Raw genomic sequence first — 56629 nt, 5'->3', positions numbered from 1 at the left:
GATGATGTTCATCATCGTTGCCGGCGTCACCGCAATCGCGCTTCGCTACCTGCGCCGTCGCGAGATCGAACTGTGAGCGCAGCAGCCGGCAGCCGGGACCGCGGCGAATTGTTGAAGAACGGCGCCATCCAGCTGATGCTGGCGCTCAATGCCGTCATCATGATCTATCCGCTGTTCGTCATGGTGATCTCGTCCTTCAAGACCAATGCGGAGATATTCAGTTCGCCCTTCGCCATGCCCTCGAGCTTTTCGCTGACCAATGCCGAACGTGTGTGGACCGAGACCAACTTCGTCCGCTACCTCGCCAATTCGGTCGGCATCACCACGGCGGCGGTGGCTCTGATCCTCTTGTTCAGCACCATGGCCGCCTATGCGATCGCCCGCTACCAGTTCAGGCTGAGCGCGCTGGTGCTGATGTTTTTCCTGAGCGGCATGACCGTGCCGTTGAAACTGGCGATCATCCCCCTGTTCATCCAGCTGGACACGCTGGGACTGGTCGACAGCTATGCTGGCTTGGTGCTGGTCTATGTCGCCATGGGCATTCCTTCTGCGGTGTTCATCATGACCGGCTTCCTCAGAACCTTGCCGCGCGAACTGGAAGAATCGGCGCGCATGGACGGCGCCAGCGAATTTCGCATCATGCGCTCGATCATGCTGCCGCTGGCGCGCCCGGCTCTGGTCATCGTCGCGATCCAGAACGCGGTTCCGATCTGGAACGATTTCTTCTTCCCGCTGGTGCTAATCACGTCGGACGATCTCAAGACCCTCCCGCAGGGCCTCACCGTCTTCGTCGGCGAGTTCACCACCGACTGGGGCGTGCTGTTCACCGGACTGACGCTGGCGGCACTGCCCATCACCTTGCTCTACATCGTGCTCTCGAAGCAGTTCATCTCGGGCATCACCCAAGGTGCAGTCAAATAGACGAGGATCCTTTCAAGTGGCCAACCAGAACAAGATCATCATCACCTGCGCCATTACCGGCTCGATCCATACGCCGTCGATGTCGCCGCACCTGCCGGTAAGCGCCGAGCAGATCGCACAGGCCGCGATCGAAGCCGCCGAGGCAGGTGCTGCCATCGTCCATCTGCATGCGCGCAATCCCTCCGACGGCCGTCCCGACCAGTCGACCGAGGCCTTTGCGCCGTTTTTGCAAGTGATCAAGCAACGCTCGGACTGCGTGATCAACATCACCACCGGCGGTGCCGCGACGATGAGCGTCGAGGAACGGGTCAAGCCGGCGGCGACCTTTGCGCCGGAAGTCGCCTCGCTCAACATGGGCTCGATGAATTTCGGCCTCTATCCCATGCTGGAGCGTTTCACGACCTTCGAGCACGAATGGGAGCGGCCATATCTCGAAGGGTCGCGCGATCGCATCTTCCGCAACACCTTTGGCGACATCGAGTACATCCTGCGCACCTGCGCGGAAAACGGCACGCGTTTTGAAATCGAGTGCTACGACATCGGCCATCTCTACACGCTCGCCCATTTCGTCGAGCGCGGCCTGGTCAAGGCGCCGTTCTTCGTCCAGAGCGTGTTCGGCATCCTCGGCGGCATCGGCACCCATCCGGAGGATGTTGCACATATGAAACGCACCGCCGACCGCCTGTTCGGCAATGACTACCACTGGTCGGTGCTGGGCGCCGGGCGCAGTCAGCTGCCCATCGCCACCCAGGCGATTGCGCTGGGTGGCAATGTGCGGGTCGGGCTGGAGGATTCACTGTGGATCGGCAAGGGCCAGCTGGCGAAATCCAGCGCCGAGCAGGTGCGCAAGGTGCGCCAGATCATCGAGGGGCTCGGCGCCCCTGTGGCCACCTCCGACGAGGCGCGGCAGATCCTGCAACTCAAGGGCAGCGACAAGGTCTCTTTCTGAGGCGATTTTCTTTTCCCGAGGCAGATCTTTTCCAAGGATGACACGATGAGCGCGCTTTCCATCACCGATGTCGAGAAGGCCTATGGCAAGGCGAAGGTTATCCACGGCGTGTCGGTGGACATCGCTTCGGGCGAATTCGTCACCCTCGTCGGCCCATCCGGTTGCGGCAAGTCGACCTTGCTGAGGATGATCGCCGGGCTGGAAGACATCAGCACCGGCGAGATCGCGCTCGAAGGCAAGGTCATCAACGACATCGCGCCGAAATCGCGCGACATCGCCATGGTGTTCCAGAACTATGCGCTCTACCCGCATATGACCGTGCGCGAGAACATGGCTTTCGCGTTGACGCTGAAGAAGGAAAACAAGCGCGAGATCGACGACAAGATTGCGCGCGCCGCGACAATCTTGGGACTGCAGGACCTTCTTGAGCGTTATCCGCGCCAGCTTTCCGGTGGCCAGCGCCAGCGTGTCGCCATGGGCCGCGCCATCGTGCGCGAGCCGAAGGTCTTCCTGTTCGACGAGCCGCTCTCCAACCTCGATGCCAAGCTGCGCGTGCAGATGCGCACTGAAATCAAGGCGCTGCACCAGCGCCTGGGAACCACCATCGTCTATGTCACTCACGACCAGGTCGAAGCCATGACCATGGCCGACAAGATCGTCGTCATGAATGGCGGTATCGTCGAACAGGTCGGCGCTCCGCTCGATCTCTACGACCGGCCGGCCAACCTGTTTGTAGCCCAGTTCATCGGCTCGCCGGCGATGAACATCCTGCACGGGCGCACCACCGCCGACGGCTTCACCACCGGCGACGGCATCGTCTTCCCGCTACCTGTGCTGGACCAGACCGAAAGCGCCGTCGCCTGGGGCATCCGGCCCGAACATCTCAGGCTTTCCGACAGCGGCGTGCCGGCAGTGGTCGAAGTGGTCGAGCCGACCGGCTCGGAGACCCTTGTCATTGCAAAAGCCGGCAACAACACGCTGAGCGCGCTGCTGCGCGAGCGGATCCGCGTGATGCCGGGTCAGCACGTTTTCCTGGCCCCGGACCTGACACAGCTCCATCTGTTCAACGCCGAGGGTCCGCGCATCACGTCCGCGATCCAATAGATCGCGGCGGCTACATAGACACCTATGAGAAAAAGCAGGCGCCGGTGCCTGCCTTTTTTGTCCTAGCCGATTAGATGCCTCAGAATGCCCGCCGAGGCGACCCCGATCAGCACGGTCGGCAGCATGGAGAACCGTGTTGCGGCAACAAAAGTGATGGCCAGCGCCAGAAGGTCAGCCGGGTTCCTCGACACGAAGGCCGGTGCGATCACCGAGATCAGAACGCAGCCGGGCGCCGCCTCCATCACCGCCGTGGCACGGACGCTGAGCGTGCGGTTGCGCAGCACGAGATAGCCGCCGATCCGGGTCAGATAGGTGACGCCGGCCATCAGCACGATGGTGAAAAGGGTCGTCGCGTCGATCATGCTTCTCTCCAGAAGAGCCAGGCCGAGAACAGCCCCGACACCGCGCCCGCCGCGACATACCAGGCGCCGGGAACCATGAGATAGGTCAGCGCCGCGACGACCAGGCTGACCAGCCAGGGCCGCGCGGCGGCCACGCCCTTCCACATGCCGCGCATCAACACCAGGAAGACGGCCGGGAACGCCATGTCGAAACCATAGGTCTCGACATGGCCCAACATCGGGCCGAGCAAGGCACCTAGCGTGGTGAAGGCCACCCAGGTGAGGTACATCGCCAGCGCCGCACCCATATAGTAGCGCGGACTGAAGGCTGGCGTGATACCAGCCGCGGCACGCTGCCTGGCGTCGGCAAGCCCGAGCGCCCAGCTCTCGTCGCATAGGAAGAACAGCGCCGGAAACATCTTGCGCCGCGGCAGGTGACGCAGGAACGGCGCCAATGCCGCCCCCATCAGCAGGTGCCGGCTATTGACCAGGAAGGTGATGGCGACGATGAGCACGATGTGCGGCGGCGACGTCCACAGCTGGATCGCCGCGAATTCCGAGCCGCCGGCGAAATTCAGTCCTGTCATTGCCGAGAGTTCGACAACGCTCAAGCCTTTCTGGGTGGCCTGGGCGCCGAGCACCAGCGCATAGGGGATGGTGCCGAACAGCACCGGCGCGCATGACGCCACGCCGCGGCGGAACTCGGACGTCGAACCATCGCCTGCCACCTCGACTGCCTGTGAAATGCTCATGCTTTGCCATCGGTCGGCCTCGCGGCCGCCGCTTCCGGTTGTGTTTGAAATCAGTGGTGTCGGCGGAAAACATACCCAAACCTTCTCGCAATTTGGTTGCGAAGATTGTTGTATTTCATCCAATTTTGGCATTGAGTGTCACAAATCGCCAAGGAAATGGAATCCGTAGCCATGAAACTGGATGAGATCGACAAGCGTATCCTGCGGGCACTGCAACGCGACGGCCGCATGGCCAACAACGATCTGGCCAACGAGGTCGGGCTGTCGCCATCGCCTTGCCTGCGGCGCGTGAAGCTGCTGGAGGAGGCCGGCGTCATCGACCGCTATGTCGCCGTGCTCAACCCGGCCAGCATCGGCAAGGGCCTGACCTTCTTCACCCGCATCTGGCTGAGGGCGCAGGACGAGGACACGATCGAGCATTTCGCTACCGAAGTGGCCAAGCTGCCGCAGGTGATGGAATGCTATCTGATGCTCGGCGATTGCGATGCCATGGTGCGCGTGGTGGCGGCAGGTATCGACGACTACCGCCGCTTCCAGTCGGAGCATCTGAGCCGCATCAAGGGCGTGCAGAACGTCAAGACCGATGTCCCCAGCCAGACGATCAAGTACACGTCCGAACTGCCGATTTGACATGTCGCCGAAGCGGTCTGGGACAGTGACTAACCGCCGGCAGAAAGCGGCCCGGAGCGACGGGAAAACGGCGTCACTTCAGACTGGATAAAAAATGCAACCGGATTGTAGGATCGGTCTCAGTGCCAGCGTCCTTCGGACGCAAGCAGCGCGCTGCGCTGCCCTCTGGCATGGGAGAAAAATATGAGCCTTTCCTATCGTTGGGTCATCGTCGCGGCTGGCGCGCTGATGTCCTGTGTCGCCATCGGCACGATGTTTTCGCTGGCGATCTTCCTCGAGCCGATGGCGATCGACACCGGCTGGTCGCGCGCCGGCATTTCGAGCGCCATGACCCTCAACTTCCTGGTGATGGGCCTTGGCGGCTTCGCCTGGGGCGCCCTGTCCGACCGCTTTGGCGCCCGCGTCGTCGTGACGATCGGCGCGGTGCTGCTCGGGCTGGCGCTGGTGCTGGCCAGCCGCGCCGGCTCGCTCATGACCTTCCAGATCACCTATGGCGTGCTGGTCGGCCTCGCCGCCAGCGCCTTCTTCGCGCCGATGATCGCACTGACATCAGGCTGGTTCGACACCAACCGCAGCCTTGCCGTCTCGCTGGTCTCGGCCGGCATGGGCGTAGCACCGATGACGATCTCGCCCTTCGCCCGCTGGCTGATCTCGGCCTATGAATGGCGCACGGCCATGTTCGACATCGGCATTACCGCATGGGTGCTGCTGTTGCCGGCCGTGCTTCTGGTCCGTCAGCCGCCGAAGCCAGCCATGGCCGATATTGGTTCCGCACCGGTTGCCGAAGGCGCCGGCTTTACGGTTGGCCAGGCGCTGCGCTCGCCGCAATTCATCGTGCTCGGGCTGACCTTCTTTGCCTGCTGTGCTGCGCATTCCGGGCCGATCTTCCACATGGTCAGCTATGCCATGCTGTGCGGCGTCGCCCCCATGGCGGCGGTCTCGATCTACAGCGTCGAAGGCCTTGCTGGGCTTGGCGGGCGGCTTTTCTACGGTGTGCTTGCCGATCGGCTCGGCGTCAAGCCGGTGCTGATCGCGGGCCTCGCGATCCAGGCGATCGTCATTGCCGCTTATCTCTCCATCAGCCGGCTCGAGCAATTCTATATGCTGGCCGTCATCTTCGGCGCCACCTATGGCGGCATCATGCCGCTCTATGCGGTGCTGGCACGCGAGTATTTCGGCCAGCGCATCCTCGGCACCGTGTTCGGCGCCGCAACCATGCTGTCCAGCCTCGGCATGGCGCTCGGTCCGCTGGCCGGCGGCATGGTGTTCGATGCCTACGCCAACTATTCCTGGCTGTTCATCGGCTCGGCCATCATCGGCCTTGGCGCAGTCGGCATCGCCATCGCCTTCCCGCCGCTGCCGCGCCGGGAGTTGCAGATCGCGTGATCTTGGGAATCTAGCCGAAATGGGCTTTCAGCACGGCCCGAAATTTTTGCATCGTCTTTTCGGTTGTCTGCGCATCGGCAGCCGCAAAGCCCATGACAAGCCCTTTTTGTTCCGAGCCGTGACGGTACTGGATCGATAAGGCCGAGACGTTGATCCCCTGTTGGAGCAACGCCTCGGCAATCGCCGCGTCGTTACATCTGTCGCGGAAAATGCCGACAACCTGGATGCCGGATTCGGTGGCATGGAAATCCAGCCATTCTCCGAGATGCCTTTGAGCGCTTTCCAGGAAGTACTGCCGCCTGTCCGCATAGAGGCGTCGCATGCGCCTGAGATGGCGGGTAAAGTGCCCCTCGTTCATGAAGTCCGCCAGCGCTGCCTGGGCAAGCAATGGGGCGAACTGGCCGGTCACGCTCAGCGCCGAGGCGATTGTGTGGTCTATCGCCTTGGGCGCCACCAGAAAGCCGAGGCGCATGGCCGGAAACAGGATTTTCGCGAAGGTTCCGACATAGACCACGCGGTTCGACGCGCCGATGCCCTGCAGCGCCGGTATAGGTTGCCCCTGAAAACGGTATTCGCCATCGTAGTCGTCCTCGATGATCCATGACCGCCAGGTCTCGGCCATGTGCAGGAGATTGAGCCGCTGTTCCATCGGCATGGTTATGCCGAGCGGATGGTGGCAGGAAGGCGTCACGAAAATCATGCGCGGAATGACAGGAGGTGGATCGAGGTTCCAGCCTGCATTGCCCACGCGCAGCGGTGCCAGTTTCGCGCCAGCCGAGACGAAAGCCGAACCGGCCCCGTAGTATCCCGGCTCCTCCATCCACACCGTGTCGCCTTCATCGATCAGCAGCCGGGCCAGGAGGTCGAACGCCGACTGGGCGCCATTGGTCACGACGATCTGCTCGGCGGTGCACTGAACGCCCCGCGACGCGGTGAGATAGCGGGCTATAGCCTCGCAAAGAGGTGGATAGCCTTTGACGTGATAGGTCCCGAAAAGGTCGATATGGGCAAATTTTGCGCGGCGGCTGAGCAGTTTCGACCAGGTGTTGAACGGGAAATTATCCGGGTCCGGCATGCCGGGATGAAATGCGAGCATGCCGGGCCGGCCATGATGATAGGGTTGGGCGAGCATGGCCTGCCCGCGCAATGAAATCGGATTCTCGTCCTCTGCCGATACATGTTCCGCCGCGGTCGATCGGGTCGGCAGATCCATGACCACCGAGGGCCGGCGTGGCCGTATGGCCAGATAACCCTCCAGCGCCAGCTGGTCGCAAGCGGCAATCACCGTGTTGCGGCCCACTTGCAGATCCCTCGCCATGACCCGTGTCGAGGGCAGCGCATGGCCGCTCGGCAGCACACGCCGTTCGATCAGACCGCGCAACTGGACATAGAGCTGCCGGTGCAGGTTGGCGGAACTGCCGCGATCCAGCGCGATGCCGTCGATTGGAAAGCTCGTCTTCATCGTGGTTCCGAAAAATCAATGCAATCTGGTTCTAACAATGGAACCAAAGCAGTCCTACGCTCAAGAAAAATGCGTTCAGGTTCAGGTGGGACTGGCCGATGCAGTGCATAGGGGTGGGAGTGATCGGAGCCGGTGGCGTCGCCCAGGTCGAGCACATCCCGAATCTGCTCAAATTGCACCAGCAGTTCAAGATCCTCGGCGTCTATGATCCTTCGCGCAAAATCCGCGCCTTTGTCGGCGAGGAATTCGGCCTCGCTACATTCGCCGATCTCGACGGACTTCTTGCGATGCCGCTTGACGCCGTGGTCATAGCTTCGCCGGACGCCTTGCACTGGGAACAGGCTCTCGCAGCCTTCGCCAGGGGGCTGCACGTCTTCTGCGAAAAGCCGCTTTGCTACAGCGCCGAGGACATCGACGACCTGATCGCCGCCAGGGATCGCGCCGGCAAGGTGCTTCAGGTCGGCTACATGAAGCGTTTCGATCCGAGCTACGAGGCGGCGCTGAAGATGCTGCCGGGCACGGCGCGGACGCTTCGCTACATTTCGGTCGAGGTCAACGATCCCGATGCGTGGCCGTTCGTGCGGCACCATTCCACATGCCGGGGTGACGACGTCGCGGTGGATCTGGTTGCCTCGACCGAAGCCAGGCAGCGCGAGCAGGTGGATCGAGCGGTGCCTGGACTGGATGATCCCGACGCCTTTCGTGGTTTTGTCGGCGCCTATTGTTCAGCGATCGTGCACGACGTGAACGCCGTCCACGGGCTGCTCGATGCGCTCGGCGTCACAGATGGCGACATTGTCGGCGCCTCGATTTTTGCCAGGGGCGAAGGCGGCCAGGGTGCCGTGCGGCTGCTCGGTGGCCAGGCGCTGTGGAACATGGTGCACCTGGCCGTACCGGGGCTCGCCGACTACCGAGAGCGCATAACGCTCTACTTCGACCAAGCCTCGCTCGAACTGGAATTCCCCTCGCCCTATCTCAACCACCAACCGACACGGCTGACGCTCCGCACCAGCGACGGCCACACGCTATCCAGCCGCGACATCCGCAGCGGATACGAAGAGGCGTTTGTCGAGGAGTTGAAGGGTTTCTGGTCGGCGATCGTCGAAGGCACGCCGGTGCGTAACACCGCCGAGCAGGCGCGTCGCGACATGACGCTGCTGGCCGGGCTCACCCGGCGCCACATTGCCCAGCTCAAGCAATCAGGAGCTCGCCCGTGACGGTTCGCATCGGCATAAACCCGATCACCTGGAGCAATGATGACGTGCCGGAACTCGGCGGCGATACGCCACTTGAGGTCTGTCTCGGCGAGACCAAACAGGCCGGCTATTCCGGCACTGAACTTGGCGGCAAGTTCCCGCGCCGGTCGGCCGAGCTGAAGCCGATCATGGAGCGCTATGGCCTTGCCGTGATTTCCGGCTGGTATGATGGCCGCTGCGACGAGAAGGAAGTCAGCGCGGAAATGGATGCGATCATGCCGCATCTCCAGCTGTTGAAGGATATGGGCGCGGCGCATGTCGTCTATGCCGACACCTCGCGCGGACGCCATGACGCCATCTGGGGACCGATCTCGCAACGGCCGGCACTGAGCCCGCAGGAATGGCCGGCCTACGGCCGCAAACTGACCACGCTGGCCGAACGGATGGCGGATTTCGGCGTGCGCATGGCCTTTCACCATCATATGGGGACCATCGTCGAGACCGATGCCGAGGTGGCCCTGCTGATGCGCCACACCGGCGAGGCCGTTGGCCTGCTCTACGACACCGGCCATTCGACATTTTCGGGCGGCGACCCGCTGGCTTTGATCAGGGCGCACGTCAAGCGCGTCGTGCACGTGCATTGCAAGGACGCGCGCAAGGCCGTGCTTGATCGGGCCCGTGCGCAAGACATGAGTTTCATGGGAGCGGTCATGGACGGGATATTCACCGTTCCCGGCGACGGGTTCATCGATTACCCGGCCATTTTGCGCGTGCTTGCCGACAACGGCTACAGCGGGTGGCTGGTCGTCGAGGCCGAGCAGGATCCCAGCAAGGCCAACCCGCTGACCTATGCGACAATGGGATTCCGGAATTTGTCGCGCATGGCTGGGGAAGCCGGATTTACTGTCAGGGAATGACGGAGGCCACTATTCGGCCTCCAGGGAACCAGTGCTGATGAATGAAACTGGACAGAGGTGTGCGAAGATTCAGGTCATGGAATAACAACACACCTTGAAGGGGCAACTGGACTGCCGACCGTAACTGCGGCGGCGGAAAACAAACAGGAGGTTGTTATGTTTTCGCTTGCGAAATTAATAAAGCCTGCGCTCGGCCTGCTGGCCGGCGTTACGATGATGGCGGCGGCCACCAGTCTTGCGGCCGCCGATGATACGCATGTGGTGTTTGTAACCCATGGCCAGAGCGGTGACCCCTACTGGTCGGTCGTCAAGAACGGCATGGACGATGCGGCCAAGACCCTGGGCGTCAAGGCGGAATATCTGGCGCCCGAAACATTCGACATGGCCAAGATGGCGCAGATGATCGACGCCATTACAGCGTCGAAGCCCGATGGGATGGTTGTTTCGATCCCTGACGCCGCGGCCCTTTCAGGTCCGGTCAAGAATGCCGTTGCCGCCGGCATCCCGGTCATCGTCATCGATTCCGGCGGCTCGAAGCTGACCCATGATCTTGGCGGCCTGCTGTTCATGGGACAGGACGAATTTCAGGCGGGCGTCATGGCCGGCGAGCGCATCAAGGCGCTCGGCCTCACCAAGGCGGTCTGCGCCAATCACGAGGTCGGCAATTCCAGCCTTGACGATCGCTGCGCGGGCTTTGCCAAGGGTCTGGGCGTCGATGTTCCGGTGATGAACGGCGTCATTGACCCGACTGAAATGAAGAACCGGATGATCGCCTACATGACCGCCCATGCCGATACGCAGTTCATTCTCGCTGTCGGCGCCAGCGGCGCCGAACCAACGCTAGCCGCGCTCGATGAAATGGGCCTTGCGGGCAAGGTGAAAACCGGCACGTTCGATCTGTCTCCCACCATCCTGCAGGCCGTTGTTGCCGGCAAGATGGAGTGGGGCATTGACGCCCAGCAATATGCCATGGGCTATATCCCGGTCGCGATGTTCGACCTTTGGAAGAAGTACAAGATCATGCCGATCGCCGACTATCCGACAGGCCCCGGTTTCGTCACCAAGGATACTGCCGCCTCGGTCATCGATCTGGCAAAACAGGGCAAGCGTTAACCGCTGGCGGCCGGGCCCCGGCCCGGCCGCTTTCACTGATGAAGGTAACGCATCCATGGCTGCAGAGGTTCGCGACGAGCGGATCCGGTCCGTCTCCCGCCTGAGCCGCCTGTTGAGCAGGCCGGAACTTGGCGCGGCGGCCGGGACCGTTCTGGTCTTTGTGTTCTTCGCCATCACGGCGGGAAATACGGGGCTTTTCAGTGCCAAGGGGATCATCAATTTCCTCGAGGTCTCGGCCCAGCTTGGCATTCTCGCCGCACCCGTGGCCCTGTTGATGATCGCGGGCGAGTTCGACCTGTCGGTTGGTTCGATGATTGGCTTTGCCGGGATCCTGATCGCGATCCCTTCCGTATTCTGGGGCTGGCCCATCTGGCTTTCGCTGCTGTTTTCCTTCGCTGTTTGCGGCGGTATCGGTGCGCTCAACGGGCTCGCCGTCGTCAAGACCGGGCTGCCCTCCTTCATCGTGACGCTCGGAAGCCTGTTCATGCTGCGTGGCCTGACACTCGGTCTCACGCGCGGCATATCCGGGCGGACCCAGGTTTCCGGCGTGCATGAACTGGCGTTGAACGATCCTCTCAACAGCCTGTTTTCGGGGCAGGTGTTTTCCGGCCTGATCGCCTGGCTTTCGGACATCGGCCTGGTCGGCAAGCGGGCGGACGGACTGCCGTCGATTTCCGGCATTCCGGTGTCGATTGTCTGGTGGATCGCATTGACCTTGATCTGCACCTGGTTGCTGACGCGCAGCCGCTTCGGCAACTGGATCTTCGCCGCGGGCGGTGAAGCCAACGCCGCGCGCAATCTCGGTGTGCCGGTGGCGCGCACCAAGATCACGCTGTTCGTCATGACGGCCATGGCGGCCGCGCTCTTTGCTGCGATCCAGGTCCTGGTCACCGGGTCGGCCGACACTTTGCGCGGCACCCAGAAGGAATTCGAGGCCATCATAGCCGTCGTCATCGGCGGCACGCTGCTCACCGGCGGCTACGGATCGGCCGTCGGCGCCATGTTCGGCGCATTGATCTTCGGCGTGGTGCAGATGGGCATCTTCTACACCGGCATAGACACGGACTGGTTCAAGCTGTTCATGGGCGCCATGATGGTCATCGCCGTGCTGTTCAACAGCTATGTGCGCAACCGCGCCATGAGGAGCCGGTGATGGCCGAGCCCTATGTCGAACTGAAGTCGGTCAGCAAGTATTTCGGGTCGGTCGTTGCGCTGAAGGATGTGTCGTTCGACGTATGTCCCGGCGAGGTCCATTGCCTGCTTGGCGACAACGGCGCGGGCAAGTCGACGCTGATTAAGACGCTGTCCGGCGTCTACGCGCCCGACGAGGGTGAAATCCGCGTCCAAGGCAAGCCGACAAGGTTTGCGTCGCCGGCCGATACCCGCAACAGCGGCATCGCAACTGTCTACCAGGACCTGGCTTTGGTACCGCTCATGAGCGTGGCGCGAAACTTTTTTCTCGGCCGCGAGCCGATGCGCAAGTTCGGCCCGATCAGCCAGTTTGACGCCGAGTTCGCCAACCGCACCGCGTATGACGAAATGTCGGCGATGGGCATCCAGCTGCGCGATCCCGAACAGCCCGTCGGCACGCTTTCGGGCGGGGAACGGCAGTGCCTTGCCATCGCCCGCGCCGTTTATTTCGGCGCCAAGGTGCTGATCCTGGACGAGCCGACATCGGCGCTGGGGGTCCATCAGGCATCCGTGGTTCTAAAGCTCGTCGTCCAGTCCAAGGCGCGCGGCATCGGCGTCATCTTCATTTCCCATAACGTTCATCACGCCTATGTGGTCGGCGACCGCTTTACTTTGTTGAAGCGCGGCAGAAGCACCGGCACCTACGCGAAAAGCGAAATCGATCGCGATCAGTTGCTCAATCTGATGGCGGGCGGCAAGGAGCTGGTGGATCTGGAACAGGAACTGAACAGAGCGGTCAAAGGCAGCCACGTGTAAGGGGAGCAAATGTCAAACAGGTGGCGCAAGGTCGACGGTCGCCCTCGACCAGTCCAGCCCTACCCGAAGATCCGCTCGCCCTGCTCGTCGACCAGCTGGATGCCTTTCTTGATCGAGATGTCGACGGCGTCGTCGAGCCCGGCGAAGCGGTCGGCGCGGATGAATTTGTGTTCCTTGATGACGCCATCGATCTCCTTGGAGACGACGCCGCAGGTCTGGTACTGGCCATCCGCCTTGTAGGGCGTGGCGCTGATCAGAAAACCCTTGTGCTCGACCTGCTTGGCCGGTGCTACAGTCGCTGGCTCACCCGCATCGGCACCGCCACCGCCGCCAAAAAGACGCTTCAGAAAAGACATGGGGCTTCCTCCAACAGCAATCATCCCGCACCACATAGTGTGACGCGGGATGATTTTCACTATCGGTCCTTGGCTGAGCGGGCAAGGGCTGTGTCCGGCTGGGCCGGAAGCGGTCAGCCGCGCGACAGTGCTTCCAGCGCCTCGGCGGCACCTTCGAGAATGGCGATCGCCTCGGCCTGCTTGTCGGCCGGGGCATCGACGAAGTCGCCGAGAGCCGCACGCAGCCGGTGACGCACGGCGCGGAATTCGTCGCGCGCTTCCGAGCGGCCACCACGACCGCCGCGACGCCCGCCCTCTTCGCTCTCGTCGTTCCAGCCGAACCAGTCGCGCGCCTTGGCCATCTTGCGGCCGAAGCGTTCGAGGTGGTCGAGCACGCCGTCGATCATCTCGCGGTTGTCGTTGAGATGCGCCTGCCCGGCTTCGGTGATCGAAAACACCTTCTTGTTGCCGTCGGCGGCGGAAGCGGCATAACCGGCCTCTTCCAGGAAGGTCAGCGTCGGGTAGACCACGCCCGGGCTCGGGCTGTAGATGCCGCTGGTGCGCTCTTCCAGCGCCTTGATGATATCGTAGCCGTGGCGCGGTGCCTCGGCCAGCAGCGACAGCGTGATCAGCTTGAGATCGCCGTCGGCCAGCATGCGCCCGGCGCGGAACATGTCGCCCGGCCCGCCGCGTCCGCCGCCACGACCGCCATGGCCGAACGGGCCAAAGCCGCCGCCACGGCCGCCGAACTTGCCGGCCATGTGCATGAAAATGCGCTCGCCGAAATGATTGTGCCCGAATTGCTTGTGCATTGATTGCTCCTTGAGTTCTATCTTACGATATATCTTAATTAGGCGCACCAATCGCTGGAGTCAAGATATATCTTACGATGTATCTGAATGCTGCGCCAGAGGCTTGCTTTTGCCGGAACGCGCCGCTAGAAGGCCCGCGAGCGCCACGGCTGCTCCGTAAGCGTCTAACGTCAAGCAACGCATCCAACCCCGGTCTTTCCGGGCAATTGCGCCGATAACCGGCGAATGGATGCCAAATGCGACGGACCGGACACTTCAGGGAAACTCCCGAAATGACTGCAAGAAATCGGCGCAGGAAGCTGCCTGCGCGCTATGCTACCATCCTCAGCCCGCTGGTGCTGTCGCTGTTGATGACCTTCATTGTCTCATTCATCTCGACGCTGAAAAGCCTCGGTTTCCACCCCGGCCTGCCGACGATCTGGATGACCGCCTGGGGTCTGTCCTGGCTGGTGGCGTTTCCAACGCTGCTGCTGGTGCTGCCGATGGTGCGCCGCATCGTCGGCGCGCTCTGCGAACCGGCCGGCCGATAGGGTCAGGCAGAGGGAGGTCCGCCAATGGTTCGGGACCTCCATTCGCCCCGGTCACCGACGAGGAACCGCTACCAGCGGCCCTTGCGCCGGTTCCAAGCGTAGAGCAGGTCGGCGAACCGATCATAGGCAAACCGCGTCAGCGGCAAAGCGACCGGATTGCCGAATGCCATCGCCAGCCAGCCCTCGCCCGGCGTTATCAGCCACACGGCAACCGCCACATCGGCGCCGACCAGCAGTCGGCCGTCGGCGTCGGTGGCGTGCAGCCGGCGGCGGACATCCTCAAGGGACGCGCCGAATCCGGCAAGTGCTGCCGGTTCAAGATTGATGTCGCGAAACGCGATCCGCCCAGCCTTGACCGCTTCGATCAACCGCCGCTTTTGCCGGCTGATGCCGGCATCGCAAACCGGGCAGCGTGTGTTGTACCAGACGATCAGCAAAGGCTTGGTCCGTTGCTCGGGCATGATTCTTCCAAAAACCGGCACCTGTTTTCAGGGATCATGCTCAGCCGTGGCCATGCCTGTGGTGCAAGTCGGGATAATGCGGATGCCGGTGGCGCATGGGCGCATGCCGGTGCCAGTGCGAATGCGGCTCGCTAACCGGTCCGTCATGATGGTGCTGGTGGTGCTCGTCATGCACATGGCTGTGCCCGTGTTCCAGTTCCTCGTGGTCGTGCTCGTGCTCATGGCGTTCCGACAGATGCAGCCAGAGGCCGAAGCCCATCAGAAGCCCGGCGACCGCCAGCTTGAGCGTGACGGCGTCACCCAGGATGGCGATTGCCAGCAGCGCGCCGATAAAGGGGGCGAGCGAGTAATACGCCCCTGTCCGTGCCGTGCCGAGATGACGCAGCGCTACGATGAACATCACCAGGCTGACCCCGATGGCAAAGAAGCCGACGGCCGCGGTGACCGCGACGATCGACGCTGGCGGAAACGAAGCCCCGCCGGCGAGCGCCAGCCCGATATTGACGACACCCGCCACCAGTCCTTTGAGCATGGCGATCACCACAGGGTCGGTGGCCGAGATCTTGCGGGTGAAATTGTTGTCCAGCCCCCACGCCAGGCACGCCACGGCGACGAGCACGGCACCAAGGTTGAAGGCAACGCCCTCACCTTGCCACGACAGCAGAACGGCGCCTGTAAGGATAGCGAAGGCGCCCAGGAGCAGGCGGCGGTCGACATTCTCGCGGTAGACGAGCCAGGCGATCGCCATCGTCGCCAACCCTTCGAGATTAAGCAGCAGCGCGGAACTGGATGCGGTGTTGAGGCCGAGGCCGAACATCAGCAGCACCGGTGCGACGATGCCGCCGGCGCCAATCGCCAGCACCAGCCATGGCATGTCCCTGGCGGTCAGCTGCGCCTCGCCAGCGCCGGTGCCGCGCAGCAGACGATAGAGGGCCAGCCCGGCGCCGGCGCCAAGATAGAGCAGACCGGCCAGCATGAAGGGATTGACGCTATCGAGCAGCAGCTTGCACAGCGGCGGCGCAGCGCCGAACAGGATGGCGGAGCCAAGAGCAAGCGGCACGCCGGGCCACAGATGCGCATGTGAATTCGGTTCGGACATGGCCGCATCCTAATGCATGTCGCCCAAAACTGCGCAGTGGTTTTGGGTGACATGCATTAAACAAGGACCTGAAGCGCTTCAGCCTCCGCGCTATTCTGACGGCTCTATCCGAGCGAGGTGATGATCTCGCGGTAGGCAAATTCGGGGAAGGCTTTCAGCGTCCGCGTCCTGATGTTGCCGGCCGCCGCCAGCATCAGCGAGAAGCGAGCCAGCACCGCGTCGTCGGGCGCTTCGACCACGGCCACCATGTCGTATTCACCCATGGTCAGGTAGAACGCCTTGAACGATCCGCCCATGTCTCCCAGCTGCTTCCTGGCGGCGTCGAGTCGCTTCGGTGAATCGCGCACATTTCTGGCGCCCTGTTCCGTCCAGTTCATCAGCACGATGTAGCTTGTCATGCACACCTCCCTCCGGGCCACGGAGCACGGCGGCTTCGCCGGGGCGGGCATCCGGGTTTGTCGCCCAGAAAATGCATCCGACGCGAAATTATCCTCCCGCGGCGAACATCATGCAAGGACTACCGCGCCGACACCCTGTTGCTGGGTAAAGGCGAGCCCCGCAAGGCGGCGGCAAAGCGACGGCCGTAAGACGGTCGGCGCCGACCAGGGAAAGCCGGTTTTAAAACCCGCCTGATTGCGGCAATCTCCGTCGTGGCCGTCGATCTGGTGGGAATCAACAGCCGGCATCCGAGACCGATCCAGCCGCCGGAGAGCTTCATGCGCGAGACCATCGACCTGCCGCCGGAATCGATCGAAAGTCCTGCCGCATGGACCGGCGAGGACATGGCGAAGCATCCTGAGCATTGGCTGGTCGGACTGGACGCGCGCGACGTGGCGGAACTGGAGTTGGCGGCAACCGGCTTTCTCGCCCGCTCGCAGGACATCGGCAACCTGACCAAGGGTGACTTCCCCTTGCCCCGGCTTGCCGGCCATCTTGCCGCCCTTCGCAAAAAACTGATCGCAGGCATTGGGTTCGAGGTGCTTCGCGGTCTCCCGGTCGAGAGATATTCCGCGCAAATGGCGGCAACGATTTTCTGCGGGATTGGCGCGCATCTGGGAAGCGCACGATCCCAGAATGCCCAGGGCCACATCCTGGGCCACGTCCGCGACATAGGCGCCGACGCCAGGGACGCCACGACGCGCATCTACCAGACCTCTGAGCGCCAGACGTTTCACACCGACTCCGCCGATGTTGTCGGTTTGCTCTGCCTGCGCGATGCCATGCAAGGCGGCGAGTCCCTGCTGGTGAGCACAGTGACGATCTACAACGAGATGCGCAAGAAACGGCCCGACCTCACCCGCCTGCTGTTTGATCCGATCGCCACCGACCGGCGCGGCGAGATACCGGAAGGGGAAAAACCCTACTTCGAAATCCCGGTCCTCAACTGGCATGCGGGATTGCTGACCGGCATCTATCAGCGCCAGTACATCGACAGCGCGCAACGCTTTCCGGATGCCATGCGGCTCAGCGCCGCGCATGTCGAAGCGCTGGATCTCTTCGACAGCCTTGCCAATGATCCCAGACTAAACCTGTCGATGCGGCTGCGGCCCGGCGACATGCAGTTCGTCTACAATCATTCGCTGCTTCACGACCGCATCGGCTTTCGGGATTGGCCAGACCCGGACAAGCGGCGCCATATGCTGCGTCTGTGGTTGTCAGTGCCGGGCGACCGACCGCTGCCTGACAGCTTCAGACAGCGTTATGGCTCAATAGAGATCGGCAACCGGGGCGGCATCATCGTCAAGGGGACGCGCCTGAACGTGCCGTTGTGGTAGTTCGAGAACATGTGGACGCCCGACGCCTTCGCCTCGTTGACTGGGGTCCGCTTGACGTCCTTCGATGAGCACACCGCAGCAGGCATCGGTATCGCCATGAATCGAGCTGGCCGGCGACGACGCCGTCCGAGCTCAGCTATCCAGGAAGCTCCTGAGCTTCCGGCTGCGGCTCGGGTGCTTGAGCTTGCGCAGCGCCTTGGCTTCGATCTGGCGGATGCGCTCGCGGGTGACCGAGAACTGCTGGCCGACCTCTTCCAGCGTATGGTCGGTGTTCATGCCAATGCCGAAGCGCATGCGCAGCACGCGCTCCTCGCGCGGCGTCAGCGAGGCCAGCACGCGCGTGGTGGTCTCGCGCAGATTAGCCTGGATCGCCGCGTCGATCGGCAGGATCGCCATCTTGTCCTCGATGAAATCGCCCAGATGCGAATCCTCCTCGTCGCCGACTGGCGTTTCGAGCGAGATCGGCTCCTTGGCGATCTTCAGCACCTTGCGCACTTTTTCGAGCGGCATGGCGAGTTTTTCGGCCAGCTCTTCCGGCGTCGGCTCACGGCCGATCTCGTGCAGCATCTGGCGCGAGGTGCGCACGATCTTGTTGATCGTCTCGATCATGTGCACCGGAATACGGATGGTGCGCGCCTGGTCGGCGATCGAACGCGTGATCGCCTGCCGGATCCACCATGTCGCGTAAGTCGAGAACTTGTAGCCGCGGCGGTATTCGAATTTGTCGACCGCCTTCATCAGGCCGATATTGCCTTCCTGGATCAGGTCGAGGAACTGCAGGCCGCGATTGGTGTATTTCTTGGCGATGGAGATGACGAGACGCAGATTGGCCTCGACCATTTCCTTCTTGGCGATCGCGGCTTCGCGCTCGCCCTTCTGCACCTGGTTGACGATCTTGCGGAATTCCAGGATCGAGATCGCCGTTTCGGTGGCCAGATGCTGGATTTCGGCGCGCAGGTCGCGGATGGCGTCCTTCTCGTTCTTGGTGAATTCCTTCCAGCCGCGCGAGGTCAGGTTGCCGATCGCGCGCGTCCAGTTCGGGTCGAGCTCCGAGCCCTGATATTCCTTCAGGAATTCCTCGCGGCGCACGCCGTAGCTTTCGGCGAGCCGCAGGAGCTTGCCTTCGTTCTGCACTAGGCGCTTGTTGATGTCGTAGAGCTGCTCGACCAGCGCCTCGATGCGCGCCGTGTTGAGCGACAGCGACTTCACGGCCTTGATCAGCTGGTCCTTCAGTTCCTTCAGCCGGCGGTCCTGGCTGGGCGACAGCGTGCCGGCCGCGGCCAGCCGGTTCTCGACCTGCTGGTCCTGCAGTTTGCGCAACTTCTTGTAGGTGTCGGCGATGACGTCGAGCGTCTCCATCACCTGGGGTCGGAGTTCCGCTTCCATCGCCGCCAGCGACAGGCTGGCCTCGTCCTCGTCTTCCTCGTCGTCATCGACCAGCCCGCGCGTGTCGGCGCCGACATTGGTGACGTCGTCTTCCTCGTCGCGCGAACGGCGCGGCTTGTCCTCGACCTTGGCTTCCTCGATGCGCTCCACCACCGGCGCCTGCTTGGCCTCGGGGCCTGCATAGGTGGCTTCGAGATCGATGATCTCGCGCAGCAGGATCTTGGATTCGTTGAGCTCGTCGCGCCAGATGATGATGGCCTGGAAGGTCAGCGGGCTTTCGCACAGGCCTGCGATCATCGTCTCGCGGCCGGCCTCGATGCGCTTGGCGATGGCGATTTCGCCCTCGCGCGACAGAAGCTCGACCGAGCCCATCTCGCGTAGATACATGCGCACCGGATCGTCGGTGCGGTCGGTCGGCTCTTTCTTGGTGGTGGTGGCGGCAACGGCGGTGCCAGTCTGCTCGGCCAGCTCGTTGGCGTCTTCCTCGGCATCGGCCGCGGTGTCTGCGGCCTCGGGCTCTTCGCCCTGCTCGTCGTCCTCGACCACGTTGATGCCCATGTCGGACAGCATCGCCATCGTGTCCTCGATCTGCTCGGAGGTCACTTCCTCGGAGGGCAGCACCGAATTCAGCTCGTCCATGGTGACATAGCCGCGCTTCTTGGCGGCCTTGATCATCTTCTTGACAGCATCATCGGAAAGGTCGAGCAGAGGGCCATCGGTGGCGCCTTCGCGTTCGGTTTCGACCTCTTCCTTTTCCTTTGTCGCCATAGTCTTTATCTTCTCCTAGCGGCCGAACATCAAAGCCGCGTAAGCTGTCGGACCGGTCAAATCGGATGCGCTCGCTTATGAGTCGCGCTTCACCGGGCCAGTAACTGCATCTCTCGTTAAGTCCAGATTAACCCTGATATCTGTGGCAGGCAGCCTGCCTGTCCAGTGACCAGTACCTCACATCGCTTATTTCCCGTCGACGCGGGTGCGGGTTAACGTTTCGAATCGTCCTGATTCCGCCATTCTGCCGGAAGGTCAAGCGCCTCTCGCATGATTCGCATGAAAAAAGCGAATCAATTACCCGACTTAGCCCCGCCACGCGCCATTTGGACGCGCAACAGCGCTTTCACATTTCACTCTCTTGCCGAGCCCGTCCCTGCCCTATGGGCCGGCAAGGGCTCTGTCTTTCTTTTGGTGGAAGCACGATCTCTGGACAAACGGTTTCCGTTTGTCCGAGAAAACCGGTTCCCACTTTTCGGGATCATGCTTTAAGCCCGCCCGGCTCTGCCCGAGGATACGCCGAATCCTTCGATCAGCGCTTCCGTCGCTTGTACATCCTGAAATTGCGCCTGAATTTCGATCAGGTGCCGGTAGTTTTCGTCTGTGGGATCGGTGGCGAGCGCCGCTTCCGCCTGTTTCAGTTCCTTATGTAAGGTGCGCGCGCTGCGCTGCAAGTGCAGGGCCTGGCTGAAAGCGTCGCGGGCATCCTCGAGGGCTGCGGTCTCCAGTGCCGGCCAATGCCGCATTCGCCGGATCAGCCCGACCGCCCGCTCCCAGATCTCGGCGCAGCCGGCGCGCTCGATCATTGCCACCACGGCCTGACGGTCATTGGCCATGTCATGCGCCATCGCGTCGAGGATGGCGGCGTGCAGCCGCCTCAGATCGGAGTTGGCGAGATCGAGAAACTCGATATGTGCGAAATTCTCGTCGATCAGCACCGGATGGTTGACCAGCGCGACGATGATCGTCGCCTCGCGCATCGACATCCCCTCGCTGCCGCGCTTGACCAGCGCCGAACGGCCGAGGCTCTCGGTGATCGGCGTGCGTCCGCCGCCGGCCTTGGCGAATTGTCCGCCCGGCGGCGGCGCCTTGCCCTGGCCCGGCCGCCCATCCTGGCGGCCTTGCCTTGTACCGCGCTGGGCGCCGAAGAAGCTCAGCACGCGCTCGCGCATCTCCTGTTGATAGTGATAGCGAAGGCTTTCGTCGCGGATGCGGCTCGTCAATTCGCGCAACGTCTTTTCGAGCTCGGCCCGCCGCTCCGGCGTGTCGAAGACGCCGCCGGCCGTTTCGCGCATCCACAGAAGGTCGGCCAGCGGCCGCGCATCCGCCAGCACGGAACGGAACGCGTCCGGCCCTTCGGCCTTGACCAGGTCGTCGGGATCCTTGCCTTCCGGCAGCAGCGCGAAGCGCGCAGAGCGCCCCGCCTGCACCGCCGGCAGGGCCATGTCGGCGGCCCGCCAGGCAGCCTTCAGGCCGGCCTTGTCACCGTCGAAGCACAACACCGGCTCGCCGGCCATGCGCCACAACAGCTCGAGTTGGTTTTCGGTGAGTGCCGTGCCGAGCGGCGCCACGACATTCTCGAAGCCGGCCTGCGCCAGCGCGATCACGTCCATATAGCCTTCGACGGCAATGACCGTGCCGCCCTTGGCCAGCGCCTTGCGGGCGCGGGCGAAATTGTAGAGCACATTGCCCTTGTGGAAGAGCTCGGTGTCGGGCGAGTTCATGTATTTGGCCAGCGCATCCGGCGCCAGCGCGCGGCCCCCGAAAGCAATGATCTTGCCACGCGAATCCGGGATCGGGAACATGATGCGGTCGCGGAACCAGTCATAGGAGACCGGAATGTCGTCACCATGCCGCACCAGCCCGCAGGCCTCGATATCGGCTTTGGGAACACCCCTGGCGGCGAGATGCTCCTTCAGCGCATTGCGGCTGTCGGGCGCGAAGCCGAGCCGGAACGATTGCTGCGTCGCCGGTGTCAGCCCCCGATCGCGCAGATAAGCGCGGGCTTTCGCGCCCTCCGGCCCCTGCAGGCGCTCCTGGAAGAAGGCGGTCGCCATCTCCATGACATCGGTCAGGCTGGCGCGTTCCTTTTCGCGCTGCTCCTCCTGCGCGTCGCGAACCGGCATCGGCACGCCGGCCATGTCGGCGATCTTCTCGACTGCTTCGGGAAAGCTCATGCCGTCGAGTTCGGTGAGGAACTTGAAATGATCGCCCGACACCGAGCAGCCGAAACAATGGTAGCGGCCTTTCTTGTCCTCGCAGTGGAAGGACGGGCTCTTCTCGCCATGGAACGGGCAGCAGGCCCAATAATCGCCGCGCGGCGCGTTGGTCTTCTTCCTGTCCCACGCAACGCGCTGGCCGATCACCGATGAAATCGGCACGCGGTCGCGTATCTCGTCGAGGAAGGCGGGCGGAAAGCGCATCGGGAAACTCGTTTCCCCACCATATAATCATGCCCGCGGAATCCGACGACCCCTAATGCGGACGATGCCCGGTTTCCACAGGGCAAAAAAGGCGGCCGTTGCGGGCCGCCTTTCTTTCACCTCCAACAGGGTGCTGGCCCAGACGAGATTTACTGCCCGGCAAGCGCGCCGAAAATGACGCCGGAGAGAACGCCGACCAGCACATAGTCGTTGCCGACGCGGATCCACTCCTGGCCGCGGCCTGGGCGATGCAGGCCATAGCGGCCATAGTCGCGGATCGGCCGGTGCTGCCTCCAACCGGAATACTTCTGGCCATTGCGCCAATGGCTGCGCTTCACGACGATCTTCTTCTTCACGACACGCTTCCTGACGTCGACGTGCTTGCCGGGCTTCTGCCAGTCGACCTGGCTGTAGGTCGACTGCGGGGCGTTCGGCGCATTCATCGGCGCGGCCTGGCCGGCGAGCGACGTGGCGGCCAGTATCGAGAAAGCGAGAGCGGAAAGGACAATGCGTTTCATTGGAAGTCTCCTTGGTTGTCGATGCCCAAGGGATAGTGACCCACCGATGAACCGAAACTGAACGTCCGCATTACAATTGTGCAATGAATTCCTTCGCTTATTTAGGAGAGTTGAACATCCTCGCAAAGATCGCAGCCAAACGCGCGCGATCCACCGCGCCACAGCAGCCTCGCTATGCAACCATTTGCGCGTCCGTCCATTTTCCGACACCGCCTGTCGCGGCGCAACGGCCCTTGAAATCGACAAGATTTTATTACCCGGCTAATGTATCACAGTCATTATCGGTCACTGCCATGAACATGATTCGCACGCTCGTTTTCCCCACTGATCGCCGCGCTGTTCGCATCGCGCACCCGGTCCGCATGCAGGCGGCGACATGAGCGGTTCCGTCGTCCTTCTGCATCTGGCCGGCGCCGTGGCGCTGATGCTGTTTGCCACCCGCATGGTGAAAACCGGCGTAGAGCGCGCCTATGGCGACGTGCTGCGCCATCGTCTGCGCGCCACCATGCGCAATCCGATCATGGCGGTGCTAGCCGGCACCGGCCTCGCCATCGCCCTGCAAAGCTCCACCGCCGTCACACTACTGGTCGGCTCCTTCGCCGGCTCTGGCATCGTCTCGGGCGCCGCCGGGCAGCTTGCCGTGCGTGGTGCGGAAATCGGCTCGGCGCTGGTGGTCAAGCTGCTGACCTTCGATCTCACCCTGCTGGTGCCGCTCTGCCTGATCACCGGCACGGTGATGTTCATGGCCACCGAGCGGCGCGACTGGCGCCAGTCCGGCCGCATCCTGGTCGGTATCGGCCTTTTGATCCTGTCGCTGGAAATGATCGGCCAGGCATCGGAGCCGCTGCGCAACAGCCAGCTCATGCCGGTCATCATCAATTACTTCTCCAGCGATTCCATCACCGCCTATCTGTTGGCGGCGCTGATCACCTGGCTGTTCCAGTCGAGTATCGCGGCGGTTCTGTTGATGGCGACGCTGGCCGGCCGTGGCCTGATCACGCCGGAACTCGGCGTCGTCCTCATCCTCGGCGTCAACCTCGGATCCTCGATCATCGCTCCGATGCTGACCCGTTCGGCCGGGCCTGCCGTGCGCGTCGTGCCGATCGGCAATCTCCTGATGCGCGGGCTTGGCTCGCTGGTCGTGCTGATCCTGTTCATGACCTTCAGGCCGCACGTCGCCTTCCTCGGCGCGACGGCGGCGGACCAGATCGTCAACGCTCACATCCTGTTCAATGTGCTGATCCTGCTCGCCGGCCTGCCGCTGGCCGGGTTCGTCTACCGCGCCTCGGAGAAGATCGTGGCACTCGGCACCAAACCGGCGCCGGCTGCCACACTCGATGTCGTCGAGCTTTCCGCGCTCAACGAGAGCGCGCTGGACGTTCCAAGCCAGGCATTGGCCAATGCCACGCGCGAGGTGGTGCGGGTCTGCGAGACCGTCGAGATCATGCTCAAGCGCATCATCGAGCTGTACGAGAGCGCCGATGCCGACAAGATCAAGGCACTGGCAGCACTCGACGACCGCGTCGACCGCAAGCACGCGGCGATCAAGCTCTATCTGGCCAAGCTTACCAGGAATCCGCTGACCGAGGACGAGGCGCTGCGCTGCCAGGAGCTGATCGGCGCCTGCGTCAAGCTGGAGCAGGTCGGCGACATCATCGTGCGCAACATGCTGGTGCATGTGAAGAAGAAGCTCGAGCGCGGGCTTGAGTTCACGCCCGAGGGCTGGCGCGAGCTATGCGCTTTCCACGCTTCGGTGCTGGCCAATGCTCGGCTCGCCTTCAACGTGCTGGTATCACGCGATCCCGAGACCGCCCGCCAGTTGGTGCTGGAAAAGGACCAGCTGCGCGACCGCGAGAAGGAAACCAGCGCCAGCCATTTCGTGCGGCTGCGCGACGGCACCGCCAAGAGCGTCGAGACCAGCTCGATCCATCTCGACACCATCCGCGACCTGAAGCAGATCAACTCGCTTTTGGCGTCGATGGCCTATCCGGTGCTGGAAGAGCGCGGCCTGCTCACCGGATCGCGGCTGAAAGCGAGCTGATCGACGACGCGATCACGCACCGTCCTCGCTTCGGCGGCAAAATATCTTTGCTCTGTTTCCACCAGTCGGGATAAGGGTCGGCTGGCCCAGCCTTTCGGAGGAAATCGATGGACACCCATTCGCGCAGTTTCGCCAAGGCGCTTTCCTGGCGTGTGACCGGCACCATCGACACGATGATCATTTCGCTGGTGGTGACGGGAAGCATCAAGCTCGCCGCAACCATCGGCCTGACCGAGGTCGTTACCAAGTCGCTGCTCTATTATTTCCACGAGCGGGCGTGGCTCAAGATTCCATACGGACGCAAGACCCCGGCGTAGCGACCCAGGCGCCACTGGGCGCCCCCTCATCCAGTCGCCACGCGACTGGGTGACACGAGAAGTCGAGTCTAGAAAAGCTAAAGCGGCGCCAACAATTTCTGGATTGCCCGCGACGCCCATCCGTGGTTTGAGGCCAGCACTCGAGGATCCAACTCCCGCCATGTCGCTTCCGCTCATCGCCCTGTTCATCGCCGCCTTCGCTTTCGGCACCACCGAATTCGTCATCGCCGGCGTGCTGCCGCAAGTGGCGGAGGGGCTTGGTGTCTCGGTTCCATCGGCCGGCTATCTCGTCTCGGGCTATGCCTGCGGCATCGCCATCGGCGGTCCCCTGCTGGCGCTCGCCACCAAGTCGCTGCCGCGCAAGACCTTGCTGCTCGGCCTTGCCGTCGCCTTCACCATCGGCCAGGCGGCCTGCGCGCTGGCGCCCGATTTCACCTCGATGCTGCTGTTGCGCATTGCCGTGGCGATAGCGCATGGCGCCTATTTCGGCGTCGCGATGGTCGTGGCGGTCGGTCTCGTGCGCGAGGACCAGCGCGGCATGGCGGTCGCCGTCATCCTGTCCGGGCTCACCGTCTCCAACGTCATCGGCGTGCCGTCCGGCACCGCGATCGGCAACATCTGGGGCTGGCGCGCGACCTTCTGGGTGATGGGTGCGCTGGGTGTCGTGGCAACGCTTGCCATGGCAGCGCTTTTACCGCGCACCACCGGATATCAGGCCAAGCCCGCCGGCCTGGCGCGCGAGGTTCGCGTGCTGGCGCGCCAGCAGGTCTGGACCTCGCTGATCCTGATGCTGATGCTGATGATCGGCCAGTTCGGCCTGTTCACCTACATCACGCCGACATTGCTCGAAATCACCGGCCTTGATGAAAGCCTGGTGCCGTGGGTGCTGCTGCTCAACGGCGTCGGCGCCACGCTCGGCGTCTTCCTTGGCGGCAAGCTCTCCGACTGGAATCTGATGCCGTCGCTGATCACCATGCTGGCCCTGCAGGCAGTGACGCTGGCGGTGATCTATGCCGTCAGCCCCTACCCCTTGCCGATGGTTGTGGCGATCGTCATCTGGGGCGGTCTCAACTTCGCCATCGGTACACCGATCCAGACCCGCATCCTGGCCTGGACGGCTGATGCGTCCAATCTCGCTTCCTCGCTCATTCCATCCGGCTTCAATGTGGGCATCGCTCTTGCCGCATCGCTGGGCGCAGCGATGCTGAATGCCGGCTATGGCTACCGCAGCCTGCCGCTGCTTGGCGCCATCGCCATGCTGGTCGCCGTCGCGGTGGCGCTCGCCTCTTATGTCTGGGAGGGGCGCAGCAACGCCACGCCGCCACTGACGGCCCCAGCCGAGTAGAGCACGATCCGGAGAGGTCATGCGCCGTAGGCCGGCAACTGACTGGGCACAGAAACAGGAAATTTATCCGCGCCAGCGCAGCAGTCGCATGGCGTTGGCGGTGACCAGCACGGTGGCGCCGGTGTCGGCCAGGATCGCCGGCCACAGGCCGGTGATGCCAGCGATGGTGGTAACCAGGAACACCGCCTTCAGCCCCAGAGCAACGGCAATGTTCTGGCCGATGTTGGCCATCACCGCCCGCGACAGCCGCACCATGCGCGCGACATCCATGACCCGGCCATGCAGGATCGCAGCATCGGCCGTCTCCAACGCCACATCGGTGCCGCCGCCCATGGCAATGCCGATGTCGGCGGCGGCGAGCGCCGGTGCGTCGTTGATGCCGTCGCCGACCTTGGCCACCCTCAGCCCCCCGCGCTGCAATTCGCCGACGATGCGCAGCTTGTCCTGAGGCAAGAGCTCAGCCCGCGCCTCGATACCGAGCGAAGCGGCAATGGCTTCGGCCGTGCGTCGGTTGTCGCCGGTCAGCATCACAGCGCGGATGCCTTCGGCCTTCAGCGCCGCAATGCCGGCCGCCGCATCCGGCCGCGGCTCGTCGCGCATGGCGATCAGCCCGGCCACCACGCCACCGGCCACCAGCGCCGAGACTGTCTTGCCCTGGCCGTTGAGGCTGTCGATGGCAAGCCGCTGCGCCTCGGTCATCGCAGCGCGTTCGCCCGCCGCCTGACCGGAGCCGAGGAAGACCGCGACGCCGCCGACGCTGCCCTCGACGCCTTTGCCTGGAATCGCCTTCGCGGCCAAGGCAGGCGGCACCGGCGCCTTGGCGGCCTTGGCCTTGTCCAGTATGGCCACCGCGAGGGGATGGCTGGAGCCCTGCTCAAGTGCTGCCGCCAGCGCCAGCACGGTGCGTTCGTCGCGCCCATAGGCCACGATTTCGGTCACCACCGGTTTGCCCGCGGTCAGCGTACCGGTCTTGTCGAAGGCGACGGCGGTGATCCGGCGAAAGCCTTCCAGCACGGCACCGCCCTTCATCAACAGGCCATGCCGCGCGCCGGTCGCCAGACCGGCGGCGAGCGCCGCCGGCGTCGAGATGACCAACGCGCAGGGGCAGCCGATCAACAGGATCGCCAGGCCTTTGTAGATCCATTCGTTCCAGTCGCCGCCGGCGACGAGCGGCGGCAGCAGCGTCACCAGCGCCCCAACCACCAGCACAGCAGGCGTATAATACCGTGAGAAGCGATCGATGAAGCGCTCGGTCGGCGCCTTGGCCTCCTGCGCTTCCTCCACCAGCCGCACCACGCGGGCGATTGTGTTGTCCGACGCTGCTGCCGTCACCCGAACCTTGAGCACACCGTCGGTGCTGATCGTGCCGGCGAAGACACCGTCCGTGACACCCTTGCGCTTGGGCGTGCTCTCGCCGGTCACAGGCGCTTCGTCGATAGCGCTCGCTCCCTCGACGATCTTGCCATCGGCCGGGATACGATCACCTGGCCGCACCACGATCACATCGCCGACGGCAAGGTCTTCCGCAGGGACTTCGACCGTGCCGCCTGCCCGCTCGACAATTGCCGTCTTCGGCACCAGGTCGGCCAGGCCCTGGATGCTGGCCCGTGCCCGACCGGCAGCGACGCCTTCCAGCATTTCGCCGATCAGGAACAGCACAACCACGGCGGCGGCTTCCTCGGTGGCGCCGATCATCACCGCACCGCCGGCGGCGATGGTCATCAGCATCTCGATCGAGAACGGCGTGCCGGCCAGTGCCGCCGTCAGCGCGCGCCGGGCGATCGGCACCAGGCCAACCAGCAGTGCGGCCAGGAAGACCCAGCGCTCGGCCGCCGGAAACAGATGACCGATGCCGTAGGCGGCAAGAAGCGCTGCAGCACAGGCCAGCGTCAGCGCCGCGCGACGGCTGCGCCACCACGCCTGCCCCGGCTCGGCATCGCCGTGGAGATGGGTAGAACCGCCGGTAGCCCGCTTGCCGACCGGCTCGCCGCCATGGTCGTGGCCTTCATGATCGTGATCAGCATGATCACGTGCCTTGGCCACTGAAGCACGCCTGTCGATCTTGGCTTCCGCCCTGGCGATGGCGTAGCCAAGCCGCGTCACCTGCTGCAGCACCTTGTCTTCGGGCAGTGCATCGCCGTGGCTGACCGTCATGCTGGCGCCGGTCACCGAAACCGAGACGTCGGCCACGCCATCGAGACGGCGCACCGCCGTCTCGATCTTGGCCGCGCAGGAGGCGCAGTCCATGCCGTCGATCTTGAACCGTGTCTGTCTGATACTTGGCTGCCTGAGGGGAGCCGTCATCACATCACCTGTCTGGCTTGCCCGCGCGGCGTGCCGCCGCGTGAGTCTTGAACCCTGATGTCGGACACTGTAATTGCTCTAGTCACTAGAGCTTCAAGAGGCAAAATCATGTTTTCGATCGGCGATCTCTCCCGCCGCACCGGGGTCAAGGTGCCGACGATCCGCTACTACGAGCAGATGGGCCTGGTTGCCGCACCCGAGCGTTCGGAAGGCAACCAGCGCCGCTATGGCCGGCAAGAGCTCGAGCGGCTGGCCTTCATCCGTCACGCCCGCGACCTCGGCTTCGCCGTCGAGGATATCCGCTCGCTCATCGAATTGAGCGGCCACCCCGAGCAGCCCTGCGGCCATGCCGACCGGATCGCCGGGGAGCAACTGATTTCGGTGCGGGAAAAGATTGCCCAGCTGCAGCGGCTGGAGGCCGAACTCGAACGCATCGCGTCTTGCTGCGACGGCAATACGGTCGGCGACTGCTACGTCATCCGCGCCTTGTCCGATCACGCGCTGTGCGCCGACGAGCACGGGTGAGGATGGCTCGCGCGCCCGTTACAACTCGATTCGGAACCGCAGGCTTTCCGCTCCGCCATAGGCGGCATCCTCGAAGAAACGCTCGACGAGCTTGCCGCCATTGGTCAGGATCACCTTGTGCGATGCCGGATTGCCCGGCTTGGCGGTGATCTCGACATAAGGCAAGCCGACCGCCCTCGCCTCGTCCAGCATCAGCCGCAGCGCCTCGGTGGCGTAGCCACGCCGTCGCTTCCACGGCACCACCGCATAGCCGATATGGCCGAGCACATGCGGCGGCAGCGCAGCCGTACCTGGCTGCCAGCGAAAGCCGATCGAACCGGAAGCTTCGCCGTCCCAGATCCAGCGCCGAAAGCCCGGCAGGCGCGGCACCTTTCTGCCGTCGGGCAAGGTTATAGGGCCGCCCTTGGCCAGGGGATCATCGAGGTCGGCGAGAAAGGCCACCGGATCCTTCTCGATGGCCGCAAGCTGCTCGCGCGTCGCTCGCTCGAGCCGCACATTGTCCGGCGACCAGTCGCGCTCGAGTGCCGCTTTATAGGACGGTAAATGTTCAAGCGCGGGTTTGACGAGTTCGACCATTTTGCACCGGCGGAGTAGCTGCGCCGATAAAGTAGCAGCATTATCCGCGAAGGCACGGTCCACCGGGTGCGGCCTCTTGCGACAAGGCCGCATTCCCATCGCTGGAAACGCGGCCCTGGTCTTATCCCTTGGGAGGAACCGACGCTCTGGCGCAACCATTCCCAGGCCGCGCCAGTGCCTTTGCCGAGCTCAGGCGATATCAAAACGGTCGGCGTTCATCACCTTGGTCCATGCCACCACGAAATCCCTGGCGAATTTCGCCTTGGCGTCTGCGGTCGCATAAACTTCGGCCAGCGCGCGCAGCTGCGAGTGCGAGCCGAAGATGAGGTCGGCGCGGGTACCGGTCCACTTGACTTCGCCGGTCTTGCGGTCGCAGCCTTCGAACACGTCCTTGGCGTCCGAGGTCGCCTTCCACTCCGTGCCCATGTCGAGCAGGTTGACGAAGAAGTCGTTGCTCAGCGTTTCCGGCAGCTTGGTGAAGACACCGTGCTTCGACTGCCCGGCATTGGCGCCGAGAACGCGCAGGCCACCGACGAGAACCGTCATCTCCGGCGCCGTCAGCGTCAGCAGTTGCGCGCGGTCGACCAGCGCCTCCTCGACGGTCAGCCGCTGCTTGCCGCTGACATAGTTGCGGAAACCGTCAACGGTTGGTTCCAGCGGTGCGAAGGAGTGGATGTCCGTCTGCTCTTGCGAGGCATCCATGCGGCCCGGCCAGAAGGGAACGTCGACGCTGTGGCCAGCGTCCTTCGCGGCCTTCTCGACGGCGGCGCCGCCGCCGAGAACGATCAGGTCGGCAAGCGAGACCTTCTTGCTGCCGGTCTGCGAAGCGTTGAACGCCTTGCGGATCGCTTCGAGCTTGTCGAGCACCTTGGCGAGTTCCGCCGGCTGGTTGACGGCCCAGTCCTTCTGCGGCGCAAGGCGGATGCGCGCGCCATTGGCGCCGCCGCGCTTGTCGGAACCACGGAAGGTCGAGGCCGACGCCCACGCCGCCGACACCAGTTGCGACACCGACAGGCCGGACGCCAGGATCTCAGCCTTCAGCGCCGCAGCGTCCTCTTCGTCGATCAGCACATGATCGACCGCCGGAATGACGTCCTGCCAGGGCAGTTCCTCTTTTGGAACCAACGGGCCGAGATAGCGAACCAGCGGGCCCATGTCGCGGTGGGTCAACTTGTACCAGGCGCGCGCGAATGCGTCGGCGAACTGAGCCGGGTTCTCATGGAAGCGCCGCGAGATCGTCTCGTAGGAAGGATCGAACCGCAAGGCGAGGTCGGTGGTCAGCATGGAGGGCGCGTGGCGCTTTCCGGCGTTGTGCGCATCCGGCACGCTGCCAGCACCCGCGCCGCCCTTCGGCGTCCACTGGTGCGCCCCGGCCGGGCTCTTGGTCAGCTCCCATTCGAAGCCGAACAGATTGTCGAAGAAGTTGTTGCTCCACTTGGTCGGCGTCGTCGTCCAGGTCACTTCCAGGCCGCTGCCGATGGCGTCGCCGCCCTTGCCGGTGCCGAACGTGCTCGCCCAGCCAAGGCCTTGCTGCTCGATGTCGGCACCTTCCGGCTCCACGCCGACCAGCGTCGCATCGCCGGCACCATGGGTCTTGCCGAAGGTGTGGCCGCCGGCGATCAGCGCGACGGTCTCCTCGTCGTTCATGGCCATGCGCGCGAAGGTGTCTCTGATATCGCGCGCCGAGGCCAGCGGATCAGGCTTGCCGTTCGGTCCTTCCGGGTTGACGTAGATCAGGCCCATCTGCACGGCACCGAGCGGATCCTGGAGATCGCGGTCGCCGCTGTAGCGCTCGTCGGCCAGCCATTTGCCTTCCGGACCCCAGTAGATGTCCTCCTCGGGCTCCCACACGTCGGCGCGGCCGCCGGCGAAACCGAAGGTCTTGAAGCCCATCGATTCCAGCGCGACGTTGCCGGTCAGGATCAGCAGGTCGGCCCAGGAGATCTTCCGGCCGTATTTCTGCTTGATCGGCCACAACAGCCGGCGCGCCTTGTCGAGGTTGACGTTGTCCGGCCAGCTGTTCAGCGGCGCGAAGCGCTGCTGGCCTGCCCCGGCGCCGCCACGGCCGTCGGCGATGCGGTAGGTGCCGGCGCTATGCCACGCCATGCGGATGAACAGCGGCCCGTAATGGCCGAAATCGGCCGGCCACCACTCCTGCGAGTCCGTCACCAGCGCATGCAGGTCCTTGATCACGGCGTCGAGGTCGAGGCTCTTGAATTCCTCGGCATAGTCGAACGCCTCACCCATCGGATCGGACAGCGGCGACTGCTGGTGGAGGATCTGGACATTGAGCTGGTTCGGCCACCAGTCGCGGTTGACCCTGCCGACGGCTGTGTGCACGACCGGGCATTTGCCCGTGCTGGGGTCGTCAGTTTGTGCGTCCATGTTTTTCTCCGATCGTGGCTGTGTTGAGTTGTTTCAACTGCTGCGTGAACAAGGACAATGGATGTCCCTGGAAGCGGTCCGTTTCATGGCTGCTGCGATGACCGTATGCCATATACGCGACCGAATATCTTGGATGTTCCTGTCGCTGCGGGCGCCCCGGACGAACCGTCCCGGCTGCTCCTCATCTCCCTTGCAGCTCCTATAGCAAAGCTACGCGATTAGTTTAAGTTGGATTTCCTGATTACAGCGATAAGATGACATTATGACAAACCTGACGCTGAAGCAGCTGCGCTATTTCGAGGCGCTGGCGCGGCACAATCACTTCGGGCGCGCGGCCGACGCCTGTGCGATCTCCCAGCCTGCCATTTCGGTGCAGATCAGGGAATTGGAGGAAACACTGGGCACGGAGCTTTTCGAAAGAAGCCCGCGACAGGTCCGGCTGACCAACTTTGGCGAAGAATTCGCCTTGCGCGTCCGCGACATCCTGCGTTCGGTGGACGAACTCGCCGACCTCGCGCGCTCGTCGCGCGACAGGCTGGTTGGTCGGCTGCGCATTGGCGTCATCCCGACGATCGCGCCCTACCTACTGCCGACGATCATTGGCAACCTCTCGAGCATGCATGATGGCCTCGATATCCATGTGCGCGAGACGCAGACGCAGAAGCTGATCCAGGAACTGGCGGACGGTAGGCTCGATGCGGCCATCGTTGCCTTGCCGGTGTCCGAACCGTCGCTGACGGAAATTGTGCTGTTTGCCGAGGCCTTCGTCCTGGTCCGGCCCGGCGAAGACGCGGGAAAGCCGGTGCCCAATCGCGAAATGCTGCGTGAAATGCGGCTGCTTCTGCTGGAAGAAGGCCATTGTTTCCGCGACCAGGCACTGTCCTTCTGCAACATGCATTCGGCACGGCCACGCGAGTTGCTGGACGGCAGTTCGCTGTCGACCCTGGTCCAGATGGTCAGCGCCGGCATTGGCGTCACCTTGATCCCGGAAATGGCAGTACCTGTGGAGACGCGCTCGGCGTCGGTCTCCATCGCGCGCTTCAGGAGTCCCCAGCCGTCGCGGACGATCGGCATGGTCTGGCGCAAGACCAGCCCGATTGCCAAACAGCTGCTGCGGATTTCCGAAATCGTTCGTCAGTCGGCCGACGCGTTGCGCGCGCAGCACAATCCGACACCGATTGCGCACCTGCTGAACCTGACGGCAACCGCCTGACAAACACGACATGGTCTCCGGCTTCGCGGGGTTAGCTTGCGGCTTGCCTAGACCAAACGTGAAATCACCGCTGGGAGCCTGCTAAACAAGATGTGTTTCGCCGATTGGCGCGAGGCGATTTATGATTGATTCGCGGCGGCAACACCGCGAGGAATTGCGAACGGGGGAGAAGTGATCCGGTGCGGTTGATATCTGTCCCTCTGGGTGTCGTCGCCAGTCTCCTCCTTGCTGTCCTCGCCCTGACGGTGTCGGCGCGGTCGTTTGCCGCGCTGCAGCCTCCCGATGTTCCCGCCTGGCTGCGGGCCCATGTCGGCGACAGCGACGGTCAGATCTCGCAGGTGGTCCTTGAGCGGGCGCGCTCGCTTTACCTGAAAAAGGTGGCGCAAGGTGCGGTCAGAAACCCCTGCTATTTCGCCATGGACGCCACACGACCCGGCGATCTCGGCAATGGCGTGCTCGGGCGCCGGTATTATGTCATCTGCGAAGCCAGCCAGTCGTTTCGCGCAATTCCGTCGGGTCACGGCGGCGGCCGCAACCTCAAAGGCACTGTCGATTTTTCAAATGGCAGGCGATGCTCGAAGAACTTCGGCAATGCCATGGATTCGGAACTGACCGCAGGCGGCGCCTATATGACCCGCGAGGCGAAAACTTCGTTCAAAGGCTTTTATCGCACCGGTGCGAAGCAGGACGCGGCTTTCCTGCGCACCTTCATACAGTTCGACGGCGAAGGCGAAGCCGCCAATGCCAGGCAGCGGGTGATCGGCGGCCATGCGGCGCAGGTGCTGCGCGCCCAGTGCATGCGCAAAAATCCGAACAGCTCATATGCCGACCATGACGGTTTGGTGCCGTTCGGCAAGCTGGTGGACTATCCTGGCGGCCGCAGCAATGGCTGCACCAGCTGGTCGCCGGCGGATGCGCGGCAGATCATCTCGATGGTGAAGGACAATCCGACGACACTCTACATCTATCCGGAATCACGCGACATTGCCGCGGTAGTGGCACACCGTTCGCAGTCGGGCGGTGTGCCCTACTGGAACGCATCCTGCCTGAAGGAAATCGGCGCGCCGAAATTCTGGCCGAGAAAAACCCTCGAGCCAATCATCGCCCAATACAAGACGGATCATCCGGCACCACCGCCCCAGCCACTGCCGATCTGCAAGGGGTCTTGAATTCAGCACCCGGTTAGGCTGCCGCCCAGCCAGGCGATGCTTTCGGCGCTCTCGGGAGAGCCTTTCAGCGAAGACGAGATCAGGCACCTGATCCGCATCGTTGTCGAAGGCATTGGTGAACGGTCAGGCCGAATTGGCAACCGCTGACGGTCGCAAGCCCCGGTCAGCGATGGGCGGCAAGCCTACTGCAGCAGGCCCTTGACGATGCCGCTTGCCTTGCCGAAATCCATCTGGCCGGCATATTTCTGCTTCAGCGCGGCGATCACCTTGCCCATGTCCTTCTGGCTGGCCGCACCTGTCGACGCGATCGCCTCGCGCGCCGCCACCGCCACGGCGGCATCGTCCAACTGCGTTGGCAGGAAGGCGCGGATGATCTCCATCTCGCTACGCTCCTGCGCCGCCAGTTCCGGTCGCTTGCCGTCGTCGAAGGCCTTGGCCGATTCCTCGCGCTGCTTCACCATCTTGGCCAGGATCTGCAGGATCTCCTCGTCGCCGGCCGGGTCCTTGCCGGCGCCACGATTGGCGATGTCGCGGTCGTGGATGGCCGCCTGGATCAGCCGCAATGTCGGCAGCCGGTGCTTGTCCTGCGCCTTCATCGCGCTCTTCAGGGATTCGGCGATTTTGCCACGCATGGTGCTTTCTCCTTCGATCGGCGCGGACAATAGCGCCGGGGAGAGGCCAACGCAAACCCTGATATTGCCAGGCAAGTCACTGATATTGCTAGATGAAATAAATCGGAGCCGGATTGCGCATGATCATTGACCGCTTTGCGCCCTTCCCCTATGTACTGGGCCTTGCATGAACTGAAGCTTGACTGCGTGGAAGCCGCGAAATCGCCGCTTCGCGCTATTTGCCGCGCAGATGGTCCGCCAGGCCGATTGCAGCGCGCAGACTGATAGGAGCGCCGCCATGGCCGAGATGACCCCCGCTTGGACAACCGAAAGGCCGACCGCCCTTCTGGTGCTGGCCGACGGCACCGTCATCGAGGGTCGCGGCCTGGGCGCCACCGGCTCCGCCGTCGCCGAAGTCTGCTTCAACACGGCGCTCACCGGCTACCAGGAAATCCTCACCGACCCGTCCTATGCCGGCCAGATCGTCACCTTCACCTTCCCGCATATCGGCAACATCGGCACCAATGAAGAGGACATCGAGGATCTCAATCCGGTTGCACGCGCCGGCGCTGTCGGTGCCGTGTTCAAGGCCGATGTCACCAACCCGTCCAACTACCGCGCCGGTACCGGTCTCGACCAATGGCTGAAGAAGCGCGGCATCGTCGCCCTGTCGGGCATCGACACCCGTGCGCTCACCGCGCTGATCCGTGAAAAGGGGATGCCCAACGCAGTCATTGCGCATGCGCCCGACGGCGTCTTCGACCTCGACGACCTGAAGCAGCGCGCCGCCGCATGGTCGGGCCTGATCGGGCTCGATCTCGCCAAGGAAGTCACGTCAGGTCAGTCCTCGGTCTGGCGCGAGACGCCATGGGTCTGGAACGAAGGCTTTGGCGAACAGGCCGAGCCTTCGATGCATGTCGTTGCCATCGACTACGGCGTCAAGCGCAACATCTTGCGCCTGCTCGCCGGCCTTGGCGCCAAGGTCACCGTGGTGCCGGCCAAGACCGGCGCTGAAGAAATCCTTGCCATGCAGCCGGACGGCATCTTCCTCTCCAACGGCCCCGGCGATCCCGAAGCCACCGGCGACTATGCCGTGCCGGTCATCCGGGACCTGCTGAAGACCGACATCCCGGTGTTCGGCATCTGCCTTGGCCACCAGATGCTGGCGCTGGCGCTGGGCGGCAGGACCGCCAAGATGCATCAGGGCCATCACGGCGCCAACCATCCGGTCAAGGACCACACCACCGGCAAGGTCGAGATCGTCTCCATGAACCACGGCTTTGCCGTCGATGCGGACTCGCTGCCATCAGGCGTCGAGGAAACCCATGTCTCGCTGTTCGACGGCTCGAATTGCGGCATCACGCTGACCGGCCGTCCGGTGTTCTCGGTCCAGCATCATCCCGAGGCCTCGCCCGGCCCGCAGGATTCGCACTATCTGTTCCGCCGCTTCGTCAATCTGATCCGCGAAAAGCGCGGCGAAGAATTGCTGGCGGAGCGGGCTTAACCGGAAGCGGCGCGCGCCTCACGCGTCCGTCATCGCTCATATCTGCGCTCCATCTTCCGCCACGCTGGTGGTGACGTTTCTGACCGCCACCGGCTTTGCCACCTTGGTGACGAAGACGATGAGCGCCAGCGTCAGGAAAAACGCGCCAACCAGATAGGGCGCGCCGCCGAAGGTCACGGGCGCGCTCGGCCCGGTGAACCATGAGAAGATCGCCGTATAGAGCAGCGGTGTGATGATTGAGGTAATCGAAAAGATCGAGGTCATCGCGCCTTGCAGTTCGCCTTGCGCCGAAGGCGGCACCTTGGCGGCGGCGAGGCTCCTCAGCGGCGGGTCGGCAAGCGCTTCCAGGCAGCCGACGACGATCACCGCATAGATCATCCAGCCTTGCGACGCGAAGGCGTATCCGAAGGCGCTGAGCGCCGTGAAGGCAAGGCCGATGGCTGCCGTCTTCCACTCGCCAAGCCTGGGGATCACGCGCGGCAGCACCGTCGCCATGACGATAGCCCCGCACAGGCCGAAGGCGCCGAGCGAAAAGCCGATCTGCTGCTCGCTCCAGCCGTAGCGGTAATTGGAGACGAACGACCACACCGCCGGATACATCATGTGCCCGAGCGTCATCAGGAAGAAGACAAGCCCGATCCAGCCGATGCCTTTGTATTGGCGCATCTGCAGGAGCGTCCCAACCGGGTTCGCGCGTTTCCACTCGAAGCGGCGGCGGTGCTTGTCATCGAGCGTTTCCGGCAACAGGAACAGCGCAATCAGGAAGTTCACGAAAGCCAGCCCGGCGGCGAAATAGAACGGTACGCGCGGCCCGAACGTACCGAGCAGCCCGCCCAGAACCGGCCCGATGACGAAGCCGACGCCAAAAGCGATGCCGAGCAGGCCGAAATTCTTCGCCCGGTTCTCATCGTTGGAGATGTCGGCGATGAAGGCGGATGTCGTCGAATAGCTGGCGCCGGAAATGCCGGCCAGCACGCGCCCAATGAACAGCATGGGGAAGGACCAAGCGACGGCGCAGATCAGGTTGTCGATGGAAAAGGTCAGCACCGAGGCGAGCAGGATCGGCCGCCGTCCGAAGCGGTCGCTCAAGCCGCCCATGATGGGCCCAAAGAAGAACTGCATCGCCGCATAGACGAAGAACAGCCACCCGCCCTCGATCGCCGCTCCGCTGATGCTGACGCCAGTCAACTCCCTGAGATAGGCCGGCAACACCGGCATGATCATGCCGAAGCCGATGATATCGAGCAGCAGCGTCGTGAAGACGAGCGCAAGGCCCCGTCTGGCGGTTTTGGGGTCGATCATAAAGGGTCAAGCTCCTCTGCTCGCCCTGGGGCGCAGGCGGACGCACCTTATAGGCGAGCTTGTCGCCCGGAACAATAAGGGAACAGGCTTGATATTTTCATCCTGACATCCCCTGACGGCGGCTTCGCCGTCGGGTCGGTCTCGGAAAACGGTCCCTCAGATCGGGCCGCTCAGCGTGTTGCAATCCGAAAGCTTGCCGCTCTTGTAGCCGCGCGCCAGCCAGGTTTGCCGCTGCTGCGAGGTGCCGTGGTTGAAGCTTTCCGGCACGACATAGCCTTGCGTCTTCTTCTGCAGCGTGTCGTCGCCGATCTGCTTGGCGGCGTTCAGCGCGCTTTCTATGTCGCCCTGCTCCAATATGCCTTTCTGCGCCGTGTAATGCGCCCACACGCCGGCAAAGCAGTCGGCCTGAAGCTCTATACGCACCGACAGTTGGTTGGCATCGGCTTCGCTCATGCCTTGCCGCATCTGGTTGAACTTGCCCATGATGCCGGTCAGGTTCTGCACATGGTGGCCGACCTCATGCGCGACCACATAAGCCCGGGCGAACTCCCCCGAGGCGCCGAATTGCTGGTCGAGCTGCTGGAAGAAGGTCATGTCGAGATAGACCTTGTGGTCGCCGGGGCAATAGAAGGGACCGGCCGCTGCGGAGGCAAAGCCGCAGGCCGAGCGTACCTGGCCGCTGAACAGCACCAGCTTCGGGTCTTCGTAGGTCAGGCCCTGCGATTTGAAGATGCCGGTCCAGGTGTCTTCGGTCTCGGCCAGCACCGTGGCGACGAACTGCTTCATCTCGTCGTTGGCGGGCGCACCCGCGCCGCTGTCCTGGCCGCCGCTGTCGTCGGTGATCTGGCCGCCACCGCCCGGCAGCAGGCCGCCGTCGCCGCCACCCAGGATCGTCGACGGATCAAAGCCGAAATACCATCCGGCCAGCACCACCAGGATGACGAGGAAGATGCTGCCGCCGCCCCCGGCGCGACCACCGATGGGGATGCGGAACTGACCGGGGCTGCCGCCGCCGAGCCCGCCGCCGCTGTCGCTGCGGTCGTCCTCGATATTGTCACTCTGACGACGGCCTCTCCAGAGCATGGCAACTCCTCGCGCTGCGAACTTCCCCATTGTTCCGGCATGGCCGGCTCAACCCAACAAACAATTATCCCAATGGTTGCACCAAGTCACAGCATTTTTCGAGACTGCATCCCTGCCGAATGGCGGCCCCGCCGCTCTGGCCGAGACCACGGAAGGCCTGTAGCATCGCCGCAAACGGAGGGGTGCGCGCGGTTTGAAGACGATCGGTGAATTCGTGTCGCTGCTCGCGGCCCTGCTCTGCCTTGGTCTCGCAAGTGCCGGCGCGGTGACGCTTGATTCCAGTGTCGCCGTCACCGATCCTGCCACTTTGCAGGCACTGGAGCGTGGCGGCCTGTCGATCAGCCGCCTGCTCGGTCCGGCACTCGGCCTCACCCGCGAGGTCGACAATCGCGGCCTGTTTTCGGTGCCGGCGCTGGCCACCGTCCGCGACACCGTCAAGCTTGAGATCGCCGACGAACCGAAGACCAGTCCTGACCCCTATGTCGCGGCCATGGCCAAGTCGAACGACACCAGCCAGAAATTCAATCCGAAATACATCGACGACGACGGGTCGACGCTCGACCTGACCGGCGTCGTCAACCGCATGGACCGGGGCTATCTTGGCCACACCGAATGCGGCGAGATCCGGCTGATCTACCGCTTCCACTATTCGGTCGCGGAAAAGCCGGTAAAGGGAAAGGCGGGCCAGCGCATTTCTTCGCGCCTGCCGCTGACCATGAGCCTGGTGTTCAACGCCAAGCCCACGCGGGCCCAGGCCCGCGCTTCAAGGGATTTGCCGAGCGCTACCGACGTTTCCTGCGCCGAAATCGCCAAGCGCTGGCTTGCCGCCGGGCAGAAGGATCTGCCGCCCGACCAGCTCGCGGCCTGGCTGCGCTCCGACGAAGGGCCGCTCTCCGGCTCCATGCTGAATTCGTCGCAGATCATGCGGCTTGAACTCAACATGCAGGTGCTCAGGCTATCGGCCTCGACGCGCCGCGATTTCGGCGGCCACGCCGAATATCTGCTGAAGATCTTCAAATGGAATCCGGCCACCTCGAGCTTCTACGAATCGAAAATGGAGAACCAGATCGACCGGGCCATCGTGCTGGCCGACAAGCCCTCCTTCGCCAAATGGCTGCTCACCGACCGCAACATCTACGACCTCGATCATGGCCGGCTGGTCATCGACGAAAAGTTCCTGGCCAAGAGCGCCGTCTCCGTAGCACCCGGCGGCCTGAGCCGGTCACAGAACAACATCGCCTATGGGCTGGTCGACGACGCCGATATTGACAAGGCGCTGAAGGACTACGTTGCCGGGGGCAACACGCTCTCCTCCGTCAAGTCGGTGGCCGGCTTCGAATTGCGGCTCAACGAGATGACCTGCACCGGGTGCCACCAGACGCATGGCATAGCCGGCTTCCACTACACCGGCGCCGACCCGGCCAGCGAGCCGCGCCGGAACGCCGTCTTCGTGCCGGGCTCCGCCGTGTTCTTTGCCGACCTGCCGCGCCGCCGGGCCATCGTCGAGCAGTTCGCTGCCGGCGGCCATCCGGATTTCACGCGTGGCTTCGCCGCCCGTCCGGACCAGAAATTTGCCGAGGCGCTGAAGGGCACCGACCTCTACAATGGCTGGGGCTCGATCTGCTATCTCGGCGAGGATTTAAGCTTCAAGGACTGGAGCTGCGGCGAAGGCCTGCGCTGCGCCGGCGTTCACGAGAGCGCCATCCATCCGGGCTTCGGCACCTGCGTCAGCGAGGCCGGCACAGCGGTCGGTGACCCCGTCGAGTTCGGCGAGATAAAAATGTCGACATGGGGCAACGACCAGTATTGCCGGCTGTCACCGGCCACCGCCAAGGCATGCGCCATCGATCCGGCGCGGGACAAGAAGCCGCTGGTCAAGCTCGCCGGCTATGGCGCCGCACGCCAGCGCTACGACAATCCGCAGCAGAAGACCGGCGGCTTTCCCGGCGGCATGCTGCGCAAGGCAAGCTGTGACAAGCTTCCCGACGAGGCGACGTGCGGCCGGTTGGCCAAAACCGGTTTCAACGACTGCATTGCGTCGGGCAAGGATCACAAATTCTGCACCAAGGAGTTCACCAAGACCGCCGGCCTGCGTGCGTGCGACAAGGCGCATCCCTGCCGCGAGGACTATATCTGCACCGCCGGCTATGATGACCTGCCTCAGGCCAAGCCTGGTGAAGGCACCTGCATCCCGCCCTATTTCATCTTCCAGTTCCGCGTCGACGGCCACCCCAGAAGCTGGGTGCAAGATGTCAGGGAGTGAGAGACCGGTTTTGCCGCAGGCAAATTGATAGGCCCAGTGGTCCGTTCAAAGGGCTCGAACGCCCGGGCCATAGCCTAGGGACAAGCGGTGCTGCCACAACGAAGGGTGCGGTTGCTACATCTCAGCAAACGGCTTTCGCCGACAATTGCAGATGTCTGCCCGACAGGCGCCTAATCCCTCTGCTTGGCGCCGGCGCTCTTGCCATCGGAACTTTTAGAGCGCTCCTCGAAACGCGCGGCGCCCTTCTTCAGCGGGTGACCGGTCTCGGCCTCGGTCTTGCGCTCGTCCTTCGCCGCCGCCTGCTTCAGTCCCTTGGCCGCCTGCTTGCCCTTTGCGGTCGGTGCCTGTTCAACGCCCATCGCTTCCTCCCTTGGCGCGCACGTCAATCGCGCGGTGTAAGGAGCAACGTGCGTAACATCAGGTGGTTCCCGCGCGGCTTCGTCGTTCGGGAAACGCGGCGCTGACGCAGCTCAGCGCGCCGCCGTCATCGCCTTACGAAACGCTTCGAGCGTCTCGGCGCTGACATGGTGCTCGATGCCCTCGGCATCGATGCGCGCGGTCTCGGCGCTGACGCCGAGCGAGCGCAGGAAGGCTTCCACCGTCTGGTGGCGGATGCGGCTCTCCACCGCGACCTTGCGGCCGGCATCGGTCAAGAACACGCCGCGATAGGGTTTTCTGGACACGAGGCCGTCGGCGCACAGCCTGGTCAGCATCTTGGCCACCGTCGGCTGGGCGACGCCGAGCCGTGCGGCGATATCGACCTGGCGCGCCTCGTTGCCGTCTTCGATCAGGTCGGCGATCAGCTCGACATAATCCTCGACCAACGCGCTGCGGCGCGCTTCGCGCGTGTGCCTGAACCCCTCCGAATGGACGTCGGCGTCAGGCAGCGGCTTTTCGCGCGGGACCGGTCTGTTCTTCAGCGCCAATGCGCGCCCCTCCTGGGAGTTTAGCCGTCCATGCATTCATAGCACGGGCTCTGATTCTTCAGGCCGTTTATTTGCATTCCGCCACAGGCGCAACCTGCGTTGTCGGCGACCGTTCCCGCGCCAGGTCACGGCCCGAACAAAAAGCACCGACAATGAAATATAGCATATTGCATAATGTTGAGCCATGGCATAGCTTAGGATAACATCGACACGTCTCGCGGAAAGCCCCTCATGTCTGAAGTCGAAGCCACAGCCTCCCAATCCACTTGGCGGTTCGCCAGACCCGAGGAGGACGACCAGCCCAGCCTGCGCGAGGTCAATTCTTCCATCGCGGTTCCGAGTTCGGGCGTTTGGTTCCGCCGGCTGTTCGCCTTCATGGGCCCCGGCTACATGGTCTCGGTCGGCTATATGGATCCGGGCAACTGGGCGACCGACCTCGCCGGTGGCGCGCAGTTCGGCTACACGCTGCTGTTCATCATTATGCTCTCCAACCTGATGGCGATCCTGCTGCAGGCACTGGCTGCCCGCCTCGGCATCGCCACCGGGCGCGACCTCGCTCAGGCCTGCCGCGCCTACTATCCACGACCGGTCAACTTCATGCTGTGGATCGCCTGCGAACTGGCCATCATCGCTTGCGACCTGGCCGAAGTCATCGGCACGGCGATCGCGCTGCAACTTCTGTTCGGCATCCCGCTGATCGGCGGCGCCATACTGACAGCACTCGATGCCTTCCTCGTGCTTCTGTTGATGAACAAGGGTTTTCGCTATCTCGAAGCCTTCGTCATCGCGCTCCTGATCATCATCTTCAGCTGCTTCGCCATCCAGATCTTTGTCGCCGCCCCGCCGGCCGGCTCGATCCTGCATGCAATGTTCATTCCGTCGTCCGAGATCGTCACCAATCCGGCAATGCTCTACATCGCCATCGGCATCATCGGCGCCACCGTCATGCCGCACAATCTCTATCTGCACTCCTCGATCGTGCAGACCCGCGCCTATGAGCGCACCGACAAGGGCAAGCGCGACGCCATCAAATGGGCAACGACGGACTCGACCATCGCCTTGATGCTTGCCTTGTTCGTCAATGCCTCGATCCTGATCGTGTCGGCGGTCGCCTTCCACGACACCGGCCACCAGGATGTCGCCGAGATCGGCCAGGCCTTCGAGCTGCTGTCGCCGCTGCTGGGCCTCGGCATCGCCTCGATCCTGTTCGCCGTCGCGCTGCTGGCTTCCGGCCTGAACTCGACGGTGACGGCGACGCTGGCCGGCCAGATCGTCATGGAAGGTTTCCTGCGCCTGCGCATCCCCAACTGGGCACGCCGCCTGCTGACGCGCGGGCTCGCCATCATCCCGGTGGTGATCGTCACCGCGCTCTATGGCGAAAAAGGCACCGGCCAGTTGCTGGTGTTCAGCCAGGTGATCCTGTCGATGCAGCTGCCCTTCGCGGTTGTCCCGCTGGTGCAGTTCGTCTCCGACAGGAAGAAGATGGGCAACCTCGCCATTCCGCGCGGCGTCGCCGCACTGGCCTGGGTGGTCGCCGCGATCATCCTGGTGCTCAACTTCAAGCTGCTCTACGACACTATGTTCGGGGTCGGCTGAGACCCGAAATCGGCTGCTCTGCTGAGAGATAGTCCGGCGACAAATCGGCAATCCGCGCTATCTTCTCCCGCGTCATGACCGGGATCGAAGACGTCAGGAAGTTCTACGCGAGGCTGATGGCCGCTAATGCCGGCTCGCCCGATCCGCGCCTGGAGGCGGTCTTCGCCGAGGTGCCGCGCGAAGCCTTCCTCGGTCCTGGGCCGTGGACGATCATCGCCGGCAACGGCAAGATCACGACGCCGAGCGCCGATCCGGCTCACATCTACCAGAACGTTCTGGTGGCGCTCGACAACGACAAGGGCATCAACAATGGCGAGCCGTTCCTGCACGCCATGTGGATCGGCAAGCTTGCGCCGAAACCCGGCGAAGCCGTTTGCCACATCGGCGCCGGCACCGGTTATTACACCGCGGCGCTGGCCAAACTGGTTTCGCCCGGCGGCACCGTCACTGCCTTCGAACTCGACAACAACCTGGCCGAGCTCGCACGACAAAATCTCGAAACCTATGGCAATGTGACCGTCGTCCATGGCGATGCCGTGACGACACCCTTGCCGCCATCCGACATCATCTATGTCAATGCCGGCGTCGCCGCGCCGCCGGCGGGATGGCTGAAGGCGCTGCGGCCAGGCGGCCGCATGATCTTTCCCTGGCGCCCGGCCGAGCGCGTCCCGTTGGCGGTGATAGTGACCCGCACCGAAAAGGGCTTTGCCTGCGATCCATTCATGCGCTCGTGGTTCATTCCATGTGTCGGCGCCTCGGTTGCGGACCCTGCGGCGAAGATCCCGACGCGCGACCAGGCCGCACGCAGCCGCTCGATCTGGCTGACATCGGACAAGGTGCCGGACCGCACCGCCACCGCGATCTTCGGCGAGGTCTGGTTCTCCTCGCGCAGCCTCGATGGCAGGCCGCGCAATTGACGCGCCTTTTGCGGGTCGCCAGAAATTCACAAGGCCAATTTTCACATGAGGTGTCGGACGGTGACCGGTCGCCCGTCCTTGGGTTGAAGTCCGGCCACGACGGTGTGGATTGAAAAACGGGAGTAGCAGAATGAGAAAGATCATCGCCGCGACATTCGTCAGCCTCGATGGCGTCATGCAGGCACCCGGCGGTCCGGAAGAGGATCCGGTCGGCGGCTTCAAGTTCGGCGGCTGGACGTTCCATTACTGGGACGATGCCATGGGCGCCTTCATGGGCGAGACCTTCACCAAGCCCTTCGACCTGCTGCTCGGCCGCAAGACTTACGACATCTTCGCCGCCCACTGGCCGTACCAGGACAACGATCCGATCGCCGAAAGCTTCAACGCCGTCACCAAATATGTGGCGACGCACCGGCACGACACGCTGACCTGGGACAACAGCCAGTCGCTGGGCGACGACGTCGTGGCAACGCTGCGCAAGCTGAAGCAGCAAGACGGCCCGGACCTGCTCATCCAGGGTTCGAGCGACCTAGTCCAGACCCTGCTCGCCAATGACCTGATCGACGAGATCAGCCTGCTGATCTTCCCGCTGGTGCTGGGCAAGGGCAAGCGGCTGTTCGGCAACGGCACCATGCCTTCCGCCTTGAAGCTGACCCGCTCGCAGGCCTCAAGCACCGGCGTCATCATGGCGACCTATGAGCGTGGCGGCGAGATCAAGACCGGATCGTTCGCGCCGGAGAAGCCGTCCGAGGCAGAGATCGAGCGGCGTAAGAACTGGAAGTAGCGAGACGTGGGTTCCTCGCCCCCGCCAGAGCGGGGGCGAGGAACCCTAGTCCTGCCTGGTCAAGCCGCCTGCACCCGTCTGGCCAGCCCTTCGCGGATATGCCGCGCGAACTCCCGAGCTGCCGGCCCGACACCGTGCCTCGGCAGATGCAGGTTGATGGCAAAATTCGGCAGCGGCGGCAGGCCTGAATCGAACGGCAATATGTCGAGATCGGCCGGCACGGTGGAGGCCAGCCATGCGGTGACCGCGAGATCGGAACGCACTGTCGCCGTCGTCGCGTCGATGTTGCCGTTCTCGAACACGGTGCGCCATTCCAGCCCGTGCTCACTGAGCCCCGACAGCACCGCCGGCCGGAAGGCGCAAGTGTCGGCAACGATCGAAACCGGCAGCGGCCGCTTGGCGCGGGCAACGCCGCCCTTGGCGCCGACCCAGACCAGCCGGTCGATGGCCAGGCACTCGCCGGCCGACGGGCCGACCCGTTCCTCGATCACAGCAAGGTCGATGGTGCCGGCCGCAAGGGCAGCGGCGAGCTCCGGTGACGAGGCGCAGACCAGCGATATCTCGACCTGCGGATAGGTCTCGGCATAGCGCTTCAGGACCGGCGCCAGCAAGGTGCCGACGAGATCGTAGGGCACGCCGAGCCGCACCTGGCCGGCCACCGGGGTGCCCGCCATGTCGGTCCAGATCTCGTCATTCAAGGCCAGCAGCCGCTTGCCCTTGCCGAACAGCCGCTCACCGGCGCGCGTCAGCCTGAGGCCGCGCCGATCGCGCTCGAACAGGATGGCGCCGAGCGCCTCCTCCAGCCGCTTGACCTGCTGGCTGACGGCGCCTTGCGTCAGGTGCAGCGCATTGGCAGCCGCCGTCATGCTGGCCTTGTCGGCGACGGTGATGAAGGTGCGGATCAGCGCCATGTCGAGATTTCGGATCATGGCTGCATTATGTCTGCTAATGCCAGGCATAGCAAACATTGCATTTACTGAAGTTCATGCGCAACTAGGATGGCGGTGTCCGACAATGCATGTCGCCCAAAAGTGCAAAGCGGTTTTGGGAGAACGAAATGCAGAAACAAAAGCTTGGAGCGTGTCGACACGCTTTAAAGGAAGCCGCATGCTCGAGCCGATCATCCCCCTCGTCCTGTTTGCGATCGTTGCCACTACCACGCCCGGCATCGCCACGACCTTGTCGACGGCGTCCGGCGCGCAATTCGGCTTTCGCGGTTCGGTCCCTTTGCTGGTCGGCAGCGCCGCCGGCCTCGCAACGGTGACGGGAGCGGCCGCTGCCGGGCTCGCCGGCCTGCTGCTTGCGGTGCCCTCGCTGCAACTGGCCATGAAGGTCGTCGGCTCGCTCTATCTCGTCTGGCTGGCGATCAAGATCGGTCGCACCGGACCGCCCAACCTGTACGTCACCATGGCCAGTCCGAACAGCTTTCTCGGCGGCGCCGGCATTCAATGGATGAACCCCAAGGGTTGGGCGATGGGGCTCGGCGCGGCAGCCTCGTTCGCGGCTTTGGCCAGCGGCCCGCTGCAGCTTGCGCTGCTGCTCGGCGCCACCTTCGGCCTGGCAGCGGCTGCCTCGCTGTCGCTGTGGTGCGTGGCCGGGATGCTGCTTGCCCGGCGGCTCAAGACAGAATGGCAATGGCGCACGCTCAACATCGTGCTGGCGCTGGTGCTTGCCGCCTCGATCATTCCGATGTGGCGGTCGGCCTGAACGCCAACCGCCACGCAGGGATCAAGCCGCGTAGCGTGCCGCCGGCTTGTTGGCATGCAGGCTGCCGTAGAAGGCTTGGCGCGCGCCGAGGAAAGTGTCCAGCTTGGTGGCGTCGGCGAGCCCCGGCACGGTAACCGTTTCGCCCTTGGCCAGGCCGACAAGTGCGGCATCGACCAGATCATCCGCCGTCATGACGATCTCCTGCGGAAGGCTATCGATATCGCTGCCGGCGATCTCCCAGAAATCGGTCCGGGTCGCGCCTGGCAGCACCACCTGCGCTTTCACCTGCGTACCCGCAACTTCGCGCTGCAGGGCTTCGGTGAAGTTGACGACATAGGCCTTGGTGCCGCTGTAGATGCCGCCGAACGAGGTGTCGAAGGCAAGCACCGAGGCGATGTTGACGATGGCGCCACGGTTGCGCGCCACCAGACCTGGCAGCACCGCGCGGGTCAGCCGCGTCAAGGCGATGACATTGACCTTGATCATGCGCTCGACGGCTTCGGCATCGGCTGTCGCCACCACCTGCTGGCCGCCAATGCCGGCATTGTTGACCAGCACCGTCACGCTGTCGTCGGCGGCGATCGCCTGATCGACACGGCGGACGTCATTGTCGTCGGCGAGATCGGCGCTGATCACGCTGACCTTGCGGCCGTAGGCATAGCGCAACTTCTCCGCCAGTTCCTCGAGCCGGTCGACACGCCGCGCCACCAGCACCAGGTCATAGCCCTGCCCTGCCAGCCTGTCCGCATAGACCGCACCGATGCCCGCCGAAGCTCCGGTGACCACCGCCGTGCCCTTGTTGCTCTGTCCACTCATTGTCCTGTTCCTTCTTCGACTGATTGCTTCGCTTCGACTTTTGCCGCCGGCACTGTGGGCAACTGCCCTTGCCTTGCCGCCAAAGCCATCTGATTTTATTTAGTGGCATATACCACTACTCATAAAATAGGCATATGCCACTATCTTGTCAATGATCGGGACTGAGATTATTTAAGGGTAAGCGGTCGGGCGTGATGCAGCCGTCGCCGAGAGAAAGAGCCGAGAGAAAAACATGTCGAAACAAACCCTGCCCGGCCTGACGCTGTGCAACAACGCCATGCTGCGTCGCGCGGCACGCAAGCTCGGCCAGTACTATGATGATGTGCTTGCGCCTTCGGGCCTCAAGGCCACGCAGCAGGGCCTGCTTTACCAGATCCATATCGGCAACGAGCCGGCGATGGGCGCCATTGCCGCGTCCATGATCATGGACCTGTCGGCGCTTGGCCACACGCTGAAGCCGCTGATCCGCGACGGCTATGTCGAGACTTTCGCCGATCCGGACGACCGCCGCATCAAGCGCGTGCGGCTGACGCCGCAGGGTCTGGTCAAACTCGATGACGCGATGAAGCTGTGGCACGTCGCCCAGCAGCGTTTCGAGGACGTGGTCGGCAAGGATCAGGCGGCAAAACTGCGCGCGGCGCTGGATGACATCGCCGCGCTGGATTTCGAGCTGCCGCCGGCCACTCCCTGAAGCGTTACGCGACCGACTCTACTCAGCCGGCATTGCAACCGGCCGCGCCGCCCAGCGACCGGCCAGCACGATGCCGAGCCCGATGATCGGGAAGGCCGCGGCGACCAGCCCGAGATCGGCCGGCGCGCCATAGCGCAGCACGGCGCCACCGACCACGGCGCCCAGCGCCACGCCGAGATAGAGTGCTGAGCCGTTGAGCGACAGCACGATTGGCGCGGCGTCCGGCGCCAGCTTGATGATGCGGCTGGCCTGCGCCGGCGGGAAAGCCCAGCCGACGATGCCCCACGGCACCATCATCGCCATCAGCGCCGGCCCGGCAATATGGGACGGCAGGAAGGTCGGGATGACCGACAGCATGACCAGCATGGCCGCGCTCAGCGTCAGCGACCAGCCGACGGTGCGCGTCGCGCCGAACCGGTCGGCGGCCTGGCCGCCGGCGATGTTGCCGATGACGGCGCCGACACCGAAGGCGAGCAGCATGCCGGGCAGCGCGATCTGGCTGAGCCCGCCGCCCTCGATGGCGAGCGGCGCGACATAGGCAAAGACGGTGAAGGCGCCGGTCAGCGCCAGAAGCGTCGTCAGCAGGATCGGCATGACGCCGGGACGCAGGGCCGCCGCCAGCCTGCGCTTCAGGGGCAGCTTGGTGCCGACGATGCCGCGCGGCAGCCGGTACCACAAAATGGCGCCGGCGAGCGCGCCGAGGCCGGCGATGGCATAGAACGTACCGCGCCAGCCGGCGATCGTCGCAACCAGCCCACCGAGCGGCGCACCGACGGCGACGGCCACCGTGGTGCCGCCGACGACGACGGCAATGGCGCGGGCCCGGTGGTGGTCATCGACCAGCGCCACCGCGGTGCCCTGCGCGGTCGCCGCGAACAGGCCCGACGACAGCGCCATGATGACGCGCGCGATCAGCAGAAGTTCGAAGGAGGAACTCAAGGCGGCGGCAATGTTGCCGATGACGAAGAACACCAGCGTCCACAGGATGACGCGGCGCCGGTCCCATTCGCCGGTCAGCGTCGCCAGGATCGGCGTGCCGACCGCATAGGCGAGCGCGAAGGCGGTGATCAGCGTGCCGGCCAGCGGAATGGAGATGCCGGCGTCCACAGCGATGTCCGGCAGAAGGCTGGAGATGACGAAGCCTTCGGTCGAGATCGTGAACGATCCGAGCGCAAGCCAGAAGAGGCGCTTGTCCATGGGGCGATGTCCTTAGTTCAAAAGTTATTGAACAATTGGACATAACAGGGCATGATGTCAATGAAGCCAGGGGAAAATAGCTGAACCCTGCTGACAGCCCTGTGTCAGCACAGTCGGTCAACGCGGATCATGAAACGGAGAAACAGTGTGCCTGGTCACGGCCGGACGGATGCGTTGAAATCGGCCCGAACTGCGCTTAGGTTCCAGCCATGACCTTGCCACACCCCAATACCGACCAGATCAGCCTGCCGATCGTGCTCGGCGTGCTCGGTGACCCGACGCGGCTCGCCATCGTGCGCTATCTCGCCAGCAAGGAAGGCGTGGCGCTGAACTGCAGCCAGTTCCTCGACCTCGGCTCCAAGACCAATCTCAGCTACCACCTCGCCAAACTGCGCGAGGCCGGCGTCACCCGCGCCGAAGTGGTCGGCACCAACCGCATGATCACGCTGCGCCGCGCCGACCTCGACGCCCGCTTCCCCGGCCTGCTCGACAGCGTCATCGCCGCCGCCGGAGACGATCCCGCACTGCCCGCGGTCGGCGGCCACGATCTTGAAGTTTCCGCCTGAGGTTCCTCGCCCCCGCCAAAGCGGGGGAGAGGTGGCCGCGAAGCGGTCGGAGAGGGGGCCTTTTCGTGGGCGGCACGTTTGAAGGAAAATCACCTCTTTGAACGATTGGGGAGCGCCAAGAGCCCCCTCTCCGTCTCAGCTTCGCCGAGCCACCTCTCCCCCACTTCCGTGGGGGCGAGGAACCCAAGTCCAGCCAGGTCCGCCCTTGCCCATCGGAGCCACCCAAGATGCGCATCGCCGTCCTCGCCGATATCCATGGCAATGTGCTGGCGCTGGACGCCGTGCTTGACGATCTGAGGCGGCGCGGCGGCGCCGACCTGACCGTCAATCTCGGCGACAGCGTTTCCGGCCCGCTGTGGCCGCGCGAGACATTTGCGCGGCTGGAGGCGCTCAACCTGCCGACGGTGCGCGGAAACCACGACCGCCGCGTCGCCGCCGATCCGGCCAGTGACGAGATGTGGCCTTCCGACGCCTTTGCGCAGGAGCGGCTGACGCAGGCGCAACGCGAGGCGCTGTTCGCGCAGCCGCTGACGCTGGAGATCGCGCCCGGCATCATCGCCTTCCACGCCCGTCCCGACCATGACGAGAAATATCTGCTCGATGCGATCACCGATGGCCAGCTGGTGCGCGCGCCATTGCGGCGATCCGGCGCCGGCTGAAGGCGCTTGACCCGGCCTGCCGCATCGCGCTGTGCGGCCACAGCCATCGGGCCGAGCTGATCCGCATTCCCGATGGTCCGGTCGTCTTCAATCCCGGCAGCATCGGCTGCCCCGCCTATGACGATGCGACGCCGCCGGCGCATGTCTCGGAGCAGGGCTCGCCGCATGCGCGCTACGGCATCGTCACCTTGGGCAGCGCCGGCAAGCTCGACCGCTTCGAGGCCATCGCCGTCGACTACGACCACGAGGCGGCGGCCAGACAGGCCGAACAGGCGGGACGCCCGGAATGGGCCCACGCGCTCAGGACGGGGTTCATGCCAGGCTAAACGCAACTGCGTTTATGCCGCCCGGCTAAATGCGCTTGCGTTTATGCCGAGGCTGGAACGCCCTTGCGTTCATGCCACCAAGGTCAAATTTTCAGGCTTACATGGCGGCGCGCCGTCGCTTATAAAACCGGCCGGGCATGCGACGGGCTCGATCCGTAGCGTGCACGGTGTCTTTGAGTATCAGCGCACGGCCGAATGATGAGGCGCACAGTTACGCTCCGAACAACCCTGCATGCGCTGATTGCCGCTCCGCTTCTGATGGCGGCCTGGGCCGCTGTCAGCCCCGCCATGGCCGAAGAATCGCCGGATCTCGTCATCTCCATCGTCACCGGCCTGGCGCCGGATGACCTTCTCAATATCCGCACCGCAGCGTCGCCGGTCGCCAAGGTCGAAGCGCGTCTGGCCGGAGGCGCCAGCGTCACCAATCTCGGCTGCAACGACATCAACGGCAACAAATGGTGCAAGGTCGAGAGCACCGGCAAGGACAAGCTGAGCGGATGGGCGCCGGCGCGCTACCTCATCCCCCTCAATCCGGCACCCTATGTCGAAGGCCAGGCAAGACCGGCCGACGCACCGATGGTCGCCTCCACTGGCAATCAGCCCGATCAGGCATCGGCGCCGGACAAACCACAAACCGGCGACCCCGCCAAGCCACAGCCGCCGATCGCACCGCCGCCCGACCTGGCGGCGCGTCTGGGTGGCGCGGGTCCGGAGGCTGGCGCCGAAAGCACGCAGAAATCAGCCGTCGAAATCGGCCAAACGGCCATGCGGGATGCCTACGGCCTGGCCTTCGCGGTGCAGGAAAACCCGACGACCGGCGAGATCGAAGAGCCGCCGGCCGCGGCATCCATTGCCCCGCCGCCTGACTCACAAACCGTCGCGCGGCTGGAGCCGCCATCTGACCACGCCACCAAAGAAATTCCCTGCGCCCGCTATGTCGGCGAGCCGATGACGCGCTGCGCGGTCAGCGTCGTGCGCGCCGGCACGGACAAGGCCGACGTCACCGTCACCTGGCCCGACGGCGGCACGCGCGTCATCTCCTTCGTCGCCGGCAAACCGGCCGGCTCGGACGCGCCCGACGACTTCCGCTTCACCCGTGAAGGCAGCCTAAACATGATCCGCATCGGCGTCTCCGAACGCTTCGAGATCACGGACCAGCTGGCGCTGGGGAATTAGGTTCCCAGGGGAATAAGGGAGTAGGGCAGTAAGGCAGTATGTTTGCAGCGCGCTCGAAACTCTACCTACTCCCCTACTCCCCTACTCCCCTACTCCCCTACTCCCCTACTCCCCTCATTTTCGGGGTTACATCGGGCAAAACTCTTCCCTATAAGGCCCTCCTAGCCTGATACCAGAATCGCGAGCACAACCGGCCGGGTCTTCCCGTCCCGGTTTTTTGTGCAAGCCGCCCGCCGAACGGAACTTATCGCCCATGCCAAGACGCACTGACATCAAGTCGATCCTGATCATCGGGGCCGGCCCCATCGTCATCGGCCAGGCCTGCGAGTTCGATTATTCCGGCACCCAGGCCTGCAAGGCGCTGAAGGAAGAGGGCTTTCGCGTCATCCTGGTCAATTCCAACCCGGCCACCATCATGACCGACCCGGAACTGGCCGACGCCACCTATATCGAGCCGATCACGCCGGAAGTCGTCGCCAAGATCATCGCCAAGGAGCGGCCCGACGCGCTGCTGCCGACCATGGGCGGCCAGACCGCGCTCAACACCGCTTTGTCGCTGCGCCGCATGGGCGTGCTCGACCGCTACAATGTCGAGATGATCGGCGCCGACGCCACGGCCATCGACAAGGCCGAGGACCGCGCGCTGTTTCGCGAGGCGATGAAGAAGATCGGGCTCGAAACGCCGAAGTCGATGCTGGCCAACGCCACCGACGTCAAGAACACTGACCGCAAGACGCACGAGGCCGAGCGCGCCGCCGTCAAGGCCGAGGCCCCGGCCGATCTCGACGCCGCGCTCGACGCGTTGGAAACCCGCTGGAACCTAGGCGAAGGCGACCGCAAGCAGCGCTACATCAGCCATGGCATGGCGATCGCAGCCCAAGCGCTCGACCATGTCGGCCTGCCGGCCATCATCCGCCCGTCCTTCACCATGGGCGGCACCGGCGGCGGCATCGCCTACAACCGCGCCGAATTCTACGAGATCGTCCAGTCCGGCCTCGACGCCTCGCCGACCACCGAAGTGCTGATCGAGGAGAGCGTGCTCGGCTGGAAGGAGTACGAGATGGAGGTCGTCCGCGACAAGGCGGACAATTGCATCATCGTCTGCTCGATCGAGAACATCGACCCGATGGGCGTGCACACCGGCGACAGCATCACCGTCGCCCCTGCCCTGACGCTGACCGACAAAGAATACCAGATGATGCGCAACGCCTCGATCGCGGTGCTGCGCGAGATCGGCGTCGAGACCGGCGGCTCCAACGTGCAGTTCGCCGTCAACCCGGCCGATGGCCGCCTGGTCGTCATCGAGATGAACCCGCGCGTCTCGCGCTCGTCCGCCTTGGCTTCCAAGGCGACCGGTTTCCCGATCGCCAAGATCGCGGCGAAGCTCGCCGTTGGTTACACGCTGGACGAGTTGGAGAACGACATCACCGGCGGCGCCACGCCGGCCTCGTTCGAGCCGTCGATCGATTACGTCGTGACAAAAATCCCGCGCTTTGCCTTCGAGAAATTCCCCGGCGCCGAGCCGGTGCTGACCACCGCCATGAAGTCGGTCGGCGAAGTGATGGCCATCGGCCGCACCTTCCAGGAATCGCTGCAGAAGGCGCTGCGTGGTCTCGAAACCGGCCTCACCGGCCTCGACGAGATCGAGATTCCCGGCCTCGGCCACGGGACCGCGATCGCCAACCATGCCGACGACCGTAACGCCATTCGCGCCGCCTTGGGCACGCCGACGCCCGACCGGCTGCGCATGGTGGCGCAGGCGATCCGCATGGGCACCTCGCTGGAAGACGTGCACGCCATGTGCAAGATCGACCCGTGGTTCCTCGAGCAGATCGCCGGCATCGTCGCCATGGAAGCCCGCATCCGCGAGCACGGCATCCCCGGGGACGCCGTCAATCTGCGCATGCTGAAGGCGATGGGGTTTTCCGACGCACGGCTGGCATCGCTGACCAGGACCGACATCGAAGTGATCGCGAAGGTCCGCGAAAAGCTCGACGTTCATCCCGTCTACAAGCGCATCGACACCTGTGCGGCCGAGTTCGCCTCGCCCACCGCCTACATGTACTCGACCTATGAAGTGCCGTTCGCCGGCGCGCTCGCCAACGAGGCGCAAGTGTCGTCGCGCAAGAAGGTCGTCATCCTCGGCGGCGGGCCCAACCGCATCGGCCAGGGCATCGAGTTCGACTATTGCTGCTGCCATGCCGCCTTTGCGTTGCGCGACGCCGGCTTCGAGGCGATCATGATCAACTGCAACCCGGAGACCGTGTCGACGGACTACGACACCTCGGACCGGCTCTATTTCGAGCCGCTGACGGCCGAGGACGTGCTGGAGATCCTGCGCGCCGAACAGGCCTCGGGCGAACTGGTCGGCGTCATCGTCCAGTTCGGCGGCCAGACGCCGCTGAAGCTCGCCGACGCGCTGGAAAAGGCCGGCATCCCGATCCTCGGCACCTCGCCCGACATGATCGATCTGGCCGAGGACCGCGACCGCTTCCAGAAGCTGCTGCACAAACTGAACCTCAGCCAGCCGAAGAACGGCATCGCCTATTCGGTCGAGCAAGCCCGCCTCGTCGCCGGCGAGCTCGGCTTCCCGCTGGTGGTGCGCCCGTCCTATGTGCTCGGCGGCCGCGCCATGCAGATCATCCATGACGAGGGCATGCTGCAATCCTACCTGCTCGACACCGTGCCCGGCCTGGTGCCGGAGGACATCAAGCAGAAATACCCCAACGACAAGACCGGCCAGATCAACACCCTGCTGGGCAAGAACCCGCTGCTGTTCGACACCTATCTCAGTGGCGCCATCGAGGTCGATGTCGATTGCCTCTGCGACGGCAAGGCGACCTTCGTATCCGGCATATTGGAGCACATCGAGGAGGCCGGCATCCATTCGGGCGACAGTGCCTGCTCGCTGCCGGCGCACTCACTGCCTTCGGAGCTGGTGGATGAGCTGGAGCGCCAGACGGCCGCACTTGCCCGCGCGCTCAATGTCGGCGGCCTGATGAACGTGCAGTATGCGATCAAGGACGGCACGGTCTATGTGCTGGAGGTTAACCCGCGCGCGTCACGCACCGTGCCCTTCGTCGCCAAGACCATCGGGCGGCCGATTGCCAAGATCGCCGCCCGCATCATGGCCGGCGAGACGCTTGAGGACGCCTTCGCCCATTACGGCGCCATGCCCGACCCCAGGAACCCCGGCCACATCGCGGTCAAGGAAGCGGTGTTCCCCTTCGCCCGCTTCCCCGGCGTCGACATATTGCTCGGGCCGGAAATGCGCTCGACCGGCGAGGTCATGGGCCTCGATCGCGATTTTGCGCTGGCCTTCGCCAAGAGCCAGCTGGGCGCCGGCGTCGACTTGCCGCGCTCCGGCACCCTGTTCGTCTCGGTGCGCGACGAGGACAAGAAAGGCATATTGCCGGCGGTCAAGCGCCTCGCCGGCCTCGGCTTCAAGGTGATGGCAACATCGGGCACGGCCCGCTTCCTCGCCGAAAACGGCGTCGTCGCCGAGAAGATCAACAAGGTCCTGGAAGGCCGCCCCCACATCGAAGACGCCATCCGCAACCGCCAGGTCCAGATCGTCTTCAACACGACTGATGGCCAGAAGGCGGTGTCGGACTCGAAGTCGCTGCGCAGGGCGACGCTGATGCAGAAAGTGCCGTACTACACGACGCTGTCGGGTGCGGCAGCTGTGGCCGAGGCGATCGCAGCGCTGAAGGCGGGGAGCCTGGAGGTGAGGCCGCTGCAGGAGTATTTTGCCTAGGGGTTGTTGATATTCAGGATTCCACTTCGGGCTTGATCGTGATTCAAG

The 56629-nt window shown here is 63.9% G+C and carries 51 protein-coding genes and 1 pseudogene (1 of these 52 cut by a window edge); 30 read left to right on the top strand and 22 right to left on the bottom strand.

Annotated features, from left to right (window positions below; translation table 11 throughout):
• The 4 genes in view from AC07FD_RS00900 to AC07FD_RS00885 are tightly spaced (at most 45 nt apart) and all read left to right on the top strand, a layout consistent with a single transcriptional unit that may run on beyond the window.
• A protein-coding gene (locus tag AC07FD_RS00900; RefSeq protein ID WP_477398704.1) for a carbohydrate ABC transporter permease crosses the window boundary here: on the top strand, window positions 1-76 show its end. 860 nt of this gene lie to the left of the window's left edge; only the last 76 of its 936 coding nucleotides appear in the window; its start codon lies off the left edge, out of view; its stop codon occupies window positions 74-76.
• Window positions 73-921: a carbohydrate ABC transporter permease gene (locus AC07FD_RS00895; protein ID WP_095090991.1), complete on the top strand. Its 849-nt coding sequence runs from the start codon at window positions 73-75 to the stop codon at window positions 919-921. The genes AC07FD_RS00900 and AC07FD_RS00895 overlap by 4 nt, the downstream gene beginning before the upstream one ends.
• 16 nt (window positions 922-937) lie before the next feature.
• Window positions 938-1870: a 3,5-dioxohexanoate:acetyl-CoA acetone transferase gene (gene kce, locus AC07FD_RS00890; RefSeq protein ID WP_478348262.1), complete on the top strand. Its 933-nt coding sequence runs from the start codon at window positions 938-940 to the stop codon at window positions 1868-1870.
• 45 nt (window positions 1871-1915) lie between these two features.
• Window positions 1916-2974: an ABC transporter ATP-binding protein gene (locus tag AC07FD_RS00885; protein ID WP_478348261.1), complete on the top strand. Its 1059-nt coding sequence runs from the start codon at window positions 1916-1918 to the stop codon at window positions 2972-2974.
• A gap of 62 nt (window positions 2975-3036) precedes the next feature.
• Here the strand turns inward: AC07FD_RS00885 and AC07FD_RS00880 are convergent, their stop codons facing one another.
• Entirely contained in the window at window positions 3037-3336 is a 300-nt protein-coding gene (locus tag AC07FD_RS00880) for an AzlD family protein (protein WP_095090988.1), read from the bottom strand.
• A complete protein-coding gene (locus AC07FD_RS00875; protein ID WP_478348260.1) occupies window positions 3333-4067 on the bottom strand; it encodes an AzlC family ABC transporter permease in 735 nt (244 codons plus the stop codon). The genes AC07FD_RS00880 and AC07FD_RS00875 overlap by 4 nt, the downstream gene beginning before the upstream one ends.
• 171 nt (window positions 4068-4238) lie before the next feature.
• Here AC07FD_RS00875 and AC07FD_RS00870 point away from each other — a divergent pair, with 171 nt between their 5' ends.
• Entirely contained in the window at window positions 4239-4697 is a 459-nt protein-coding gene (locus tag AC07FD_RS00870; RefSeq protein WP_478348259.1) for an Lrp/AsnC family transcriptional regulator, read from the top strand.
• Window positions 4698-4880: 183 nt separating this feature from the next.
• Entirely contained in the window at window positions 4881-6083 is a 1203-nt protein-coding gene (locus AC07FD_RS00865) for an MFS transporter (protein ID WP_478348258.1), read from the top strand.
• A gap of 10 nt (window positions 6084-6093) precedes the next feature.
• Here the strand turns inward: AC07FD_RS00865 and mocR are convergent, their stop codons facing one another.
• Window positions 6094-7545: a rhizopine catabolism transcriptional regulator MocR gene (gene mocR / locus AC07FD_RS00860; RefSeq protein WP_478348257.1), complete on the bottom strand. Its 1452-nt coding sequence runs from the start codon at window positions 7543-7545 to the stop codon at window positions 6094-6096.
• Between the two features lie 119 nt (window positions 7546-7664).
• On the opposite strand from mocR, the gene AC07FD_RS00855 reads away from it, so the two are divergent.
• The 5 genes from AC07FD_RS00855 (at window position 7665) to AC07FD_RS00835 (ending at window position 12718) form a co-directional block, all read left to right on the top strand.
• Window positions 7665-8762: a Gfo/Idh/MocA family protein gene (locus AC07FD_RS00855; protein ID WP_478348256.1), complete on the top strand. Its 1098-nt coding sequence runs from the start codon at window positions 7665-7667 to the stop codon at window positions 8760-8762.
• Entirely contained in the window at window positions 8759-9658 is a 900-nt protein-coding gene (gene iolE, locus AC07FD_RS00850; protein WP_478348255.1) for a myo-inosose-2 dehydratase, read from the top strand. The genes AC07FD_RS00855 and iolE overlap by 4 nt, the downstream gene beginning before the upstream one ends.
• A gap of 156 nt (window positions 9659-9814) precedes the next feature.
• Window positions 9815-10771, top strand: coding sequence for a rhizopine catabolism ABC transporter substrate-binding protein (locus AC07FD_RS00845; RefSeq protein ID WP_457152543.1), 957 nt, complete (start codon window positions 9815-9817; stop codon window positions 10769-10771).
• A 55-nt stretch (window positions 10772-10826) separates the two neighbouring features.
• The gene (locus AC07FD_RS00840; protein WP_457152542.1) at window positions 10827-11924 is read left to right on the top strand and encodes an ABC transporter permease; all 1098 of its coding nucleotides are present in this window, start codon (window positions 10827-10829) and stop codon (window positions 11922-11924) included.
• Window positions 11924-12718 (top strand): ATP-binding cassette domain-containing protein, encoded by a 795-nt coding sequence (locus AC07FD_RS00835; RefSeq protein WP_478348254.1) that lies wholly within the window; start codon window positions 11924-11926, stop codon window positions 12716-12718. Before AC07FD_RS00840 ends, AC07FD_RS00835 begins: the two co-directional genes overlap by 1 nt.
• 59 nt (window positions 12719-12777) lie before the next feature.
• Here AC07FD_RS00835 and AC07FD_RS00830 read toward each other — a convergent pair whose 3' ends face one another.
• Both AC07FD_RS00830 and AC07FD_RS00825 read right to left on the bottom strand, forming a co-directional pair.
• Window positions 12778-13074 carry an HlyU family transcriptional regulator gene (locus AC07FD_RS00830; RefSeq protein WP_478348253.1) on the bottom strand — a complete coding sequence of 99 codons (297 nt, stop codon included), beginning with the start codon at window positions 13072-13074 and terminating at the stop codon, window positions 12778-12780.
• Between the two features lie 113 nt (window positions 13075-13187).
• Window positions 13188-13865 carry a PadR family transcriptional regulator gene (locus tag AC07FD_RS00825; RefSeq protein WP_095090978.1) on the bottom strand — a complete coding sequence of 226 codons (678 nt, stop codon included), beginning with the start codon at window positions 13863-13865 and terminating at the stop codon, window positions 13188-13190.
• A gap of 272 nt (window positions 13866-14137) precedes the next feature.
• Between AC07FD_RS00825 and AC07FD_RS00820 the strand changes: the two genes are divergently transcribed.
• Window positions 14138-14395 (top strand): DUF2798 domain-containing protein, encoded by a 258-nt coding sequence (locus AC07FD_RS00820; protein ID WP_478348252.1) that lies wholly within the window; start codon window positions 14138-14140, stop codon window positions 14393-14395.
• Window positions 14396-14463: 68 nt separating this feature from the next.
• Here AC07FD_RS00820 and AC07FD_RS00815 read toward each other — a convergent pair whose 3' ends face one another.
• The 3 genes from AC07FD_RS00815 to AC07FD_RS00805 all read right to left on the bottom strand — a co-directional run bounded on the left by AC07FD_RS00815 (window position 14464) and on the right by AC07FD_RS00805 (window position 16353).
• Entirely contained in the window at window positions 14464-14856 is a 393-nt protein-coding gene (locus tag AC07FD_RS00815) for a thiol-disulfide oxidoreductase DCC family protein (RefSeq protein WP_478348251.1), read from the bottom strand.
• 40 nt (window positions 14857-14896) lie between these two features.
• Window positions 14897-15955 (bottom strand): DMT family transporter, encoded by a 1059-nt coding sequence (locus tag AC07FD_RS00810; RefSeq protein ID WP_478348250.1) that lies wholly within the window; start codon window positions 15953-15955, stop codon window positions 14897-14899.
• A gap of 104 nt (window positions 15956-16059) precedes the next feature.
• Window positions 16060-16353: a GYD domain-containing protein gene (locus AC07FD_RS00805; RefSeq protein ID WP_095091717.1), complete on the bottom strand. Its 294-nt coding sequence runs from the start codon at window positions 16351-16353 to the stop codon at window positions 16060-16062.
• Between the two features lie 318 nt (window positions 16354-16671).
• Between AC07FD_RS00805 and AC07FD_RS00800 the strand changes: the two genes are divergently transcribed.
• On the top strand, window positions 16672-17730 hold the full coding sequence (locus AC07FD_RS00800) for a TauD/TfdA family dioxygenase (RefSeq protein WP_478348249.1): 1059 nt from the start codon (window positions 16672-16674) through the stop codon (window positions 17728-17730).
• A gap of 132 nt (window positions 17731-17862) precedes the next feature.
• On the opposite strand, the gene rpoD is transcribed toward AC07FD_RS00800, so the two are convergent.
• From rpoD to AC07FD_RS00785, 3 genes are all read right to left on the bottom strand, one after another.
• Window positions 17863-19884: an RNA polymerase sigma factor RpoD gene (gene rpoD / locus AC07FD_RS00795; RefSeq protein WP_095090975.1), complete on the bottom strand. Its 2022-nt coding sequence runs from the start codon at window positions 19882-19884 to the stop codon at window positions 17863-17865.
• Between the two features lie 488 nt (window positions 19885-20372).
• The gene (gene dnaG, locus AC07FD_RS00790; RefSeq protein ID WP_478348248.1) at window positions 20373-22307 is read right to left on the bottom strand and encodes a DNA primase; all 1935 of its coding nucleotides are present in this window, start codon (window positions 22305-22307) and stop codon (window positions 20373-20375) included.
• Window positions 22308-22456: 149 nt separating this feature from the next.
• Entirely contained in the window at window positions 22457-22825 is a 369-nt protein-coding gene (locus AC07FD_RS00785; RefSeq protein ID WP_478348247.1) for an RcnB family protein, read from the bottom strand.
• A gap of 376 nt (window positions 22826-23201) precedes the next feature.
• Here AC07FD_RS00785 and AC07FD_RS00780 point away from each other — a divergent pair, with 376 nt between their 5' ends.
• From AC07FD_RS00780 to AC07FD_RS00770, 3 genes are all read left to right on the top strand, one after another.
• On the top strand, window positions 23202-24866 hold the full coding sequence (locus AC07FD_RS00780; protein WP_478348246.1) for a Na/Pi cotransporter family protein: 1665 nt from the start codon (window positions 23202-23204) through the stop codon (window positions 24864-24866).
• Between the two features lie 107 nt (window positions 24867-24973).
• Window positions 24974-25183: a DUF2061 domain-containing protein gene (locus AC07FD_RS00775; protein ID WP_095090971.1), complete on the top strand. Its 210-nt coding sequence runs from the start codon at window positions 24974-24976 to the stop codon at window positions 25181-25183.
• 160 nt (window positions 25184-25343) lie between these two features.
• Window positions 25344-26528: an MFS transporter gene (locus AC07FD_RS00770; RefSeq protein ID WP_478348245.1), complete on the top strand. Its 1185-nt coding sequence runs from the start codon at window positions 25344-25346 to the stop codon at window positions 26526-26528.
• Between the two features lie 63 nt (window positions 26529-26591).
• Here AC07FD_RS00770 and AC07FD_RS00765 read toward each other — a convergent pair whose 3' ends face one another.
• Window positions 26592-28832 (bottom strand): heavy metal translocating P-type ATPase, encoded by a 2241-nt coding sequence (locus AC07FD_RS00765; RefSeq protein ID WP_478348244.1) that lies wholly within the window; start codon window positions 28830-28832, stop codon window positions 26592-26594.
• A gap of 108 nt (window positions 28833-28940) precedes the next feature.
• Here AC07FD_RS00765 and AC07FD_RS00760 point away from each other — a divergent pair, with 108 nt between their 5' ends.
• Window positions 28941-29357, top strand: coding sequence for a MerR family transcriptional regulator (locus tag AC07FD_RS00760; RefSeq protein ID WP_477416022.1), 417 nt, complete (start codon window positions 28941-28943; stop codon window positions 29355-29357).
• 18 nt (window positions 29358-29375) lie between these two features.
• Here the strand turns inward: AC07FD_RS00760 and AC07FD_RS00755 are convergent, their stop codons facing one another.
• Entirely contained in the window at window positions 29376-29933 is a 558-nt protein-coding gene (locus AC07FD_RS00755) for a GNAT family N-acetyltransferase (RefSeq protein WP_478348243.1), read from the bottom strand.
• 189 nt (window positions 29934-30122) lie between these two features.
• Window positions 30123-32318 carry a catalase/peroxidase HPI gene (gene katG / locus AC07FD_RS00750; RefSeq protein ID WP_478348242.1) on the bottom strand — a complete coding sequence of 732 codons (2196 nt, stop codon included), beginning with the start codon at window positions 32316-32318 and terminating at the stop codon, window positions 30123-30125.
• 262 nt (window positions 32319-32580) lie between these two features.
• Here katG and AC07FD_RS00745 point away from each other — a divergent pair, with 262 nt between their 5' ends.
• Both AC07FD_RS00745 and AC07FD_RS00740 read left to right on the top strand, forming a co-directional pair.
• Window positions 32581-33531 (top strand): hydrogen peroxide-inducible genes activator, encoded by a 951-nt coding sequence (locus tag AC07FD_RS00745; RefSeq protein WP_478348241.1) that lies wholly within the window; start codon window positions 32581-32583, stop codon window positions 33529-33531.
• A 179-nt stretch (window positions 33532-33710) separates the two neighbouring features.
• A complete protein-coding gene (locus AC07FD_RS00740; RefSeq protein ID WP_478348240.1) occupies window positions 33711-34700 on the top strand; it encodes a hypothetical protein in 990 nt (329 codons plus the stop codon).
• 182 nt (window positions 34701-34882) lie between these two features.
• Here AC07FD_RS00740 and AC07FD_RS00735 read toward each other — a convergent pair whose 3' ends face one another.
• On the bottom strand, window positions 34883-35332 hold the full coding sequence (locus tag AC07FD_RS00735) for a GatB/YqeY domain-containing protein (RefSeq protein ID WP_478348239.1): 450 nt from the start codon (window positions 35330-35332) through the stop codon (window positions 34883-34885).
• 277 nt (window positions 35333-35609) lie between these two features.
• Here AC07FD_RS00735 and carA point away from each other — a divergent pair, with 277 nt between their 5' ends.
• On the top strand, window positions 35610-36815 hold the full coding sequence (gene carA, locus AC07FD_RS00730; RefSeq protein WP_478348238.1) for a glutamine-hydrolyzing carbamoyl-phosphate synthase small subunit: 1206 nt from the start codon (window positions 35610-35612) through the stop codon (window positions 36813-36815).
• A gap of 36 nt (window positions 36816-36851) precedes the next feature.
• Here the strand turns inward: carA and AC07FD_RS00725 are convergent, their stop codons facing one another.
• The gene (locus AC07FD_RS00725) at window positions 36852-38117 is read right to left on the bottom strand and encodes a TCR/Tet family MFS transporter (protein WP_095090963.1); all 1266 of its coding nucleotides are present in this window, start codon (window positions 38115-38117) and stop codon (window positions 36852-36854) included.
• Between the two features lie 156 nt (window positions 38118-38273).
• Window positions 38274-39200, bottom strand: a complete 927-nt coding sequence (ypfJ, locus tag AC07FD_RS00720; RefSeq protein ID WP_477398749.1) for a KPN_02809 family neutral zinc metallopeptidase — start codon at window positions 39198-39200, stop codon at window positions 38274-38276.
• Window positions 39201-39393: 193 nt separating this feature from the next.
• On the opposite strand from ypfJ, the gene AC07FD_RS00715 reads away from it, so the two are divergent.
• On the top strand, window positions 39394-41463 hold the full coding sequence (locus tag AC07FD_RS00715) for a hypothetical protein (protein WP_478348237.1): 2070 nt from the start codon (window positions 39394-39396) through the stop codon (window positions 41461-41463).
• Window positions 41464-41633: 170 nt separating this feature from the next.
• Here the strand turns inward: AC07FD_RS00715 and AC07FD_RS00710 are convergent, their stop codons facing one another.
• Window positions 41634-41822: a hypothetical protein gene (locus AC07FD_RS00710; protein WP_095090960.1), complete on the bottom strand. Its 189-nt coding sequence runs from the start codon at window positions 41820-41822 to the stop codon at window positions 41634-41636.
• 111 nt (window positions 41823-41933) lie between these two features.
• Window positions 41934-42389, bottom strand: coding sequence for a manganese-binding transcriptional regulator MntR (gene mntR / locus AC07FD_RS00705; RefSeq protein ID WP_167392353.1), 456 nt, complete (start codon window positions 42387-42389; stop codon window positions 41934-41936).
• 231 nt (window positions 42390-42620) lie between these two features.
• Between mntR and AC07FD_RS00700 the strand changes: the two genes are divergently transcribed.
• The 3 genes from AC07FD_RS00700 (at window position 42621) to AC07FD_RS00690 (ending at window position 45686) form a co-directional block, all read left to right on the top strand.
• Entirely contained in the window at window positions 42621-43985 is a 1365-nt protein-coding gene (locus AC07FD_RS00700) for an Nramp family divalent metal transporter (protein WP_478348236.1), read from the top strand.
• 74 nt (window positions 43986-44059) lie between these two features.
• Window positions 44060-44902, top strand: a complete 843-nt coding sequence (locus tag AC07FD_RS00695; RefSeq protein WP_478348235.1) for a protein-L-isoaspartate O-methyltransferase family protein — start codon at window positions 44060-44062, stop codon at window positions 44900-44902.
• A 130-nt stretch (window positions 44903-45032) separates the two neighbouring features.
• A complete protein-coding gene (locus tag AC07FD_RS00690) occupies window positions 45033-45686 on the top strand; it encodes a dihydrofolate reductase family protein (RefSeq protein WP_478348234.1) in 654 nt (217 codons plus the stop codon).
• Window positions 45687-45745: 59 nt separating this feature from the next.
• On the opposite strand, the gene AC07FD_RS00685 is transcribed toward AC07FD_RS00690, so the two are convergent.
• Window positions 45746-46615, bottom strand: a complete 870-nt coding sequence (locus tag AC07FD_RS00685; RefSeq protein WP_478348233.1) for a LysR family transcriptional regulator — start codon at window positions 46613-46615, stop codon at window positions 45746-45748.
• Window positions 46616-46793: 178 nt separating this feature from the next.
• On the opposite strand from AC07FD_RS00685, the gene AC07FD_RS00680 reads away from it, so the two are divergent.
• A complete protein-coding gene (locus AC07FD_RS00680) occupies window positions 46794-47393 on the top strand; it encodes a LysE family translocator (protein ID WP_478348232.1) in 600 nt (199 codons plus the stop codon).
• Window positions 47394-47414: 21 nt separating this feature from the next.
• On the opposite strand, the gene AC07FD_RS00675 is transcribed toward AC07FD_RS00680, so the two are convergent.
• Window positions 47415-48209: an SDR family NAD(P)-dependent oxidoreductase gene (locus AC07FD_RS00675; protein ID WP_478348231.1), complete on the bottom strand. Its 795-nt coding sequence runs from the start codon at window positions 48207-48209 to the stop codon at window positions 47415-47417.
• Window positions 48210-48441: 232 nt separating this feature from the next.
• Between AC07FD_RS00675 and AC07FD_RS00670 the strand changes: the two genes are divergently transcribed.
• On the top strand, window positions 48442-48900 hold the full coding sequence (locus AC07FD_RS00670) for a MarR family winged helix-turn-helix transcriptional regulator (RefSeq protein ID WP_478348230.1): 459 nt from the start codon (window positions 48442-48444) through the stop codon (window positions 48898-48900).
• 18 nt (window positions 48901-48918) lie between these two features.
• Here AC07FD_RS00670 and AC07FD_RS00665 read toward each other — a convergent pair whose 3' ends face one another.
• Window positions 48919-50097, bottom strand: coding sequence for an MFS transporter (locus tag AC07FD_RS00665; RefSeq protein ID WP_478348229.1), 1179 nt, complete (start codon window positions 50095-50097; stop codon window positions 48919-48921).
• 209 nt (window positions 50098-50306) lie between these two features.
• Between AC07FD_RS00665 and AC07FD_RS00660 the strand changes: the two genes are divergently transcribed.
• The 4 genes and pseudogenes from AC07FD_RS00660 to carB all read left to right on the top strand — a co-directional run bounded on the left by AC07FD_RS00660 (window position 50307) and on the right by carB (window position 56581).
• Window positions 50307-50663, top strand: coding sequence for an ArsR/SmtB family transcription factor (locus AC07FD_RS00660; RefSeq protein WP_457152519.1), 357 nt, complete (start codon window positions 50307-50309; stop codon window positions 50661-50663).
• Between the two features lie 227 nt (window positions 50664-50890).
• Window positions 50891-51648, top strand: a pseudogene (locus tag AC07FD_RS00655) (metallophosphoesterase family protein).
• A 198-nt stretch (window positions 51649-51846) separates the two neighbouring features.
• Window positions 51847-52824, top strand: a complete 978-nt coding sequence (locus AC07FD_RS00650) for an SH3 domain-containing protein (protein WP_478348228.1) — start codon at window positions 51847-51849, stop codon at window positions 52822-52824.
• A 253-nt stretch (window positions 52825-53077) separates the two neighbouring features.
• Window positions 53078-56581 (top strand): carbamoyl-phosphate synthase large subunit, encoded by a 3504-nt coding sequence (carB, locus tag AC07FD_RS00645; protein ID WP_478348227.1) that lies wholly within the window; start codon window positions 53078-53080, stop codon window positions 56579-56581.
• Window positions 56582-56629 lie beyond the last annotated feature (48 nt).

This window comes from Mesorhizobium waitakense (assembly GCF_056431085.1).
Note: the sequence above shows the minus strand (reverse complement) of the source record. Positions and strands in the feature narration are given on the sequence as shown.

Bases quoted from the DNA above. Each gene is read 5' to 3' on its own strand.
- ypfJ (WP_477398749.1), bottom strand. From the start codon at position 39,200: ATGCTCTGGAGAGGCCGTCGTCAGAGTGACAATATCGAGGACGACCGC.
- AC07FD_RS00745 (WP_478348241.1), top strand. From the start codon at position 32,581: ATGACAAACCTGACGCTGAAGCAGCTGCGCTATTTCGAGGCGCTGGCG.
- AC07FD_RS00670 (WP_478348230.1), top strand. From the start codon at position 48,442: ATGTCGAAACAAACCCTGCCCGGCCTGACGCTGTGCAACAACGCCATG.
- AC07FD_RS00650 (WP_478348228.1), top strand. From the start codon at position 51,847: ATGAGGCGCACAGTTACGCTCCGAACAACCCTGCATGCGCTGATTGCC.
- AC07FD_RS00770 (WP_478348245.1), top strand. From the start codon at position 25,344: ATGTCGCTTCCGCTCATCGCCCTGTTCATCGCCGCCTTCGCTTTCGGC.
- AC07FD_RS00805 (WP_095091717.1), bottom strand. From the start codon at position 16,353: ATGACAAGCTACATCGTGCTGATGAACTGGACGGAACAGGGCGCCAGA.
- AC07FD_RS00660 (WP_457152519.1), top strand. From the start codon at position 50,307: ATGACCTTGCCACACCCCAATACCGACCAGATCAGCCTGCCGATCGTG.
- AC07FD_RS00875 (WP_478348260.1), bottom strand. From the start codon at position 4,067: ATGAGCATTTCACAGGCAGTCGAGGTGGCAGGCGATGGTTCGACGTCC.
- AC07FD_RS00685 (WP_478348233.1), bottom strand. From the start codon at position 46,615: ATGATCCGAAATCTCGACATGGCGCTGATCCGCACCTTCATCACCGTC.
- AC07FD_RS00690 (WP_478348234.1), top strand. From the start codon at position 45,033: ATGAGAAAGATCATCGCCGCGACATTCGTCAGCCTCGATGGCGTCATG.
- AC07FD_RS00775 (WP_095090971.1), top strand. From the start codon at position 24,974: ATGGACACCCATTCGCGCAGTTTCGCCAAGGCGCTTTCCTGGCGTGTG.
- AC07FD_RS00870 (WP_478348259.1), top strand. From the start codon at position 4,239: ATGAAACTGGATGAGATCGACAAGCGTATCCTGCGGGCACTGCAACGC.
- AC07FD_RS00725 (WP_095090963.1), bottom strand. From the start codon at position 38,117: ATGATCGACCCCAAAACCGCCAGACGGGGCCTTGCGCTCGTCTTCACG.
- AC07FD_RS00885 (WP_478348261.1), top strand. From the start codon at position 1,916: ATGAGCGCGCTTTCCATCACCGATGTCGAGAAGGCCTATGGCAAGGCG.
- carB (WP_478348227.1), top strand. From the start codon at position 53,078: ATGCCAAGACGCACTGACATCAAGTCGATCCTGATCATCGGGGCCGGC.
- AC07FD_RS00695 (WP_478348235.1), top strand. From the start codon at position 44,060: ATGACCGGGATCGAAGACGTCAGGAAGTTCTACGCGAGGCTGATGGCC.
- AC07FD_RS00735 (WP_478348239.1), bottom strand. From the start codon at position 35,332: ATGCGTGGCAAAATCGCCGAATCCCTGAAGAGCGCGATGAAGGCGCAG.
- carA (WP_478348238.1), top strand. From the start codon at position 35,610: ATGGCCGAGATGACCCCCGCTTGGACAACCGAAAGGCCGACCGCCCTT.
- AC07FD_RS00820 (WP_478348252.1), top strand. From the start codon at position 14,138: ATGACTGCAAGAAATCGGCGCAGGAAGCTGCCTGCGCGCTATGCTACC.
- AC07FD_RS00840 (WP_457152542.1), top strand. From the start codon at position 10,827: ATGGCTGCAGAGGTTCGCGACGAGCGGATCCGGTCCGTCTCCCGCCTG.
- katG (WP_478348242.1), bottom strand. From the start codon at position 32,318: ATGGACGCACAAACTGACGACCCCAGCACGGGCAAATGCCCGGTCGTG.
- AC07FD_RS00665 (WP_478348229.1), bottom strand. From the start codon at position 50,097: ATGGACAAGCGCCTCTTCTGGCTTGCGCTCGGATCGTTCACGATCTCG.
- AC07FD_RS00810 (WP_478348250.1), bottom strand. From the start codon at position 15,955: ATGTCCGAACCGAATTCACATGCGCATCTGTGGCCCGGCGTGCCGCTT.
- AC07FD_RS00825 (WP_095090978.1), bottom strand. From the start codon at position 13,865: ATGCACAAGCAATTCGGGCACAATCATTTCGGCGAGCGCATTTTCATG.
- AC07FD_RS00835 (WP_478348254.1), top strand. From the start codon at position 11,924: ATGGCCGAGCCCTATGTCGAACTGAAGTCGGTCAGCAAGTATTTCGGG.
- AC07FD_RS00680 (WP_478348232.1), top strand. From the start codon at position 46,794: ATGCTCGAGCCGATCATCCCCCTCGTCCTGTTTGCGATCGTTGCCACT.
- AC07FD_RS00785 (WP_478348247.1), bottom strand. From the start codon at position 22,825: ATGAAACGCATTGTCCTTTCCGCTCTCGCTTTCTCGATACTGGCCGCC.
- AC07FD_RS00845 (WP_457152543.1), top strand. From the start codon at position 9,815: ATGTTTTCGCTTGCGAAATTAATAAAGCCTGCGCTCGGCCTGCTGGCC.
- AC07FD_RS00780 (WP_478348246.1), top strand. From the start codon at position 23,202: ATGAGCGGTTCCGTCGTCCTTCTGCATCTGGCCGGCGCCGTGGCGCTG.
- AC07FD_RS00865 (WP_478348258.1), top strand. From the start codon at position 4,881: ATGAGCCTTTCCTATCGTTGGGTCATCGTCGCGGCTGGCGCGCTGATG.
- AC07FD_RS00675 (WP_478348231.1), bottom strand. From the start codon at position 48,209: ATGAGTGGACAGAGCAACAAGGGCACGGCGGTGGTCACCGGAGCTTCG.
- AC07FD_RS00830 (WP_478348253.1), bottom strand. From the start codon at position 13,074: ATGTCTTTTCTGAAGCGTCTTTTTGGCGGCGGTGGCGGTGCCGATGCG.
- AC07FD_RS00755 (WP_478348243.1), bottom strand. From the start codon at position 29,933: ATGGTCGAACTCGTCAAACCCGCGCTTGAACATTTACCGTCCTATAAA.
- AC07FD_RS00800 (WP_478348249.1), top strand. From the start codon at position 16,672: ATGCGCGAGACCATCGACCTGCCGCCGGAATCGATCGAAAGTCCTGCC.
- AC07FD_RS00815 (WP_478348251.1), bottom strand. From the start codon at position 14,856: ATGCCCGAGCAACGGACCAAGCCTTTGCTGATCGTCTGGTACAACACA.
- AC07FD_RS00700 (WP_478348236.1), top strand. From the start codon at position 42,621: ATGTCTGAAGTCGAAGCCACAGCCTCCCAATCCACTTGGCGGTTCGCC.
- AC07FD_RS00765 (WP_478348244.1), bottom strand. From the start codon at position 28,832: ATGACGGCTCCCCTCAGGCAGCCAAGTATCAGACAGACACGGTTCAAG.
- AC07FD_RS00710 (WP_095090960.1), bottom strand. From the start codon at position 41,822: ATGGGCGTTGAACAGGCACCGACCGCAAAGGGCAAGCAGGCGGCCAAG.
- AC07FD_RS00880 (WP_095090988.1), bottom strand. From the start codon at position 3,336: ATGATCGACGCGACGACCCTTTTCACCATCGTGCTGATGGCCGGCGTC.
- AC07FD_RS00760 (WP_477416022.1), top strand. From the start codon at position 28,941: ATGTTTTCGATCGGCGATCTCTCCCGCCGCACCGGGGTCAAGGTGCCG.
- rpoD (WP_095090975.1), bottom strand. From the start codon at position 19,884: ATGGCGACAAAGGAAAAGGAAGAGGTCGAAACCGAACGCGAAGGCGCC.
- mocR (WP_478348257.1), bottom strand. From the start codon at position 7,545: ATGAAGACGAGCTTTCCAATCGACGGCATCGCGCTGGATCGCGGCAGT.
- dnaG (WP_478348248.1), bottom strand. From the start codon at position 22,307: ATGCGCTTTCCGCCCGCCTTCCTCGACGAGATACGCGACCGCGTGCCG.